Source organism: Actinoplanes couchii, assembly GCF_016862075.1.
Classification (GTDB): Bacteria; Actinomycetota; Actinomycetes; order Mycobacteriales; family Micromonosporaceae; genus Actinoplanes; species Actinoplanes couchii.
In genome coordinates, this window is the sequence record NZ_BOMG01000023.1 from 57,672 (window position 1) to 114,223 (window position 56,552).

At 70.6% G+C, this 56,552-nt stretch carries 55 protein-coding genes and 2 pseudogenes (2 of these 57 cut by a window edge); 21 read left to right on the top strand and 36 right to left on the bottom strand.

Going from position 1 to position 56,552, the window contains the following annotated elements; genetic code table 11:
- On the bottom strand, window positions 1–1,084 hold the 5' portion of the coding sequence (locus Aco03nite_RS05340) for an SPFH domain-containing protein (RefSeq protein WP_203793623.1). 5 nt of this gene lie to the left of the window's left edge; the window shows 1,084 of its 1,089 coding nt (coding positions 1–1,084); it begins with the start codon at window positions 1,082–1,084; its stop codon lies beyond the left edge, outside the window.
- Between the two features lie 11 nt (window positions 1,085–1,095).
- Complete coding sequence (locus Aco03nite_RS05345) at window positions 1,096–1,545, bottom strand: NfeD family protein (RefSeq protein WP_203793624.1); 450 nt, start codon at window positions 1,543–1,545, stop codon at window positions 1,096–1,098.
- A 110-nt stretch (window positions 1,546–1,655) separates the two neighbouring features.
- Between Aco03nite_RS05345 and Aco03nite_RS05350 the strand changes: the two genes are divergently transcribed.
- The gene (locus Aco03nite_RS05350; RefSeq protein ID WP_203793625.1) at window positions 1,656–2,951 is read left to right on the top strand and encodes a serine hydrolase domain-containing protein; all 1,296 of its coding nucleotides are present in this window, start codon (window positions 1,656–1,658) and stop codon (window positions 2,949–2,951) included.
- Window positions 2,952–3,073: 122 nt separating this feature from the next.
- Here Aco03nite_RS05350 and Aco03nite_RS05355 read toward each other — a convergent pair whose 3' ends face one another.
- Complete coding sequence (locus Aco03nite_RS05355; protein ID WP_203793626.1) at window positions 3,074–4,027, bottom strand: DMT family transporter; 954 nt, start codon at window positions 4,025–4,027, stop codon at window positions 3,074–3,076.
- A gap of 91 nt (window positions 4,028–4,118) precedes the next feature.
- Here Aco03nite_RS05355 and pdxR point away from each other — a divergent pair, with 91 nt between their 5' ends.
- Window positions 4,119–5,576 (top strand): MocR-like pyridoxine biosynthesis transcription factor PdxR, encoded by a 1,458-nt coding sequence (gene pdxR, locus Aco03nite_RS05360; RefSeq protein WP_239144931.1) that lies wholly within the window; start codon window positions 4,119–4,121, stop codon window positions 5,574–5,576.
- On the opposite strand, the gene Aco03nite_RS05365 is transcribed toward pdxR, so the two are convergent.
- The gene (locus Aco03nite_RS05365; protein ID WP_203793719.1) at window positions 5,527–6,333 is read right to left on the bottom strand and encodes a DUF3097 domain-containing protein; all 807 of its coding nucleotides are present in this window, start codon (window positions 6,331–6,333) and stop codon (window positions 5,527–5,529) included. The two genes, pdxR and Aco03nite_RS05365, sit on opposite strands and share 50 nt — an antisense overlap.
- Before the next feature lie 89 nt (window positions 6,334–6,422).
- Here Aco03nite_RS05365 and Aco03nite_RS05370 point away from each other — a divergent pair, with 89 nt between their 5' ends.
- A complete protein-coding gene (locus Aco03nite_RS05370; RefSeq protein WP_203793627.1) occupies window positions 6,423–7,205 on the top strand; it encodes an Rv1486c family protein in 783 nt (260 codons plus the stop codon).
- A complete protein-coding gene (locus Aco03nite_RS05375; RefSeq protein WP_203793628.1) occupies window positions 7,202–7,702 on the top strand; it encodes an NUDIX domain-containing protein in 501 nt (166 codons plus the stop codon). The genes Aco03nite_RS05370 and Aco03nite_RS05375 overlap by 4 nt, the downstream gene beginning before the upstream one ends.
- Here Aco03nite_RS05375 and Aco03nite_RS05380 read toward each other — a convergent pair.
- From Aco03nite_RS05380 to Aco03nite_RS05425, 10 genes and pseudogenes are all read right to left on the bottom strand, one after another.
- Window positions 7,630–7,872 (bottom strand): hypothetical protein, encoded by a 243-nt coding sequence (locus Aco03nite_RS05380; protein WP_203793629.1) that lies wholly within the window; start codon window positions 7,870–7,872, stop codon window positions 7,630–7,632. The genes Aco03nite_RS05375 and Aco03nite_RS05380 overlap by 73 nt on opposite strands.
- A 36-nt stretch (window positions 7,873–7,908) precedes the next feature.
- Window positions 7,909–8,316: an NUDIX hydrolase gene (locus Aco03nite_RS05385; RefSeq protein WP_203793630.1), complete on the bottom strand. Its 408-nt coding sequence runs from the start codon at window positions 8,314–8,316 to the stop codon at window positions 7,909–7,911.
- Window positions 8,313–8,804: an NUDIX domain-containing protein gene (locus Aco03nite_RS05390; protein WP_373872572.1), complete on the bottom strand. Its 492-nt coding sequence runs from the start codon at window positions 8,802–8,804 to the stop codon at window positions 8,313–8,315. The genes Aco03nite_RS05385 and Aco03nite_RS05390 overlap by 4 nt, the downstream gene beginning before the upstream one ends.
- Window positions 8,801–9,637, bottom strand: coding sequence for an HAD-IIA family hydrolase (locus tag Aco03nite_RS05395; protein ID WP_373872573.1), 837 nt, complete (start codon window positions 9,635–9,637; stop codon window positions 8,801–8,803). The genes Aco03nite_RS05390 and Aco03nite_RS05395 overlap by 4 nt, the downstream gene beginning before the upstream one ends.
- A complete protein-coding gene (locus Aco03nite_RS05400) occupies window positions 9,577–10,608 on the bottom strand; it encodes a ferrochelatase (RefSeq protein ID WP_203793632.1) in 1,032 nt (343 codons plus the stop codon). Before Aco03nite_RS05400 ends, Aco03nite_RS05395 begins: the two co-directional genes overlap by 61 nt.
- Window positions 10,609–10,628: 20 nt before the next feature.
- Entirely contained in the window at window positions 10,629–11,396 is a 768-nt protein-coding gene (gene fabI, locus Aco03nite_RS05405) for an enoyl-ACP reductase FabI (RefSeq protein WP_203793633.1), read from the bottom strand.
- Window positions 11,397–11,431: 35 nt separating this feature from the next.
- Window positions 11,432–12,136 carry a 3-oxoacyl-ACP reductase FabG gene (gene fabG, locus Aco03nite_RS05410; protein ID WP_203793634.1) on the bottom strand — a complete coding sequence of 235 codons (705 nt, stop codon included), beginning with the start codon at window positions 12,134–12,136 and terminating at the stop codon, window positions 11,432–11,434.
- A 469-nt stretch (window positions 12,137–12,605) separates the two neighbouring features.
- Window positions 12,606–13,556 (bottom strand): 26S proteasome regulatory subunit RPN10, encoded by a 951-nt coding sequence (locus Aco03nite_RS05415; protein ID WP_203793635.1) that lies wholly within the window; start codon window positions 13,554–13,556, stop codon window positions 12,606–12,608.
- Entirely contained in the window at window positions 13,553–14,542 is a 990-nt protein-coding gene (locus Aco03nite_RS05420) for a DUF58 domain-containing protein (RefSeq protein ID WP_203793722.1), read from the bottom strand. The genes Aco03nite_RS05415 and Aco03nite_RS05420 overlap by 4 nt, the downstream gene beginning before the upstream one ends.
- A 604-nt stretch (window positions 14,543–15,146) precedes the next feature.
- Window positions 15,147–16,244, bottom strand: a pseudogene (locus tag Aco03nite_RS05425) (AAA family ATPase); the annotation flags it as partial.
- A gap of 350 nt (window positions 16,245–16,594) precedes the next feature.
- Between Aco03nite_RS05425 and Aco03nite_RS05430 the strand changes: the two are divergent.
- From Aco03nite_RS05430 to Aco03nite_RS05445, 4 genes and pseudogenes are all read left to right on the top strand, one after another.
- Window positions 16,595–16,819: a hypothetical protein gene (locus Aco03nite_RS05430; protein WP_203793636.1), complete on the top strand. Its 225-nt coding sequence runs from the start codon at window positions 16,595–16,597 to the stop codon at window positions 16,817–16,819.
- A 255-nt stretch (window positions 16,820–17,074) separates the two neighbouring features.
- Window positions 17,075–17,587 carry a PH domain-containing protein gene (locus Aco03nite_RS05435; protein WP_203793637.1) on the top strand — a complete coding sequence of 171 codons (513 nt, stop codon included), beginning with the start codon at window positions 17,075–17,077 and terminating at the stop codon, window positions 17,585–17,587.
- A 281-nt stretch (window positions 17,588–17,868) separates the two neighbouring features.
- Window positions 17,869–19,197, top strand: a pseudogene (locus tag Aco03nite_RS05440) (PH domain-containing protein); the annotation flags it as partial.
- Window positions 19,198–19,539: 342 nt separating this feature from the next.
- Entirely contained in the window at window positions 19,540–19,932 is a 393-nt protein-coding gene (locus Aco03nite_RS05445; protein ID WP_203793638.1) for a thioesterase family protein, read from the top strand.
- A gap of 137 nt (window positions 19,933–20,069) precedes the next feature.
- On the opposite strand, the gene Aco03nite_RS05450 is transcribed toward Aco03nite_RS05445, so the two are convergent.
- Entirely contained in the window at window positions 20,070–21,005 is a 936-nt protein-coding gene (locus Aco03nite_RS05450) for a carbohydrate kinase family protein (RefSeq protein ID WP_203793639.1), read from the bottom strand.
- Between the two features lie 110 nt (window positions 21,006–21,115).
- Between Aco03nite_RS05450 and Aco03nite_RS05455 the strand changes: the two genes are divergently transcribed.
- Entirely contained in the window at window positions 21,116–21,682 is a 567-nt protein-coding gene (locus tag Aco03nite_RS05455; RefSeq protein ID WP_203793640.1) for a superoxide dismutase family protein, read from the top strand.
- A gap of 91 nt (window positions 21,683–21,773) precedes the next feature.
- The gene (locus tag Aco03nite_RS05460) at window positions 21,774–23,246 is read left to right on the top strand and encodes an aminopeptidase P family protein (protein ID WP_203793641.1); all 1,473 of its coding nucleotides are present in this window, start codon (window positions 21,774–21,776) and stop codon (window positions 23,244–23,246) included.
- Window positions 23,247–23,297: 51 nt separating this feature from the next.
- Here the strand turns inward: Aco03nite_RS05460 and Aco03nite_RS05465 are convergent, their stop codons facing one another.
- Window positions 23,298–23,780, bottom strand: a complete 483-nt coding sequence (locus tag Aco03nite_RS05465) for a hypothetical protein (RefSeq protein WP_239144933.1) — start codon at window positions 23,778–23,780, stop codon at window positions 23,298–23,300.
- 66 nt (window positions 23,781–23,846) lie between these two features.
- Window positions 23,847–26,945, bottom strand: coding sequence for a pullulanase-type alpha-1,6-glucosidase (gene pulA / locus Aco03nite_RS05470; RefSeq protein ID WP_203793643.1), 3,099 nt, complete (start codon window positions 26,943–26,945; stop codon window positions 23,847–23,849).
- A gap of 209 nt (window positions 26,946–27,154) precedes the next feature.
- On the opposite strand from pulA, the gene acnA reads away from it, so the two are divergent.
- Window positions 27,155–29,941: an aconitate hydratase AcnA gene (gene acnA / locus Aco03nite_RS05475; RefSeq protein ID WP_203793644.1), complete on the top strand. Its 2,787-nt coding sequence runs from the start codon at window positions 27,155–27,157 to the stop codon at window positions 29,939–29,941.
- An 85-nt stretch (window positions 29,942–30,026) separates the two neighbouring features.
- Here acnA and Aco03nite_RS05480 read toward each other — a convergent pair whose 3' ends face one another.
- Window positions 30,027–30,617 (bottom strand): sugar O-acetyltransferase, encoded by a 591-nt coding sequence (locus Aco03nite_RS05480; protein WP_203793645.1) that lies wholly within the window; start codon window positions 30,615–30,617, stop codon window positions 30,027–30,029.
- 35 nt (window positions 30,618–30,652) lie between these two features.
- Between Aco03nite_RS05480 and Aco03nite_RS05485 the strand changes: the two genes are divergently transcribed.
- Window positions 30,653–30,898 (top strand): DUF2630 family protein, encoded by a 246-nt coding sequence (locus Aco03nite_RS05485; protein ID WP_203793646.1) that lies wholly within the window; start codon window positions 30,653–30,655, stop codon window positions 30,896–30,898.
- A gap of 61 nt (window positions 30,899–30,959) precedes the next feature.
- Here the strand turns inward: Aco03nite_RS05485 and Aco03nite_RS05490 are convergent, their stop codons facing one another.
- Both Aco03nite_RS05490 and Aco03nite_RS05495 read right to left on the bottom strand, forming a co-directional pair.
- Window positions 30,960–31,859 (bottom strand): serine protein kinase RIO, encoded by a 900-nt coding sequence (locus Aco03nite_RS05490; protein ID WP_203793647.1) that lies wholly within the window; start codon window positions 31,857–31,859, stop codon window positions 30,960–30,962.
- Between the two features lie 150 nt (window positions 31,860–32,009).
- Entirely contained in the window at window positions 32,010–32,660 is a 651-nt protein-coding gene (locus Aco03nite_RS05495; protein WP_203793648.1) for an HAD family hydrolase, read from the bottom strand.
- Window positions 32,661–32,801: 141 nt separating this feature from the next.
- Here Aco03nite_RS05495 and Aco03nite_RS05500 point away from each other — a divergent pair, with 141 nt between their 5' ends.
- From Aco03nite_RS05500 to mug, 4 genes are all read left to right on the top strand, one after another.
- Window positions 32,802–33,377 (top strand): TetR/AcrR family transcriptional regulator, encoded by a 576-nt coding sequence (locus Aco03nite_RS05500; protein WP_203793649.1) that lies wholly within the window; start codon window positions 32,802–32,804, stop codon window positions 33,375–33,377.
- Window positions 33,374–34,156, top strand: coding sequence for an SDR family oxidoreductase (locus Aco03nite_RS05505; RefSeq protein WP_239144934.1), 783 nt, complete (start codon window positions 33,374–33,376; stop codon window positions 34,154–34,156). Before Aco03nite_RS05500 ends, Aco03nite_RS05505 begins: the two co-directional genes overlap by 4 nt.
- A gap of 490 nt (window positions 34,157–34,646) precedes the next feature.
- On the top strand, window positions 34,647–35,408 hold the full coding sequence (locus tag Aco03nite_RS05510; RefSeq protein WP_203793650.1) for an SDR family oxidoreductase: 762 nt from the start codon (window positions 34,647–34,649) through the stop codon (window positions 35,406–35,408).
- Window positions 35,409–35,706: 298 nt separating this feature from the next.
- The gene (gene mug, locus Aco03nite_RS05515) at window positions 35,707–36,360 is read left to right on the top strand and encodes a G/U mismatch-specific DNA glycosylase (protein WP_203793651.1); all 654 of its coding nucleotides are present in this window, start codon (window positions 35,707–35,709) and stop codon (window positions 36,358–36,360) included.
- Window positions 36,361–36,939: 579 nt separating this feature from the next.
- On the opposite strand, the gene Aco03nite_RS05520 is transcribed toward mug, so the two are convergent.
- The 5 genes from Aco03nite_RS05520 to Aco03nite_RS05540 all read right to left on the bottom strand — a co-directional run bounded on the left by Aco03nite_RS05520 (window position 36,940) and on the right by Aco03nite_RS05540 (window position 42,202).
- A complete protein-coding gene (locus Aco03nite_RS05520) occupies window positions 36,940–37,158 on the bottom strand; it encodes a hypothetical protein (protein ID WP_203793652.1) in 219 nt (72 codons plus the stop codon).
- Window positions 37,155–39,071: an ABC transporter ATP-binding protein gene (locus tag Aco03nite_RS05525; protein ID WP_203793653.1), complete on the bottom strand. Its 1,917-nt coding sequence runs from the start codon at window positions 39,069–39,071 to the stop codon at window positions 37,155–37,157. The genes Aco03nite_RS05520 and Aco03nite_RS05525 overlap by 4 nt, the downstream gene beginning before the upstream one ends.
- 73 nt (window positions 39,072–39,144) lie before the next feature.
- Entirely contained in the window at window positions 39,145–39,936 is a 792-nt protein-coding gene (locus tag Aco03nite_RS05530) for an enoyl-CoA hydratase/isomerase family protein (protein WP_203793654.1), read from the bottom strand.
- A complete protein-coding gene (locus tag Aco03nite_RS05535) occupies window positions 39,933–40,160 on the bottom strand; it encodes a helix-turn-helix domain-containing protein (RefSeq protein WP_014441759.1) in 228 nt (75 codons plus the stop codon). Before Aco03nite_RS05535 ends, Aco03nite_RS05530 begins: the two co-directional genes overlap by 4 nt.
- A gap of 437 nt (window positions 40,161–40,597) precedes the next feature.
- Window positions 40,598–42,202, bottom strand: coding sequence for an ABC-F family ATP-binding cassette domain-containing protein (locus tag Aco03nite_RS05540; protein WP_203793655.1), 1,605 nt, complete (start codon window positions 42,200–42,202; stop codon window positions 40,598–40,600).
- 206 nt (window positions 42,203–42,408) lie between these two features.
- Between Aco03nite_RS05540 and ypfJ the strand changes: the two genes are divergently transcribed.
- Complete coding sequence (gene ypfJ, locus Aco03nite_RS05545; protein ID WP_203793656.1) at window positions 42,409–43,314, top strand: KPN_02809 family neutral zinc metallopeptidase; 906 nt, start codon at window positions 42,409–42,411, stop codon at window positions 43,312–43,314.
- A 134-nt stretch (window positions 43,315–43,448) separates the two neighbouring features.
- Here the strand turns inward: ypfJ and Aco03nite_RS05550 are convergent, their stop codons facing one another.
- Window positions 43,449–44,120, bottom strand: a complete 672-nt coding sequence (locus Aco03nite_RS05550; protein ID WP_203793657.1) for an acVLRF1 family peptidyl-tRNA hydrolase — start codon at window positions 44,118–44,120, stop codon at window positions 43,449–43,451.
- 122 nt (window positions 44,121–44,242) lie between these two features.
- On the opposite strand from Aco03nite_RS05550, the gene Aco03nite_RS05555 reads away from it, so the two are divergent.
- Window positions 44,243–44,923 carry a DNA alkylation repair protein gene (locus Aco03nite_RS05555; protein WP_203793658.1) on the top strand — a complete coding sequence of 227 codons (681 nt, stop codon included), beginning with the start codon at window positions 44,243–44,245 and terminating at the stop codon, window positions 44,921–44,923.
- Between the two features lie 108 nt (window positions 44,924–45,031).
- On the opposite strand, the gene Aco03nite_RS05560 is transcribed toward Aco03nite_RS05555, so the two are convergent.
- Window positions 45,032–45,868 carry a LysE family transporter gene (locus tag Aco03nite_RS05560; RefSeq protein WP_203793659.1) on the bottom strand — a complete coding sequence of 279 codons (837 nt, stop codon included), beginning with the start codon at window positions 45,866–45,868 and terminating at the stop codon, window positions 45,032–45,034.
- 770 nt (window positions 45,869–46,638) lie between these two features.
- Between Aco03nite_RS05560 and Aco03nite_RS05565 the strand changes: the two genes are divergently transcribed.
- Together Aco03nite_RS05565 and Aco03nite_RS05570 are read left to right on the top strand one after the other, a co-directional pair.
- Entirely contained in the window at window positions 46,639–47,337 is a 699-nt protein-coding gene (locus Aco03nite_RS05565; RefSeq protein WP_203793660.1) for a histidine phosphatase family protein, read from the top strand.
- Window positions 47,338–47,445: 108 nt separating this feature from the next.
- Entirely contained in the window at window positions 47,446–48,693 is a 1,248-nt protein-coding gene (locus Aco03nite_RS05570; RefSeq protein WP_239144935.1) for an MFS transporter, read from the top strand.
- Between the two features lie 138 nt (window positions 48,694–48,831).
- Here Aco03nite_RS05570 and Aco03nite_RS05575 read toward each other — a convergent pair whose 3' ends face one another.
- The 9 genes from Aco03nite_RS05575 to Aco03nite_RS05615 form a co-directional block, all read right to left on the bottom strand.
- The gene (locus Aco03nite_RS05575) at window positions 48,832–49,587 is read right to left on the bottom strand and encodes a maleylpyruvate isomerase family mycothiol-dependent enzyme (RefSeq protein WP_203793661.1); all 756 of its coding nucleotides are present in this window, start codon (window positions 49,585–49,587) and stop codon (window positions 48,832–48,834) included.
- Between the two features lie 90 nt (window positions 49,588–49,677).
- Window positions 49,678–50,148 (bottom strand): metal-sulfur cluster assembly factor, encoded by a 471-nt coding sequence (locus Aco03nite_RS05580; RefSeq protein WP_373872574.1) that lies wholly within the window; start codon window positions 50,146–50,148, stop codon window positions 49,678–49,680.
- A gap of 145 nt (window positions 50,149–50,293) precedes the next feature.
- Window positions 50,294–50,749 carry a Fe-S cluster assembly sulfur transfer protein SufU gene (sufU, locus tag Aco03nite_RS05585; RefSeq protein WP_203793663.1) on the bottom strand — a complete coding sequence of 152 codons (456 nt, stop codon included), beginning with the start codon at window positions 50,747–50,749 and terminating at the stop codon, window positions 50,294–50,296.
- A complete protein-coding gene (locus Aco03nite_RS05590; RefSeq protein WP_203793664.1) occupies window positions 50,749–51,978 on the bottom strand; it encodes a cysteine desulfurase in 1,230 nt (409 codons plus the stop codon). The genes sufU and Aco03nite_RS05590 overlap by 1 nt, the downstream gene beginning before the upstream one ends.
- 11 nt (window positions 51,979–51,989) lie before the next feature.
- Window positions 51,990–52,748 carry a Fe-S cluster assembly ATPase SufC gene (gene sufC / locus Aco03nite_RS05595; RefSeq protein WP_203793665.1) on the bottom strand — a complete coding sequence of 253 codons (759 nt, stop codon included), beginning with the start codon at window positions 52,746–52,748 and terminating at the stop codon, window positions 51,990–51,992.
- Window positions 52,745–53,077 (bottom strand): Rieske (2Fe-2S) protein, encoded by a 333-nt coding sequence (locus tag Aco03nite_RS05600; RefSeq protein ID WP_203793666.1) that lies wholly within the window; start codon window positions 53,075–53,077, stop codon window positions 52,745–52,747. The genes sufC and Aco03nite_RS05600 overlap by 4 nt, the downstream gene beginning before the upstream one ends.
- Entirely contained in the window at window positions 53,077–54,204 is a 1,128-nt protein-coding gene (gene sufD / locus Aco03nite_RS05605; protein WP_203793667.1) for a Fe-S cluster assembly protein SufD, read from the bottom strand. Before sufD ends, Aco03nite_RS05600 begins: the two co-directional genes overlap by 1 nt.
- A gap of 42 nt (window positions 54,205–54,246) precedes the next feature.
- Window positions 54,247–55,668 carry a Fe-S cluster assembly protein SufB gene (gene sufB, locus Aco03nite_RS05610; protein ID WP_203793668.1) on the bottom strand — a complete coding sequence of 474 codons (1,422 nt, stop codon included), beginning with the start codon at window positions 55,666–55,668 and terminating at the stop codon, window positions 54,247–54,249.
- Window positions 55,665–56,393: a helix-turn-helix transcriptional regulator gene (locus Aco03nite_RS05615; protein ID WP_203793669.1), complete on the bottom strand. Its 729-nt coding sequence runs from the start codon at window positions 56,391–56,393 to the stop codon at window positions 55,665–55,667. Before Aco03nite_RS05615 ends, sufB begins: the two co-directional genes overlap by 4 nt.
- 114 nt (window positions 56,394–56,507) lie before the next feature.
- Between Aco03nite_RS05615 and Aco03nite_RS05620 the strand changes: the two genes are divergently transcribed.
- A protein-coding gene (locus Aco03nite_RS05620) for a COX15/CtaA family protein (RefSeq protein ID WP_239144936.1) crosses the window boundary here: on the top strand, window positions 56,508–56,552 show its 5' portion. 906 nt of this gene lie beyond the right edge of the window; 45 of the gene's 951 nt are visible here — the first part of the coding sequence; its start codon is at window positions 56,508–56,510; its stop codon lies off the right edge, out of view.

Consider the following 56,552-nt stretch of genomic DNA (forward strand, 5'->3'; position numbering starts at 1 on the left):
GCTTCTCGATGCGCTCCGCCCCGTCGTAGTCGGCGCCGCCGAGAGCGGCGGCCGGCGGGATCCGGTCGGGCGCGGGCAACTCGGGGGTGCTGTCCGCGGCCACCGCCTCGGCCTCACGCACCTCGGCGGCCGCCGCTTCCGCCGCCGCATCGGCCTCACGCTGGACCGCATCGGCGTCGACACCCTTGAGCGGCTCGTCGCCGACCATGTTGCCGAGACCGCCGAGCGCGCCGCCGATCCCCTCCAGTGCCTTGGTCAGCTCGGTCGGCAGGATCCACACCTTGTTCGCGGTGCCGTTGGCGATCTGCGGGAGCGACTGGAGATACTGGTAGGCGAGCACCTTCTGCGACGGGTTGGCCTGGTGGATGGCGTCGAAAACGGTGCGGATCGCCTTGGCCTGGCCCTCGGCCTGCAGGATGCGGGCCTGCCGGTCACCGTCGGCGCGCAGCACCTGGGACTGTTTCTCACCCTCGGCGGTGAGGATGGCGGCCTGCTTGTGACCCTCGGCGTTCAGGATCGTGGCGCGGCGCTCCCGCTCGGCGCGCATCTGCTTCTCCATCGAGTCGCGGATGCTGGGCGGCGGCTCGATCGCCTTGATCTCGACCCGGGTCACCTTGATGCCCCAGCGGCCGGTGGTCTCGTCGAGCACGCTGGACAGGTGCTTGTTGATCTCCTCGCGGCTGGTCAGGGCGCGCTCCAGGTCGAGCGAGCCGATCACGTTGCGCAGCGTGGTGACGGTGAGCTGTTCGATGGCCTGGAGGAAGTGCGAGATCTCGTACGTCGCGCGCACCGGGTCGACGACCTTGAAGTAGAGCACCGTGTCGATCGAGACGACCAGGTTGTCCGAGGTGATCACCGGCTGGGGCGGGAAGGAGACCACCTGCTCCCGCATGTCGACCTTGGTCCGTACCGCGTCCACGAACGGGACCAGCAGGTTCAGTCCCGGGGAGAGGGTCCGCTTGTATTTGCCGAGTCGCTCGATCACGTCCATCCGCTGCTGCGGGACGATCCGGACCGACTTGACGAGAGTCGTCACCGCGAAGATCGCGATGACGATGCCCAATATCAGGATGATGGCTTCCATGACGGCACCTCCTAGGCGTGTGGCAGATCGTCGTGCCAGACGAGCAACGTCGCGCCGCGCAACTTGACGACACGCACGTGTTCACCGGGTGCGAAGGAATCGCCGCTGTCGAACGACCGGGCCTGCCACAGCTCCCCGTCGATCTTGACCATGCCGTGGTCGCCGTCGACCGCCTCGATCACGGTGCCGCGCGAGCCCTCGATCGCCTCGATCCCGAACGGAGTCTCCCCCGTTTCCAGTGCCGGCCGGGCGTGCTTCAGGATGATCGGGCGCAACGCCGCGACCGAGAGGCCACTGACGACCGCGAAGACGATCACCTGGGCGAGCAGACCGAACCCGAGCGCCGCGGCACCCGCGGCGGCCAGTGCCCCGGCCGCGAAGAAGATGATGAGCACAGTCGCGGTGAAGGCCTCACCGATGGCCAGGGTGATGCCGAGGACGATCCAGAGAACGGCTTCCACGTCATCGATGGTTCCACGCCGGTGCACGCACGGCGAGCGCTCGGCTACGCGTAGCCGAAACGACTTGAAACAGTTGGACGGATGAGTCGAAATTGAGAAGAGGGAACCTCGTGTCGTTGCTTCCGGAGACTTCCCGCCGGATCGATGAGATCGCGGCCCGGGCGCAGTCGGACGGGCGGGTGCCGTCGATCGCCCTGGCCGTCGTCCGGGACCGGGCGGTGCTGCACTTCGCGGGCGCCGGCGAGCGGCCCCGGCCGGACCCGAAGACCCAGTACCGGCTCGGCTCGATCACCAAGACGATCACCGCGGCCCTGGTCATGCAGTTGCGGGACGAGGGGTTCCTGGCGCTCGACGACCGGCTCCAGCGGCACCTGCCCGGCACCCCGGTCGGTGACGTGACCCTGCGCCAGCTGCTCGGGCACGTCTCCGGGCTGCAGCGCGAACCGGACGGCCCGTGGTGGGAGCGGGTCGCCGGCGGCACCGTCGACGAGCTGCTGGCCGGGCTCACCCACGACAAGCTGCACGGCCCGGCGGCCCGGCGGTTCCGGTACTCGAACCTGGGCTACGGGCTGCTCGGCGCGGTGCTGGAGCGGATCACCGGGCTGGGCTGGGCGGAACTCGCCGGGAAACGGGTGCTCGACCCGCTCGGCATGAAGCGGACCACGTACGCGCCGGTGGAGCCGTACGCCCGCGGTTACGTGGTCGGTTCCGGGCTGCACGAGGAACCCCGCCCGGACACCGGTGCGATGGCGCCGGCCGGGCAGCTCTGGTCCACGGTCACCGACATGGCGAAGTGGGCGGCCGTGCTCACCGATCCGGCTCCGGCGGTGCTGTCCCGGGAGACCGTCGACGAGATGTGCTCGCCGGTGGCGATCAGCGATCTGGAGACCTGGACCGAGGGGCACGGGCTGGGCCCGCAGCTGTTCCGGGCCGGCGAGCGGGTCTACGCCGGCCACGGCGGTTCGATGCCCGGTTACGTCTCGCACCTCGCGGTCCATCGCCGCAGCCGGCTGGGGGTGATCGTCTTCGCCAACGCCTACGGGCTGGACGGCACCAGCATCAAGCGGGTCAGCCTGACCGCGCTGACCGCGGTCCTGGACGGCGAACCGGCGCCGGTCGAGCCGTGGCGCCCGCCCGCCGAACCCACCGGCGAGGCCGCCGAGATCCAGGGCCGCTGGTGGTGGATGGGCCGCGAGTACACCGTCACCCCCGACGACGGCGCCCTGCTGATGACCGGCCCGAACCACCGGACCCGCTTCGTCCCGAAGGGCCCGGACCGCTGGCGCGGCGTCTCCGGCTACAACGAGGGCGAGGTGCTCCGCATCGAACGGTCCGCCGACGGCACGGTCGCCCGCCTGGACATCGCCACCTTCCTCTTCAGCCGCGACTCCCGGCATCTGGCCTGATCAAACCCATTGCGGCGGTACGGACGTCGGCTCCACAGAAGCACTACCCGTCCCGCCGCGTCGCGCGAGGAGGGCCCGGGGCCACGGCCCCGGGCGCGACCCGCCGGGCCGAGGGCTTTTGGTCACCGCCCGGGGGTGCCGACCGAGCTTCCGGCCGAGCTTCGCCCCGACCTGCTGACGGGGCTTCGTTCCGGCCCGCTGCCGGGGCTTCGGTCCGGTCTGCCGGTCGGGGCGAAGCCCAGGGCGAGCCCCGCGGCGACGGTGGCGACGCCGAGCCATACGGCCGGTGCCGGGAATGGTCCGCCCAGGGCGACCCCGGCGGCGGCCGCGGCGATCGGGGCCACGCCGGTCAGCAGCCCGGCCCGGCCGGCGCCGAGGCGGGCCACACACGTGTACCAGAGCACGAACGCCACCGCCGTGACCAGCACCGCCAGGTAGGCCCCGGCCAGCAGATCCGCCGGCCGCAGCCGCAGCGAGGCGCCCGGCCCCTCGACGGCCAGCCCCAGGACCGCGAACATCGCCGCACCCAGCCAGGTGGTGTGCACCGACACCCCGAGCGGCCCGTGCCGCCCCAGCACCGGCACCGCCAGCAGGGTGAACGCGGCTTCGCAGGCGAACGTGACGGCGGCCCAGAACACCCCGGCGCCGTCGGTGCGCCCGAGCCCCTGCACCAGCCCGGCCCCGGCGGTCACCACGAGCGCCGCGGCGAGCACCCGAGCCCCGGGGCGGCGGCCTTCGAGCAGCGGCCCGGCGGCGGCCAGGACGATCGGGACGCAGGCCACGGCGACCCCGATGACCGCGGGTTCGGCGTGCCGGGAGCCCTGGACCAGCGCCACGTTGAAGATCACCAGCCCGGTGCCGGTGACGCCGGTCAGCCAGAGCCAGTCGGCGCCACGGGGCCGGCGGATCCGGGCCCCGGTGAACCGGGCCCAGGCGAGCAGCAGCAGGCAGGCCACGGCGTACCGCAGCGCCTGGACGGTGAACAGGGGCGCACCGGTCAGGTGCCCGGAGACGGCGACGCTGCCGCCGACGAAGACCATGCCGGCCGCACCCGCGAGGACGGGGAGAGCTTTCATGACTCCGATGCTCGACCCGGAGTATGGTCCGGTTCGAGGACCAATCACAGCACGATGAGGTGGACCAATTCCCGATTCCGACTCCCTGCGGTTGACGGGTTCCGACTTCCTGCAGTTGAAAGCCGCCGAGGCGCCGGCCAAGGGGCTGACCACCTGGCTGACCGAGGGACTACGGTCGGCGATCGCGGCCGGCCGGCTCACCCCCGGTGACCGGCTGCCCGCGACCCGGCTGCTCGCCGCCGAGCTGGGCGTCTCCCGGGGCGTGGTGGTGCAGGCCTACCAGCGGCTCGCCGACGAAGGGCTGGCCGGCGCCCGGACCGGCTCGGGCACCGTGGTCACCGGGCGTGGCCCGGAGCGGCCGGCCAGCCCGGCCGCGGACCGGCGGCGCACCCTGCACCGGCTGCGGCTGCCGCTCTCCACACCGGACGGCATCGAGATCGACCTGTCCCCCGGGGTGCCCGACCTGTCGGCGTTCCCCCGGGCCGCCTGGCTGCGGGCCGAACGCGCGGTGCTGGGCCGGGTGACCGCCGCCGACCTGCGGTACGGCGATCCGGGCGGCACCCCACGACTGCGGTCGGCTCTGGTGGGCTGGCTGGCGCGTACCCGCGGAGTGCGGTGTGAGGCGGACGACGTGGTGGTCACCGCGGGCGTCGCGCAAGGGCTCGCACTGCTCGCGCACGTCCTGCGCGCCCGCGGCACCGACACGGTGGCGGTGGAGGACCCGGGTTCCCGCGGCGCGCTGGACCAGATGGCGTTCTGGGGGCTGCGGCCGGTGGAGGTGCCGGTCGACGGCGAGGGCCTGCGGGCCGCCGAGCTGGCCGCGACCGGGCTGGACACGGTGCTGCTGACCCCGGCGCACCAGTTCCCGACCGGGGTGGTGCTGTCGCCGCGCCGCCGCCGGGCGCTGCTGGCCTGGGCGGCGGACGGCAACCTGATCGTCGAGGACGACTACGACGCCGAGCACCGGTACGACCGGGCGCCGGTGGCCGCGTTGCAGGGGTCGGCGCCGGACCGGGTGGCGTACCTGGGCAGTGTCTCGAAGTCCCTGGCGCCCGGGATGCGGACCGGCTGGCTGATCGCGCCCCGGGACATGCAGGCCGAGCTGCTGGCCGCCAAACACGCCAGCGACCTGGGCAACCCGGCACTGCCCCAGCTGGTGCTGGCCGAGCTGCTGGTCTCCGGCGACTACGAACGGCACCTGCGCGGGGTCCGTACCCGGCAACGGTCCCGCCGGGACGCGCTGCTGGCCGGGTTGCGCGCGCATCTGCCGGAGGCCCGCGTCGCCGGCGTGGCCGCCGGCCTGCACCTGCTGGTGACGCTGCCCGCCTCGTTCCCGGAGGACGACACCGTCCTCGCCGAACGGATCGCCGCCGAGGGTGTGCAGGTGCAGCCGCTGTCCTGGCACCGGCGCTGCCCCGGGCCGCCCGGCCTGGTGATCGGCTACGCCGCGCACCCGCCGGACCGGCTGGCCGAGGCCGCCGCCCGGATCGGGAGGGCGCTCAATCCTCCAGTACCGTCACGAAGTCGATCAGCCGCTCCATCGAGTTGATCAACGGTGTCTCGACGTCCTTGTAGGAGCTGACCGAGGCGAGGATCCGCCGCCACATGTCGGCCGGTTCGCGCACGCCCACCGCCTCGCAGACGCCCTCCTTCCACGGACGGCCGGGCGGGATGACCGGCCAGGCCCGCAGCCCGACCCGTTCCGGTTTGACGGCCTGCCACACGTCCACGTAGGGATGACCGGTGACCAGGACGTTCGGGTCCTTCACCGCGGCGACGATCCGGCTCTCCTTGGACCCGGGGACCAGATGGTCGACCAGAACGCCCAGTCTCCGGTCCTTCGAAGGGCCGAACTCCTTCGTTTTAAAATCAAGATCATCAATGCCGGACAGCGGCTCCACGACGATGCCCTCGATCCGCAGGTCGTCGCCCCAGATCCGCTCGACCAGGGCGGCGTCGTGCACACCCTCCACCCAGATCCGGCTGGCCTTCGCCACCTGCGCCTTCACCCCGGCGACCGCGATCGACCCGGAGGCCGTCATCCGCCGCTGCGCCGCGGGCTGCTGCCGGGCCGGGCGCCGCAGCGTCACGGTCTGCCCGTCCAGCAGGAACGCCGCCGGTTCCAGCGGGAAGTTGCGCCGTTTCCCGAATCGGTCCTCCAGCACGACCGCACCCAGCTCGAACCCGACCACGGCACCGCAGAACCCGGAGTCGGCGTCCTCGACGACCAGATCCGGTTCGGCGTCCACCTCCGGGATCACCTTGCGGCGGCGCCAGTCGCCCGCCATCACGTCCTCCCCATACATGTCGAGCACTGTATGCGCGATCACGAACACACCCACGGTGACGCTCCGGGACGGGACAACTCTCCTTACCGGCACGTACCCTTGCTCGCATGTCACCCGCAGCCGATGCGGCCACCCGTACCGCACGCCGTTCGACCCTGTTCGTGGCCTGGGTGCGCGCCTGGCGCGCCGGCCTCGTCCCGTTCGACGAGCTGGCCGACGAGATCGCCGCGGACGAGGAGCACCTCGTCGCCGACGTCCCCGGCACCTGGACCGACGTGCCCCTCGGTCAGGGCCTGCCGATCTTCGCGAAGCTGCATCCCGACGAGATCCGGCTCGTCCTGCCGGCGCCCGGCGACCCCCGCGGCCTGCCCGGCCCCGGTGAGCTGACCGGCGCGGCGCTGCTGGCCGGCGAGGCGGTGATGACCCCCGGTTTCGGGGTGGTGCCCGAGCTGCGGCGGCACACGTCCGGTTCCGGTGTGGAGTTCTCCACCGTGCTGTGGCGGGTGATGCCGGCTCCCGAGCACCGGCAGGTGTTCCAGACGGGCGCGGCCGACGCCGAGGCGGAGCTGACCGCGGCGCTCGGCGAGGCCACCGCCCGGCTCACCAAACTCGACGTGGCCCAGTGGAAACCCGAGCTGGCCGGGGCGCTGCAGGCGCTGCGCCGCCCGGAGTCCACCGAGACCCTGCCGCCCGGCTTCGACCCGCGCTCGCGTCGCCTGTTCGCCCGCGCCAGCGTCCTGGACCAGGTGCTCACCCTGGCCGGGACGAATTCGCCGGGCGGCGCCGTCAACGGTTACGAGGCCCAGCAGCGTGACGAGGCGCTGCGCCCGCTGACCACCGCCTGCCGCCACGCCCTGGTGGCGGCCTGCAACTCCCCGCTGCGCCCGTGACCGCCCCGGACCGGTACGCGCACTGCACGTTCTGCGGCGCGCGGTTCGTCGCCGGGCTGAAGTGGCCGCGCCGCTGCGGGGCGTGCGGCGAGACCAGTTACCTGAACCCGAGCCCGGTCTCGGTGGCGGTCCAGCCGGTCGGCACCGGCCTGCTCGCCGTCCGCCGCGGCATCGCCCCCGCCCGCGGCCGGCTGGCCCTCCCCGGCGGTTTCATCGACGTCGGCGAGACGTGGCAGGCGGCGGCGTCCCGGGAGCTGCGGGAGGAGACCGGGGTCGAGACCGACCCCACGACCATTTCGCTGTACGACACGGCGAGCGCCCCGGACGGCACCATCCTGGTGTTCGCCCTGTTCCCGGCGCTGGCGTCGACGGCGGCGCTGCCACCGGCCCCGGAGGAGGACGAGACGCTGAGCCGTGAGGTCCTCTACGGCCCCACCGAGCTGGGTTTCAGCATCCACACCGCGATAGCCACCCGCTGGTTCACCGCCCGCGGCTGACCCGCCCGCACCTGATCCGGGTCGTGGACCGCCGCCTCGGCCAGCCGGTTCAGCCGGTCGACGAGCCCGTTCCACCGGCGGACACCGGGATGGCCCTGCTGCTCCCAGAGCGACAGCGTCCGCCATCCCTCGACGAGTTCGGGCACGTGGTCGGCAACCATGGTGATCATCCTGCCGTCATCGCCCGGACCACGCCCGACGATCGGTCAGTCGATCAGGGCCGCTGTCGCCAGGTCGTCCAGGAGCAGGCGGATGGCGGGGGCGCACCGGGCACGGTCGGCCGTGGTGAACCAGGCGATCTCGACGATCTCCGCGGCCGGGGCCGGCTCGCCCTCGGACGGGCCGGTGAAACAGACCAGGCTGACCCGGGTGCCGGGCGGGCGGTTGTGGGCCGGGGCGTCGATGGTGACCAGGTGACTCAACGCCGCCGGGTCGACCCGGACGCCCACCTCCTCGGCCGCCTCGCGGGCGGCCGCCTCGGCGTCGGTCTCGCCCGGTTCGGGTTTGCCGCCGGGCAGGTAGAACGCGTCCGAGCCGCCGGCGCGCACGGTCAGCACCCGGCGGTCCCGGACACACACCCAGGCCGCCGCGACGACCACCGCGGGAGCCGTCATGCGAGCGTGAACGGGTCGCCGGCCTCGAAGCGGGCCAGCCGCTCCAGAATAGGGCGGACCGAACCGGACAGGTCCTCGGGGAACTCGTCCACGGCGAAGAACGCGGCGTCCAGCGTCTCGTCGGTGACCCGGACCAGGTCGCCGGACCACGAGTCGACCCGGACGGTGAGCGCCACGTGCTGGTAGGTGGCGCCGAAGACATTGGTGTGCAGCGCCTCCCCCGAGTCCAGGGCGAACGGGGTGACCGCGTGCGCGGTGAGGCCGGTCTCCTCGTACACCTCACGGATGGCGCAGTCGGTCAGAGTCTGGCCCAGCTCCATCGTCCCGGCCGGGAAGGCCCACCGGGCGTTGTCGTTGCGCTGGATCAGCAGCACCCGCCCGGCGTCGTCACGGAGCACGGCCCGGGCCCCGATCGTCATGAGCACCGGTTCGGCGCCGGTGATCGCCCGCAGCCGCCCGAGGTACGAGTCCTCCCAGGGCACGATCAGATCTCGTCGATCAGGTCGGCGACCGAGTTGATGATGCGGGACGGCCGGTACGGATAGGTCTCGCTCTCCAGCCGGCTGCTGATGCCGGTCAGCACCAGGATCGTCTCCAGGCCCGCCTCCAGGCCGCAGAGCACGTCGGTGTCCATCCGGTCGCCGATCATCGCGGTGGTCTCGCTGTGCGCGCCGATCGCGTTGAGCGCCGAGCGCATCATCATCGGGTTCGGCTTGCCGACGAAGTAGGGCTTCACCCCGGTCGCCTTGGAGATCATCGCCGCGACCGAGCCGGCCGCCGGGAGCAGGCCCTCGTTGGACGGGCCGGTGGCGTCCGGGTTGGTGCAGATGAACCGGGCGCCGCCGCTGATCAGCCGGATCGCCTTGGTTATCGCCTCGAAGCTGTACGTCCGGGTCTCGCCGAGCACCACGTAGTCCGGCTCGAACTCGGTCAGGATGTAGCCGGCCGCGTGCATGGCGGTGGTCAGACCGGCTTCGCCGATCACGTACGCGGTGCCGCCGGGGCGCTGGTCGGCCAGGAACTGGGCGGTCGCCAGGGCGGCCGTCCAGATCGACTGCTCGTCCACGTCGAAACCCATCCGCTGCAGGCGGGCCTGCAGGTCACGAGGGGTGTAGATGGAGTTGTTGGTGAGGATCAGGAACGGTTTCCCGGACTCCTTCATGCGATTCACGAACTCGGGGGCGCCGGGCACCGGCTCACCCTCGTGGACGAGCACGCCGTCCATGTCGGTGAGCCAGCTCTCGATCGCCTTGCGCTCCTTCATCGGGGGGCTCCTCGTCGCACAGGGGTGGGACAACAATCGATTTGGCACGTGTCCCAGGTCGCCAGCGTACCGAGCGCGGGCCGTTTCCGATCATCGGTGCGTTCCTGGACGAGTTCCCGGACCATCGATACGAAGTCCGGGTGAACTCCGGGGGTGGCGGCACGGGCGTAACCGAGCCCGAGACGGGCCGCGGTGTCCTTCGCCTCGTTGTCCAGATCCCAGATGACCTCGAGGTGGTCGGAGACGAAACCGATCGGGCTGACCACCACGTCGGTGACACCCTTCTCGGCCAGGGCCTCCAGGTGGTCGTTGATGTCCGGCTCCAGCCACGGGATGTGCGGCGGGCCGGACCGGCTCTGCCAGACCAGGTCGTAGGGAAGGTCTTCGGCGGCTTCCGCGTGCACCAGCCGGGCGGTCTCCTCCAGCTGGGCGTTGTAACGGCCACCGGTGGGGCCCGCGGACTGCGCCATGCTCACCGGGATGGAGTGCGCGGTGAAGACCAGACGGGTGCTGGCACGGCGCGCGGCATCCAAGGTGTCCAGCGCCGAACGGACGGCCTCCACGTTCGGCCGTACAAAACCGGGGTGGTCGTGGAACTGCCGCAGTTTGGCGATCTTCGGCGCCTTCGGCCCGACGTGGGCGCGAGCGGCCGCGATGTCCTCCCAGTACTGCTTGCAGGAGGAGTAACCACCGTAGGCACTGGTGGCGAACCCGAGTGCGTGCTCGATCCCGTCGTCGCGCATCTGCGCGACGGTGTCGGCGAGCATCGGGTGCCAGTTGCGGTTGCCCCAGTAGACGGGCAGCGTGATGTCGTGCGCCGCGAACTCGGTCTCGAGCGCGGCCAGCAGGTCACGGCACTGCTGATTGATCGGGGACACCCCGCCGAAGTGCATGTAGTGCTCGTACACCTCGGCGAGGCGCTCGTCCGGGACACCGCGCCCGCGCACCACGTTGCGCAGGAACGGCATCACGTCATCGGGCTTCTCGGGCCCACCGAAGGAGAGCAGGACGAACGCGTCGTAAACCACCCGTCCATCCTGCCACCGCCTCAGGCAGCGCGAGAGTGGTAGCCCCCGTCGACGTGCACCATCTCACCGGTGGTCGCCGGGAACCAGTCGGACAGCAGGGCGCAGACCGCGCGGGCGGTCGGCTCCGGGTCGTTCAGGTCCCAGCCGAGCGGCGCGTGCTGCGAGTACGCGTCCTCGAAGTTGCTGAAACCGGGGATCGACTTGGCCGCCATGGTGCGCAGCGGGCCGGCCGCGACCACGTTGCTGCGGATCCCGTGCTTGCCCAGGTACATGGCGAGGTAACGGGATGCGGACTCCAGCCCGGCCTTGGCGACACCCATCCAGTCGTACAGCGGGTAGGCCTTGGTCGCGTCGAAGGTCAGGCCGACGATCGAACCGCCCTGGTCCATCATCGGCAGGCAGGCCATCGCCAGGCTCTTGTACGAGAACGTCGACACGTGCACGGCCTGGGCGACGTCCTCCCACGGCGTCTCCAGGAACGTGCCGCCGAGGGCGCTCTGCGGGGCGAAGCCGATGGAGTGGACAACGCCGTCCAGTCCGTCGACGTGCTCGCGGACCCGGGAGGCGAGGCTGTCCAGGTGCTCCTGGTTGGTGACGTCCAGCTCGATGACGGGCGCCGGCTGGGGCAGCCGCTTGGCGATGCGCTCCACCAGCGAGAGCCGGCCGAAGCCGGTGAGCACCACGGTGGCGCCGGCCTCCTGGGCCAGCTTCGCCACCGAGAAGGCGATCGAGGCGTCGGTGATGACGCCGGTGACGAGCAGCCGTTTACCGGCCAGCAGTCCAGACACTCTTTTACTTCTCTCCTGAAAAAGTCTCGGAAACTTCAGTGCCCCATACCGAGGCCCCCGTCGACGGGGAGCACGGCGCCCGAGATGTACGCCGCACTGTCGCCGGCCAGGAAGGTCACCGCGGCGGCGACCTCGTCCACGCTGGCGAGGCGACCGGCCGGGACAGCCTTGATGATCTCGGCCTTACGCGCGTCCGGCAAGACGGCGGTCATCTCCGTCTCGATGAAACCGGGCGCCACGACGTTCGCGGTGATGTTGCGAGTGCCCAGCTCACGGGTGATGCTACGGGCCATGCCGACCAGGCCGGCCTTGCTCGCGGCGTAGTTCACCTGGCCGGGCCCGCCGTACAGGCCGACCACCGACGAGATGAAGATGATCCGGCCCCACTTGGCCCGCAGCATCTTCGAACTGGCCCGCTTCGCGACCCGGAACGCGCCGGTCAGGTTGGTGTCGACGACCCGCTCGAACTGCTCGTCGGACATCCGCAGGAGCAGGGTGTCGTCGGTGATGCCGGCGTTCGCCACCACCACCTCGACCGGGCCCAGCTCCTTCTCCACCTCGGTGAAGGCGGCGTCGACGGCGGCCGAGTCGGTGATGTCGCACTTGACCCCGAACAGGCCGTCCGGCACGGCCGAGCCCCGGTGGGTGACGGCCACCCGGTCCCCCTGCGCGGCGAAGGCCTGGGCGATGGCCAGCCCGATGCCGCGGTTTCCTCCGGTCACCAGAACGGTGCGAGCCACAACACACTCCTATCGACAGCGCTTCATCACACAGGGTCACGAGATCCCTCTGAAAAGGGAGACTATCGGCCGGGCGCGACACGGCGGAGGGACGGGGCCGTCGACTGACAACCCGTTCAGGGTCGCACCGATTTTCTCAAGTCGTGGTTAAGGAGTACAGTGCCACACGGTTCAGGCCCGACTAGTGACGGAGGTGATCGCTGTGCGAGATAGCGATCCTCCTAGTCGTGGCCGGGACGCTCGTCAGCGTTTCTGACCGCTGACCAGATTTCTTTCCCCGCAGCTCACCGGCCCTTTTCGGGCCGGCTTCGACGCATGCGGTGGTTCCGGCCGCGAAGTGACCCAAGCCCTTGCACAAGTCACCAGCGGAAAGTCGGTCTTTCATGATGAAGAACTTCGTCGCACCTCTCGGATTCACTCTGCTCTCGGCCTGGGTGGTCGTTTTGTTCGTGCTCGCGCACAACACGCCCTAAGGCAATCTCGACGTCCAGAGAAGGCTCATCGCGGCGCCGGCCAGACCCAGCAGAAGGCCCGCCGCGGCATACCACTGAGTAACCTCCCGCGGCTCGGTCCGGTGCCCGATCGAGCTGCCCATGTCCTCGTAGACCTGCTTCAGCTCGCTCACCGACGCGGCCTCGTAGAAGTAGCCCTTGGTCTGCTCGGCCAACTCCTGCAACGACAGCCGGTCCACCGGCACCCGCTGCACCGAACCGCGGATGTCGACCACACCGGTGTCGGTGCCGAACGCGATCGTCGACACCGGCACGTTCGCCTGACCGGCCGCCGCCGCCGCGTCCTCGATCGACCGGCCCGACGTGCGGTACCCGTCGGAGAGCAGCACGATCCGGGCCGGCGGCGCGCCGTCCGCCCCGTCCGACGGCACCATCCGGATGGCGTCCAGCGAGGTGAACACCGCCTCACCGGTCGCGGTCGCCTCGGCCAGCGTCAGCCCGTCGATCGCCGAGATCACCGAGGCGCGGTCCTTGGTCGGCGCCACCAGCACGTTCGCCGCCTTCGCGAACGACACCAGGCCCAGGTTGTACGTCGGGGGCAGCTCGTTGACGAACGACTTCGCCGCCTCCTGGGCCGCCTCGATCCGGCTCGGCTCGACGTCCTCGGCCTGCATCGACAGCGACACGTCGATGGCGAGCATCACGGTGGCGCGTTCCAGCGGCTCCTCGGTGTCGACCGACGGCCGGGCCGTCGCCGCCGACAGGGCGCCCAGCATCAGCAGGAACGCGCCCGCCGACACGTGCCGCCGCCAGCCCAGCCCCTTGGGCGCGAGGGTACGCAGCAGGTCGACGTTGGTGAACCGCATCGCGTACTGCCGCTTGCGGAACTGCCGCCAGACGTAGAACCCGGCCATGGCCAGGACCGGCAGCAACGTCAGCAGCCACCAGGGGTCCAGGAATCGGATCATCGTGTGGTCCCTCGGGTACGGGCGTGGCGCTGAGCGGCCACGAAGCGGACCATGTCGAGCAGCCAGTCGGTGTCGGTGCGCAGCCGCAGATGGGCCGCGCCGGCCGCCCGCAGCGCACGGGCGATCGCCGCCCGCTGCTGGCCGGCCGCCTCCGCGTACGCCTGGCGCAGTTGGGGGTCGGACGTCTGGACCTCGTGCAGCATCCCCGACTCGGGATCCGCCAGGGTCAGCACGCCGACGTCGGGCAACTCCAGCTCACGTGGGTCGACCACCTCGATGGCCAGCACGTCGTGCCGGACGCCCAGCTTCTTCACCGGACGGGCCCAGCCCTCCACCGGTGACAGGAAATCGGAGATCACCACGGCCACCCCACGACGGCGGGGCGGCCGGTTCAGCATGTCGATCAGAGCGCCCAGGTCGGTGCGGCCGGGGCGGATCGTGGTGCCGGCGATGGTCCGCAGCAGGGCCTGGGCCTCCTTGCGGCCGGGCCGGGCGGGCAGCCGGACCACCGGGGCGCTCGGCGGCGGCGGGGGCGGCCCGTCCGGCTTGCGGCGCCACCAACTGCGCGGTTCCTTCGGCGGTACGCCCGCGCCGGTGCCCACCACGGCTCCGATCCGGTTGCCGCCGCGGACGGTCAGGTGCGCCATCGCGGTGGCGGACGCGATGACCAGATCGCGTTTCAGCCACTGGGCGGTGCCGAAGTCGAGACTGGCCGACAGGTCCACCGCCAGCCACGTCTCCAGCTCCCGGTCGGCCACCGTGCGCCGCACGTGCGGGGTGGTGGTCCGGGCGGTGACCGGCCAGTCCATCCGCCGCACGTCGTCGCCGGGCCGGTACTCCCGGGACTCGCCGGCCTCACTGCCCGGACCGGGCAGCAGACCCACGTAGTCGCCCTGGAGCAGGCCGTCCAGCTTGCGGGTGACCAGCAGCTGCAACCGGCTGATGACAGCCTCGGTCCGGGCCGCCTGCGCCGGGGCGACCGGCATCTGCGTGCCCGGCCCGGTCACGGCCGGGCCCGCTCGGTCGTTTTCCCGGCAGGACGGCGCCCAGCGGAACAGCGCCCGGCGAGGCGTCGCCCAGCGGAACGACACTCGGCGAGGCGGCGCTCGGCAGGACGGCACTCGGCGAGGCGGTGACGGTCGGTGGGACGGCGCCCGGCGAGGCGGTGACGGTCGGTGACGGTGGTCATGCCTTACCCGGCCAATCGCCGCCCTGCGATGCGGCGCCGTCGTCGGAGGAGGCCGGGGCGCCGCTGGCCGGGCGGATCGCCGACACCGTCGGGCCCGCCACGTACTGCGCGGGTGACGGCTGGGGCCGGCCGTCGGCGACCGGGGTCAGCGGGCCGGGCGCGACCGGCGGCGTGGGCTGACCGGGCGCCGGCTGACCGAACGGGCCGGGCTGACCGGGGCCGGGCTGACCGGCACCGGGCTGGCCGGGGCCGAACGGACCGGGCTGACCAGGCGCGTGCTGACCAGGCGCGTGCTGACCAGGGGCGTGCTGGCCGGGACCGGGCTGGCCGTAGGCCGCCACCGGCTGGCCGAACTGGCCGGGGGCGAAACCGGGCTGGCCGGGGGCGTAGCCGGGCTGCCCCGGCGCGAAACCGGGCTGACCGGCCGGGATCCCGGAGACCGGCTGGGCGGACGCGCCGTTCGGCGTGTTCTGCCGGGACGACACCTGGGGCGGCGGCACGGTCTGCATGATGCGCGCCACGATGTGGTCGGCCGGGATGTCGTCGGCCAGCGCGTCGTAGCTGAGCACCAGCCGGTGCCGCAGGATGTCCGGCGCGATGTCCTGCACGTCCTGCGGGAGCGCGTAGTCCCGGCCGCGCAGCAGCGCCAGGGCGCGGGTGGCCCGGACGATGCCGAGCGAGGCGCGGGGACTCGCGCCGTACTGAATGAGCTGGGCCACGTCGGGCATGCCGTGCTGGGCCGGGGCGCGGGTCGCCAGCACCAGCCGGACCGTGTAGTCGACCAGGGCGTTGTGCACGAACACCTGGTCGGCGCGGCGCTGCAGGGCGAGCAGGTCGTCCGGGGTGAAGACCTGCTTCGGCTCCGGCGCGCTCACCCCCATCCGGTAGACGATCTCCCGCTCCTCGGTGTCGGTCGGGTAGCCCACCACGATCTTCATCAGGAACCGGTCGCGCTGCGCCTCGGGCAGCGGGTAGACCCCCTCCTGCTCGATCGGGTTCTGGGTGGCCATCACCAGGAACGGGTCGGGCACCTCGTGGGTCTTGCCGCCGATCGACACCTGGTGCTCGGCCATCACCTCCAGCAGCGCCGACTGGACCTTGGCCGGAGCCCGGTTGATCTCGTCGGCGAGCAGGAAGTTGACGAACACCGGGCCCAGCTCGACGTCGAACTTCTCGTTCGACTGCCGGTAGATCCGGGTGCCGACGATGTCGGCGGGCACCAGGTCGGGGGTGAACTGGACGCGGGAGAACGAGCCGCCGACCACCTTGGCCAGGGTCTCCACCGCGAGGGTCTTGGCGACACCGGGAACACCCTCGAGCAGACAGTGCCCGCGGGCCAGCAGGGCCACGAACATCCGCTCGACCATCCGGTCCTGGCCCACGATGACCCGTTTCACCTCGAACATGGCGCGCTCGAGCTGCGACGCGTCCTGCGCGGGTGGCACCGGGGCACCGGCGTCGGCGCTGGTATCGGTCTCGGGCGTGCTCGGCTGCGACACCGGTCCTCCACAACGGGTCTGGATGCCGGCTCTTCGCGAGCCGACGCTCAAGACTTACACGACAGACAACAACACACGGCTGAGAGGTTCCTAAGAAACGAAACCGCTCTGCTGGAGGGCAGCATAGGAACAGTTGTCGTCATCCGGCCGTCATCACCGCCGGGTTCGGACGTCTGCGCAGCCCGGGCCACCATCGGCCGAGTGTGTTGATCTTTCTACGCGATCCGCTGGAACGGGCGGGTCACCGGGTGCATACGCAGGTGTGTGAAGCGTGTAGCATTTGCATCGTCGCCGGGCGGCTTCCCCCGTGGCCGCCCGGCGCTAAAGCTCCCATTCCGTAAGGTTGCGGCGTGGTCGAGGAAACAGATCTTGCTCCCCAGTGTTCCGCCAAAGGTTGTCGTGCCGCGGCGTCCTGGCGATTGCACTGGAACAACCCGAAGATCCACACGCCGGACCGGCGGAAGACCTGGCTCGCGTGCGACGAGCACCGCACCACCCTCGGTTCCTTTCTCGACGCCCGGCGCTTCCTGCGCGAGGTCGTCCCGTTCACCCCGTCCGACGGCACCACGCATTAGCCCGTCCGATGGAACCGCGCGTTGACCTCATCCAACGGCGCCGCGCATTAGCCGTCCGCCGGTGCCGTGCATTTGGGCCCCATCCAACGACGCCGCGCGTCAGCCCGTCCGACGGTGCCGTGCGTCAGCCCCGTCCGACGGCGGCGTGCGGTGGCCCCGTCCGGCGGCGACGTGTGGCAGGCAGCGGGCCGATGGTGAGATTCCGCCGGTTACCAGGCCGGGCCGAATTCCCGCTCAGGGCCTAGGCTTCGGAATGTGAGTGAACCGTCCGCGCCGATCGTCGATGCCCTCGAACCCTGGCCGGGAACGGTCGACTGGCGGCCGGTCTCCGGCCGGCTGATCGCCGTCCACCTCATCGGGATCGCCACCTGGACCGTGCTGCTGCTGGCCGGCGCCGTCGCCGGATCGATCATGTTCGAGCAGGTGATCTGGTACTGGGCGATGGGCGGCGTGCTGCTCCTCGCGGTGTGGCGGGCGGTCGTCGCGGTCCGCGCGGTGCGTGCCTGGGGCTATGCCGAGAGAGACAACGATCTGCTGGTACGGCACGGGCTGCTCGTCCGGCACCTGTCCATCGTGCCGTACGCGCGGATGCAGTACGTCGACGTCACCGCGGGCCCGCTGGAGCGCGCGTTCGGGCTGGCCACCGTACAGCTGCACACCGCCGCGGCGGCCAGCAACGCCCGGGTGCCCGGGCTCGCGCCGGAGGAGGCGTCCCGGCTGCGCGACCGGCTGACCGCCCTCGGCGAGGACCGGGCCGAGGGCCTGTGAGCGACACCGGACTCCCCCAGCCGGCACCCGCCTCGCCGGCGCCCGGGCCGTTTTCCGAGCCCGCCGCCGCGCCGCTGCCCGCCACCCCTGCCCCCGCCAGCCCTGCCCCCGCCACCCCTGCCCCCGCCGCCGAGCCGGGGCCCGTCGCCTCCGCCACCACGCCGCCGCCCGGCACCCCCGGCCCCGCCGCCACACCGCCGCCCGGCACCCCCGGCACCCCGGGCACCTCCGGCCCCGCCGCCGCGCCCCTGTCCGGCGCCCCTGTCCCCGCCGCCGCGCCGCTGCCCGGCGCCGTCGGCCCCGCTGCCGAGCCGGTGCCGGAGGAGGAGCCCCGGCAGCGGCTGCATCCGCTCAGTCCGCTGCTCAAGGGTGCCAAGAGCATCGCGGTGATCATCGCGGCGCTCTCCTGGCAGACCCTCAGCTCGGTGGGGCTCACCGAGTTCGCCCTGATCGTTCTCGGTCTCGCGGTCGCCGTCGTGGTGTTCTCCGCGGTCGGCTGGTGGAACACCGGGTACCACGTGGTCGGCCGGGAGCTACGGATCGCCGAGGGGCTCGTCTGGCGGCGCAACCGGGCCATCCCGCTCGACCGGCTGCAGGCCGTGGAGTTGCGGCGGCCGCTGCTCGCCCAGCTCACCGGCCTGGCCGAACTCCGGCTCGAAGTGGTCGGCGGCGGCAAGACCGAGGCGCCGCTGGCCTACCTGACGGTGCAGAACACGTCGGTGCTGCGGGAGCGTCTGCTCGCGTTGTCCGGGCGTACCGCAGCAATCGTGTCCGCACCCGGAACCGCGCAGACGCCGGGCGGACCGCCTGGCGAGCCACCGCCGCTCTTCCGGGTCCGCAACCAGGACCTGCTGATCAGCCAGCTGCTCACCCCGCAGGCGTTCCTGCTGCCGCTCGGCGTCGCCTGGGTGATCACCCAGTTCGCGATAGAGGGGTCGTGGACGTTCATCGGCATCGGCGGCACCGTCACCGCGATGGCCGGTGTGCTGCTGCAGCCGATCCGCAAGGTGCTCCGGGACTGGGATTTCCGGCTGATCCACGGCGAGCGGCTGATCCTGCACTACGGGCTCACCGAGACCCGCAGCCAGGTGGTGCCGCCGCACCGGGTGCAGGCGGTCCGGATCACCTGGCCGTTCCTGTGGCGGGCCAAGGGCTGGCTGCACCTGAACATCGACGTGGCCGGCCTGTCCACGCCGGAACCCGGTGACGACAACAGCTCCGACCGCCTGATGCCGGTCGGCGACCAGGCCACCGCCCGTGCCCTGGTCGCGGCCGCGCTGCCCGGCGTCGACCTGGCCGCCATGGCCACCTCGCCACCGCCGCCCCGGGCCTGGTGGCTGCACCCGTTCGGGCTGCGCTTCTACGGCGCCGGGCTGGCCGCTGACGTCTTCGTCAGCCGGGGCGGGCGGGTGACCCGGGAGATGACCCTGGTGCCGTACGCCCGGCTGCAGAGCGTCCGGGTGGTCCAGGGCCCGCTGCAGCGCCGTCTCGGCCTGGCCACCGTCTACGCCGACACCGCGGGCGGCCGGGCCGGCGAGGCCCGCGACCGGGATCTGGCCGAGGCCTACGCCATCGCCGACCAGCTGGCCCTGCGCTCCCGCGAAGCCCGGGCCACCCTCGCCCGCCACTCGGTGGCGGACGGTCCGCGAAGCGGGCATGTGGGCGCCGGGCAGCACGGCCGGATTCCGGACGGCCACGCCCCGGCCACCGCTTGGCACGCACCCGGCCCGCACCCGGCCGGAACCGGTTCACCCAGCCCATACCCGGCCGGGACCGGTTCGCCCGGCTCACACCCGGTCGGAACCGGTTCGCCCGGCCCACACCCGGTCGGAACCGGTTCGCCCAGCCCACACGCGGTTGGGACCGGTTCGCCCGGTTTCACCCCCGTGACCCCGGACGAACCGGTGGACGACACGTACTGGCGGCGGCCCGGACAGACATAGGATCCGATGATGGAGCTTCCGGAGTTCGCGCCGGGCCTGGGCGCCCGGGTCGATTTGACGGTCACCGACGCCGACACCGCTCAATCGCTGGGCTCCGGTGACGTGCCGGTGCTGGCCACGCCCCGGGTCCTGGCCCTGGCCGAGGCGGCGACGGTCGCCGCGACCGCCCGTCAGATCCCGGGCGGCATCACCACGGTCGGCACCCGGGCGGAGATCGAGCACCGCTTCCCCACCCCGGTCGGCCACCGGGTCACCGCCCAGGCAACCCTGACCAAGGCCGAGGGCCGCACACTTCTCTTCGACGTGACCGTCCACGACGGCGACACGCTTGTCGCCGAGGTCCGCGTCGAGCGCGTGATCCTGGACCGCCAACGTTTCATCGCGAAGGCCCTCGGCGACTGACCCGGCCGACGGCGGCGGCAGCGCCCACGGTCGGCCGCGGGCCCGGCTGGGACACGCGGGCCGACCGGCCGCCGGCGCGGCGCTGAGACACGCGGGCGATCGGCCGCGGGCCCGGCAGCGGTGGGCGTGCCGCCTTGTCAGCGCGCGGGCCAGCGGGTGGCCAGCTCGGCGGGGGTGGGCATGGCGGTGGCTCCGCCCTGGCGTTCGCAGACCAGGCCGGCCACCGACAGGGCGAACCGCACGTCGTCCGCCCAGGCCGGCAGATCGGCGGGGCGGCCGCCGGTCAGCAGGCGGCTGATCAGGGCGGCCATCACCGAGTCCCCGGCGCCGGTGGCGTCGATGGCGTTCACCACCGGGGCCGGCACGGTGGTGCTCCCGGACGGGACGGCGACGTGGGCGCCGCGGGCGCCGAGGGTGACCACCACGGCGCGGGCGCCCAGGTCGAGGATGCGGGCGGCGGCCACCGCCGGGTCCTCCGAGCCGTAGAGCACGACGGCGTCGGCGGAGCTGAGTTTGACCAGGTCGGCGGTGGCGAAGAAGGATTCCGACAGGGTGCGCAGGGCGTCCACGGCGGCGCCGTCGGGCAGCAGGGTGGGGCGCACGTTGGGGTCGAAGACGCGCAGCGGGCCGTCGACGGCCCAGGCGGCCCGGGCGGCGGACACGAACGGTTCCCGGAGCAGGCAGATCGACCCGGTGTAGAGCACCGCGGCCCCGGCGATCGCCCCGAGGTCCAGGTCGGCGGGGGTGAGCAGGGCGTAGGACGGCGGCTCGCCGTAGAAGGTGAACGTCGGCTCGGCGCCCTCGAACGTGGTGATGGCGAGCGTGGTCGGCACCTGCACCCGGCGTACGCCCTGGTCGTCGACACCGGCGTCGCGCAGGAAGGCCGCCATCCGTTCGCCGAGGACGTCCTTACTGAGGGTGCCCGTCCAGCGGGCGTCACCGCCGAGGCGCGCGACGCCGACGGCGACGTTGAGGGGCGCCCCGCCGATCGCCTGCCGGTAGACCTGACCGCCGTCGACGTCCGCTTCGAGCAGGTCGATCAGCGCTTCACCCATCACCATCGCGTAGCCCACGGCAACACCCTCTCACCCGGCCGGGGACGGCCCCAAGCGTTCCCCGGCACGTGCGGGTCACCGTGCCCCGATCCACCTGACCAAATCGTGGCAATGGCGACAATTGGCAGATGAGATTACTGGCTTTCGCGGCACCGATGCTCCTGACCGTTCCCGCGCCGGTCGCCGAGGGCACCTTCCAGCCCTGGCGCGACGGGTCCGCCGCGGTCACCTACGACCAGGCGGTGGTCCCGGCCGGCGCACGGGCCCGGCTCGCCGTCGAGCAGACCCCGGCTGCGGTACGGGTGACCCTGCTCGCCACCGGACTGCGGCCGGGGCATCCGTACGGCGCCCACCTGCACACCGGCCGGTGCGGGGCGGATCCCGCCGACGCCGGTCCGCACTACCAGCACCGTCCGGACCCGGCGGCCGGGCCGGGCAAGCCGTCGGTGGATCCGGCGTACGCGAATCCGCGCAACGAGATCTGGCTCGACTTCATCACCGACCGGAACGGGGTCGGCCGGGCGACGACCGCCCAGTCCTGGGCCTTCGACGAGTCCCGCCCGCCGCTGTCGCTGGTGCTGCACGCCGAGCACACGCACACCGCCCCGGGTGAGGCGGGTACCGCGGGCGCCCGGCTGGCCTGCCTGACCAGGGACGCCGCGCCGGGGTACCGGCACGACGGCGGACGGGGGTGATGTTGATCAAGGTGGCGCCGGACGCCCGGCCTTGCGATGGGCAACTGGTCAAGCGGTAACGTCGGGGTACCGAGAACGGAGGCACCCCACGATGGCCGAGAACAGCGGCAACAACCAGCCCGCCCCGAAGACGGAGTCCCATGACCCCGACTTCCCGGAGGCGTTCCTGAGCTTCATGCGCCAGGGCTGGCGGGAGGATCCGCTGGCCGTCACGCCGCTGCCGGAGGTGCCCAACTACGCGAAGCGCCGGGCCGCGCTCTCCGAGGCCTTCCCCGGCGAGACGCTGATCATCCCGAGCGGCAACGAGAAGGTGCGGGCCAACGACACCGACTACACGTTCCGTCCCGGCAGCGACTTCTTCTACCTGACCGGCGACCGCGACCCGGACAGCGTGCTGATCCTGCACCCGAGCGGTTCCGGCCACGACGCGGTGCTCTACACCCGGCAGCGCAACTCGAAGGACACCGACCGGTTCTTCCGGGACCGCAACGGCGAGCTGTGGGTCGGGCGCACCCACACCCTGGCGGAGAAGTCCGAGGAGCTGGGCCTGAGCACCGCCTCGCTGGGCCAGCTGGGCGGGGCGCTGGCCGGCACGGCGCCGGGCCGGGCCCGGGTGCTGCGCGGTTTCGACGCCGCGGTGGACCGGGCGATCCTGGCCTTCGAGCCGGACCGGACAAAACTGCGCGACCGCGAGCTGGCCCGGGTGATCTCCGAGCTGAAACTGGTCAAGGACGAGTGGGAGATCGCCCAGCTGCAGGACGCGATCGACGCCACGGTCCGCGGTTTCGAGGACGTGGCCCGGGTCCTGCCGGCCGACCGCGGCGTCAAGGAGCGCCTGCTGGAGGGCGTCTTCGGGCTGCGGGCCCGGCACGACGGCAACGACGTCGGCTACACCTCGATCGTCGGCGCCGGCGCGCACGCGACGATCCTGCACTGGGTGCGCAACACCGGCGTGACCACGCCCGGTGACCTGCTGCTGATGGACATGGGCGTGGAGGGCGACAACCTCTACACCGCCGACGTGACCCGCACGATCCCGGTGAACGGCACGTTCTCGCCGTTGCAGCGCCAGGTCTACGACATCGTGCACGCCTCGCAGCAGGCCGGGATGGACGCGATCAGGCCCGGTGTGGTGTTCAAGGACATCCACAAGATCTGCATGCGGGTGCTCGCCGAGGGCCTGCACGACCTGGACCTGCTGCCGGTTAGCGTGGACCAGGCGATGGCCGACGACAGCACCGTCTACCGGCGGTGGACGCTGCACGGGTTCGGGCACATGCTCGGCATCGACGTGCACGACTGCAACGCGGCGCGGACCGAGCGCTACAAGGAGGGCCGGTTCGAGGAGGGCATGGTCCTCACCGTGGAGCCGGGCCTCTACTTCCAGCCCGAGGACGAGCTGGTTCCCGCGGAGCTGCGCGGCGTCGGCGTCCGGATCGAGGACGACGTGCTGGTCACCGCGGACGGCATCCGCAACCTGTCGGACGGTCTGCCCCGCACCTCGGCCGAGGTCGAGACGTGGCTGGCAGCGCAGCGCGAGGCCGGCCCGCGCCTGCCCGGCTGAGAGTCGATCCACGGTGCGGGGCGGCGGATTCCCCGCCGCCCCGCACCGTGATCACGGCTGGTAGTCGGTGACGGTCCAGCACTCCAGACCGTCGACCTCCTCCATCACGTTGATGGTGACCTTCACCGGGTGGCCGTCGGTCAGGTCGTACTCGGTGGCCACCTCGGCGCCGTCGTCCTTGGCGGTCTCCGCCATCTCGAGGAGCTGGCCGAGGGCCGGCACGTCGATCTCCTCGCCCTCCTCGCCGGTGACCGGACCCAGGTCCGCCTCGGAGGAGGGCGCCGGGGACGCCGCGCCACCGGCCCGGGTCGCGGTGGTGACCACCCCGTCCTTGACGGTCGCCTGGTAACGGCCCTCCGGCGCGGTGTCGTCACAGCCCCGGACCAGGGTGAACGTGTAGGCGGCGGGCTCGGTCCAGGCCGGCGCGCTCGGCGGCGGGCCGGATGTCGCGGGCGCGGGCTCAGCGGGGTCCGAGGTGCATCCTCCGACCAGACCGACCAGGACCAACGCGCACAGAGCACGCTCGAACCGCACCACGACCTCCGCCTCCGGCGGGCACCGCCGACCGGAGCCCCGCGGCGCAATCTAGCGCAGTCGCGCTCACCGCGCCGCGCTGACGAAGACCACCACCGATCGGGCCGGGATCTCGGCCGGGGTGACGCCGGACAGCACCGGGTCGGCCGACCGGGTCAGCTCCGGATGCAGGCGCAGGTCACCGGCGTCCGGGATCTCCGGGTGGGCCGGCCACTCGGTCGCGTTGAACACCACCACGGTCCGTCCCCAGCGGGCGTCCAGACCGGTCCCGTCCAGGTCCATCACGATCACTCCGGGCTGTTCGCCCGGCCCGCTGAGCGGGAACGACAGCCGCCGCTGCACCTCCTCGGCGGTGGGTAGCCCGAACACCGGCGACGACCGGCGGATCCGCAGCAGCTCCCGGTAGCGTTCGGCGGCCAGGTCGATCACGTCCGGCGCCGGGACCAGGTCCGGGTCGCCGAGCAGCGGGCGGGCCCAGTCCCACTGGTCCCGGTTGTCCTCCTCCGGCGGCAGGCCCAGCCCGAAACCGTTGCCGGCGGCCGGATCCCAGCGGATGCCGTTGAACCAGTCACCGGAGTTGTACGAGTTCCGGTCCAGCGACTTGGACCGCAGCCGTTCGCTGCCGAGCGCGACGAACCCGGCGCCCTGGCTGAGCACCACCAGGGCCAGGGCGAGGACCTGCATCCGGGCCCGGTCGACCTGCCCGGTCCCGTGCGGCAGCTTGAACGCCATCGCGTCGTACAGGATCTCGTTGTCGTGCGCGTCCACGTAGTTGACCGCTTCACCGGGGTCGTGCGCGTAACCGGCCCCGATCTCGGCGCCGGTGTGCTCGTGCCCGTCGTGGCCGGTGAACCGGTAGGTGGCCAGCGCCCCGGCGAGCCCGACCTTGATCTGGTCGTGCATCCAGAGCGGCACGCCGGAACCGAGCCCGGTGGCGAAACCGCGCACACCCGGGTCGCCGTGGGCGCTGCCGCCGCGGATCGCGTCGCGGAGCCGGTCGTTGAAGGTGCCGACGCCGGTGCCGGCCATGTTGACCTGGGTGGCCTGGACGAAACGGGCGTCGTACGCCACCTCGCCGAAGTTCCACCCCTCCCCGTAGAGCACGATACCGCTGTCGATGCGGGCCAGCTCATCGCGTACCGCAAGAATGTTGGTCTTGGGGTGGTGTCCCATCAAGTCGAAGCGGAAACCGTCGATCCGGTACGCCCGGGCCCAGGTGACCAGGGAGTCCACGACCAGCCGGCCCATCATCACGTGCTCGGTGGCGGTGTTGGGGCAGCAGGTGGACTCGGCGGTGCTGCCGTCGTCGATCAGCCGGTGGTAGTAACCGGGCACGATCCGGTCCAGGACGCTGAACCGGTCCAGGCCGTCGCCCATGGTGTGGTTGTAGACCACGTCGAGCACCACCCGCAGACCGGCCTTGTTGAGGGCGGCCACCGCGGCCCGCAGCTGCCGGATCCGGTCCGGGCCGTCCGGGTCGGTGGAGTAACCGCCGTCCGGCGTGGTCCAGTGCCACGGGTCGTAACCCCAGTTGAAGCCGTCCCGATCGGCGACCTCCATCACCGCCCGCTGCTGCTCCGCCGAGTCGGGCGGGAACGACGCCAACTCGCACCGCGGTTCGGCCTGGTCCGAACGCCGGTCGGGCACGGTGGCGAAGTCGTTGACCGGCAGCAGGTGCACGTGGGTGAGCCCGGCGTCGGCGAGCGACCGCAGATGGCGCATCCCGTCCGATTCGTCCCGGGTGAAGGCCAGGAAGGTGCCGCGCTCGGGCGCCGGAACCGTGGTGTCGTAGACCGAGAAGTCACGCACCGACAGTTCGCTGATCTGCATCCGGGCCGGGGCGACCACGGGTGGTTTGACCAGCTCGTCCCACCCGTACGGGAAGAGCGAAGGGTCGTCGAGGTCGATCAGCTGACTGTGGGTGGAGTCGCCGGCCAGCGACACCGAGTACGGGTCGGTCACGCTCGTCGTCACCTCCCGCTGGACGGCCGGCTGCCAGACCCGGACCCGGAACCGGTACCACCGGCCCAGCCACTTCGGCTTGCCGGTGATGCTCCAGACGCCGGTGACGTCGTCCCTGGTCATCGGATGGATCCGGGGCTCGCCGGCCGGGTCGCGGAACAGTTCCAGCTCGACCACCCGGGCGGTGGGCGCCCAGACCGACAGGCGGGGGCGGCCTCCGTCGCCGATCACCGGGCCCAACTCGGCGGTGGCGGCCTCCGGGTAGAGGTCGTCCAGCACACCCGCGGTCTGCACCGCGGTGACCGCGTTCGCGCCCTCGACGAGCAGACGGCCCCGCAGCAGCTCACGCAACTCTTCGTCGGGCAGTTCGGGGACCGCGTACGCGCGATAAGCCCTCAAATGGGGGAAACGGCGGCTCTGGTCCTGGAAGAGGCCGCCGGGCCGCGGGGTCAGCTTCAGATCACCCAGAGTGAACGACGTGGCTCGGGCCGCGAACCACTCGGGCAGGGCCACCGTGGTCCGGTCGATGAAGACGGCGTGGGCCCGGGCCGGGTCCAGCTCGGGACCCAGGGTGTCGCCCAGGGCCGGCAGCACCGGGGCGGTCTCGCCCGCGGTCAGCCAGACCTCGCGGGTTTCGATCAGGTCCAGGCGCTGGTCGTCGGGCAGGTCCTTCTCGTCGCCGCGATAGAGGACATACCGCAGGCCCACCGCGTCGTCGCGGACCCGGACCTGGAAGACGGCTCCGAAGGCGTCGAAGCGGACCGGGATCCGGGGCCTTCCCCAGCGGGGTTTCTCCTTGACCGGGACGCCCTCCCAGGCGTGCAGTCCCCACCCTGCGTAATCGCCGTCGGGGCGACGGTAATGAATCAGGACGTCCGATTTGTCTCTATTTTTCGGAACATTGGCGACCATTTTGCTCTCGCCAGCCACCACCCAGATCTCGCCCGTTTCGTGCGGCGAAACCCAGCGATCCGCCTCGACATCCTTGACACCATGCCGATCGACGATGAGGAATCCGACCTTCCGCGCATCATCGGCTAATTTCACCCAGGCGAAACGGCCCCACTCGTCCTCTCCGGCGAACGGGGCGCCGGCCGGAAAGACCGGTTCAGTGCCGGGCGCGAGGTCCCCCCAGGCGTGCAGGACCCAGCCGGAATAGTCGTCGTCGGGCCGCTGGTAGTGCACGACCAGCCATCTCGTCACCGCAACATCATCTCAGCCGCGCCCTCCGGCTGGGAGGATCGGCGCAAGGAACCCGCCTTGCCACTGGTCTAGGTTTGCCAGCCATAGCGTTTGCCAGCCATAGCAAGACGGACGTACGGTTTAGCGAAGACGCGCAACCGAGAGTTAGGCATACCTAACCTACAGGTCCCCCTTTCGGTGCGAAAGACTTTGAATTCCAGTCGCTGGGTGTGAAGGAGAAGACGGTGGCCAGCCTCGACACCTTTGGTGCGAAGAGCGAGCTGCGCGTCGGAGACGCGAGCTACGAGATTTTCACGATCGACAAGGTGAAGGGGCACGAGCGTCTGCCCTACTCCTTGAAGATCCTCCTGGAGAACCTGCTGCGGACCGAGGACGGCGCGAACATCACCGCCGACCACATCAACGCGCTGGGTCAATGGGACAAGGACGCTCAGCCGAACGTCGAGATTCAGTTCACCCCGGCACGGGTGCTGATGCAGGACTTCACCGGCGTCCCCTGCGTGGTCGACCTGGCCACCATGCGTGAGGCCGTCAAGGAGCTGGGCGGTGACCCCACCAAGGTCAACCCGCTCTCCCCCGCCGAGATGGTCATCGACCACTCCGTCATCGCCGACCTGTTCGGCCGTGAGGACGCCTTCCAGCGCAACGTGGAGCTGGAGTACCAGCGCAACCGCGAGCGCTACCAGTTCCTGCGCTGGGGTCAGACCGCGTTCAACGAGTTCAAGGTCGTCCCGCCCGGCACCGGCATCGTGCACCAGGTCAACATCGAGTACCTGGCCCGTACCATCATGGAGCGCAACGGCCAGGCGTACCCGGACACCGTCGTCGGCACCGACTCGCACACCACCATGGTCAACGGCCTGGGCGTGCTGGGCTGGGGTGTCGGCGGCATCGAGGCCGAGGCCGCCATGCTGGGCCAGCCGGTCTCCATGCTGATCCCGCGGGTCGTCGGCTTCAAGCTGTCCGGCGAGGCCCCGGCCGGCACCACCGCCACCGACCTGGTGCTGACCATCACCGAGATGCTGCGCAAGCACGGTGTGGTCAGCAAGTTCGTCGAGTTCTACGGCCCCGGCGTCAGCGCCGTGCCGCTGGCCAACCGGGCCACCATCGGCAACATGTCGCCGGAGTACGGCTCGACCGCCGCGATGTTCCCGATCGACGAGCAGACCATCGAGTACCTCAAGCTCACCGGCCGCTCCGAGCAGCAGGTCGCCCTGGTCGAGGCGTACGCGAAGCGGCAGGGCCTCTGGCTCGACCCGAACGCCGAGCCGGACTTCAGCGAGAAGCTGGAGCTCGACCTGTCGACGATCGTCCCGTCGCTGGCCGGCCCGAAGCGCCCGCAGGACCGCGTGCCGCTGAACGCCGCGAAGTCGATGTGGCGCGACGCGCTGCCGACCTACGCCGCCCCGCACGGTCACGCCGACGAGGCCAGCGAGGAGTCGTTCCCGGCCAGTGACGCGCCGGCCAACGGTGTCGAGGACGAGGCCGACAAGCCGCACGTCTTCAGTGCCGCCCTGGGCGCCACCGGCCGCACGTCCAAGCCCACCCGGGTCAAGGGCGACGACGGTGTCGAGTACGAGCTGGACCACGGCGCGGTCGTGATCGCCGCCATCACGTCCTGCACCAACACCTCGAACCCGCAGGTCATGATCGGTGCCGCCCTGCTCGCGAAGAAGGCCGTCGAGCGTGGCCTGACCCGCAAGCCGTGGGTCAAGACCACCCTGGCCCCGGGCTCCAAGGTCGTCTCCGACTACTACGACCGGTCGGGCCTCACCCCGTACCTGGACAAGATCGGTTTCAACCTGGTCGGCTACGGCTGCACCACCTGCATCGGCAACTCGGGCCCGCTGCCCGAGGAGGTCTCGGCCGCCATCAACGAGAACGACCTGACCGCGGTCAGCGTCCTCTCCGGCAACCGGAACTTCGAGGGCCGGATCAACCCGGACGTCAAGATGAACTACCTGGCGTCCCCGCCGCTGGTCGTGGCGTACGCGCTGGCCGGCTCGATGGACATCGACATCACCACCGAGCCGCTCGGCACCGGGTCGGACGGCAAGCCGGTCTTCCTCAACGAGATCTGGCCAACGCCGCAGGAGGTCGAGGAGACCATCGCGCAGGCGATCGGCGCCGAGGGCTTCTCCGCCGCGTACCAGGACGTCTTCGCCGGTGACGAGCAGTGGCAGTCGCTGCCCACCCCGACCGGTGACACGTTCGCCTGGGACGGCGAGTCCACCTACGTCCGCAAGCCCCCGTACTTCGAGGGCATGCAGGCCGACCCGAGCCCGGTGACCGACATCGCCGGCGCCCGCGTGCTGGCCAAGCTGGGCGACTCGGTCACCACCGACCACATCTCCCCGGCCAGCTCGATCAAGCCGGACTCGCCCGCCGGTAAGTACCTGGCCGAGCACGGCGTGCCGCGCCACGAGTTCAACAGCTACGGCTCGCGCCGCGGCAACCACGAGGTCATGATCCGCGGCACCTTCGCGAACATCCGACTGCGCAACCAGCTGCTGACCGACGTCGAGGGTGGCTTCACGCTGAACCACCTGACCGGCGAGCAGTCGACCATCTTCGACGCGTCGGTGCAGTACCAGGAGGCCGGCATCCCGCTGGTGATCCTGGCCGGCAAGGAGTACGGCTCCGGTTCGTCGCGGGACTGGGCGGCCAAGGGCACCATGCTCCTCGGGGTCCGCGCCGTCATCGCCGAGAGCTACGAGCGCATCCACCGCTCCAACCTGATCGGCATGGGCGTGCTCCCGCTGCAGTTCCCGCAGGGGCAGAACGCCGAGTCGCTGGGCCTGACCGGCACCGAGACGTTCTCGTTCGCCGGTGTCACCGAGCTCAACGACGGCAAGACGCCGAGCACGGTCAAGGTCACCACGGACACCGGCATCGAGTTCGACGCCGTGGTCCGCATCGACACCCCGGGCGAGGCCGACTACTACCGCAACGGCGGCATCCTGCAGTACGTCCTGCGCAAGATGCTCCGCAGCTGATCCACCGCTTGTTGAGAGGCCCGCTTCCGTCCTGGAGGCGGGCCTCTTTCCATTCAAGATCAAATTCCGGCCTCGGTACGCCTTTTCATGGCACAAATCCGGACTTGTCGCCCTCGGTGATCTCGCGCAACACCCGGGCCGGATTCCCCACCGCGATCACTCCCGCCGGAACCGCCCTGGTCACCACGCTCCCCGACCCGATGATCGAGTCGCTGCCGATGGTCACGCCCGGGTTGATGGTCACGCCGCCACCCACCCACACCCGGTCCCCGATCGTCACCGGCTTGGCGTAACACCCACCGGCCACCCGCTCGGCCGCGTCGATGGCATGGTTCGACGTGTAGATCCCGACCCGAGGCCCGAACAGCACGTTGTCCCCGATGCTGATCCCACCGCCGTCGAGCAGCACGCAGTCGAAGTTGGCGTAGAACGCGTCCCCCACACTGATGTTGAACCCGAACTCACACCGGAACGTCGGCTCGAAATGACAGTCCCGCCCGACTTTCTGCAGCAGCCGCCGCAGGATCTCCTCCCGCACCTCCTGGGGCTGCCCGAAACTCCGGTTGTACTCGTCGGTCAGCAGCACGGTCCGCTGCCTCGCCTCGACGAGTTCGCCGGTCAGGTCGTTGTACATCCGGCCGGAAAGAATGTGCTCCCGCTGAGCCTCAAGCGTCACCGGCCGACATTAACCCTCTTCGTTAGGCTTCGGTCATGGATGACAAGACAGTGCTGGGCCGGATCAGCGAACTGGTCGACGAGGAGCACACGCTCCGCCGCCAGTTGAGCGCCGGCGAGATCTCCTCCGACGACGAGCACACCCGCCTGAAGGAACTCGAGGAGTCCCTCGACCAGTGCTGGGATCTGCTGCGCCGGCGCCGCGCGGCCCGCGACGTCGGGAACGATCCCGACGCCGAGCAGGCCCGCAGCGTCGACGAGGTGGAGCACTACCTCAACTGAGGTCTCGGCCGCGGCCGCCTCGGTCGAGGCGGTCGCGGTCCGGGTCGCGGGCGTCGCACTCTCACTGGAGGCCGGCCTCGTACCACAGCCGGTTGATCAGTTCGTCCTCATCGACCGGCAAGCCGCGCTGCCGGAACCAGCCGGCGACATTGCGAACGTCCCGGGCGATGAACTCGCCGCCGCGCGGATTGGCGATCACATCGATGATCTGCGGCAGGTCGATCATCACCAGACGGCCGTCGTGGACCATCGTGTTGTACGGCGACAGGTCACCGTGCGCCACCTGCGCCCGGGCCAGCACCGACAGCGCCTCGGTCATCTGCCGCCACAGGTCGGCGAGCTGATCGGGATCGGCCCGCACCTGGGCGAGACGGGGCGCGGCCTCGCCGGTCTCCCAGTCGCCGATGAACTCCATCATCACCTCGGTGCCGATGAGCTGCACCGGGTAGGGCACGCAGACCTGCCCGCCCTCCTGCCCGATCTGCCACAGTCGGCCGAGGGCGTCGAACTCGGCGGCCGACCACTGCCCGGCGATCATCTGCTTGCCGAACGTGGTGCGGTTGGTCATCGCCCGCATCTCCCGGGACCGGCGCACCCGGCGGCCCTCGAGATAGCCGGCGTCCCGGTGGAAGAGGCGGTGATCGCCGTCCCGGTACCGTTTGGCGGCCAGCATGCTGACCTGACCGGTGCCGGGAAGGTAACGCCGGACCAGGAAGACGTCGGCTTCCTTACCGGTTTTGAGCATGCCCAGCTCGGTGTCGACCGCGCCGTGCTCGGTGCGGACCCAGTCGGGCCGGGGCTCGGGACCGTGCAGCGCACCGTCCCAGGTGGACCAGCGATCGCCCTCCTCGGGCAGGTCCGGGTCCTCCTGCAGAGCCGGCTCCAGCCGGCTGATCTTCAGGAAGTCGGTCTCGTCGTCGTCGAACTTACGGCGCCCACGGCGCACGGAGTGCTCTCGCACTGGAGGATCTCCTCGGAGAAAGAAGCTTTCGGGGAAGCGGGGACAGCAGGCATCACAAAGACGGCCATGAGGTCCACCCCCTTCTCTCTCGTCGGGTCGTTTCGACAACGCGGACACTCTCGCTGATCGCCGCGAGGCCACGCAACCGATTTATCCGCGGGTCGCCATGATCGCCGAGATGGCCTGGATCACATTGCCGGCCACGTGCGTCGGGGCGAACCGGTTGTCCACCCAGCGCCGCCCCCGGTGCAGCCACACGCTGGGCAGTCCGAGGGCCGCCGCGCCGCCGATGTCCGCCTCCGGGCTGTCGCCGACCACCCACGAGCCGGCCAGCCGCATCCGGACCCGCTGGGCGGCCATCGCGAAGATCCGCGGGTTCGGTTTGCTGACCCCGCACTCCTCGGAGATCGCCCAGTCCGCGACGTACCGTTCCAGCCCGGTCCGCCGGATCCGGGACTCCTGCAGCTCGGTCGGCCCGTTCGTCACCACCAGCGGCACCAGCCCGGCGTCGGCGGCGATCTCCAGGGCGCAACTCACCATCGGGTCGAGGCGTTCGAAACTCTGTGGGCCGTTGCGCAACTCGTCGACGAGATCGATCGTCGGCACGCGCAGCCGGTAGCGGTCGCGGATCAGGTCGGCCAGGTCCCAGCGGGAGGTCAGACCGTCGGCGTCGACCGAGACCAGCCACTCCAGGTCGTGCTGCGGGGCGGCGATCTCGTCGAGGAACCCCTTGGCCCACAACCGGAACGCACCGCTGCGATCGAGCAGGGTGTCGTCCAGGGAGAGGAAGACTAGAGGCACGCGCGCACTTTACGTGAGCGTTCACTTCGGCAACCAGTCCAGGAGCGCCCGGAAATAGTCGGGATTCGCGTCATCCGATCGTGGTTGGAAGCCGTACGTACGGCTTGCAAGGCGCTCCGCGGCCGTGAAACGATCAGCGGCGTGCCCAGGGTGAGTCAGGACCAGTTGGAAGCGCGCCGCCACGAGATCCTCAGCGCGGCCCGCAACTGTTTCGCCCGCTTCGGTTACGGCGGCGCCACGGTCCGCCGGCTCGAAGAGGCCACCGGCATGTCCCGTGGCGCGATTTTCCACCATTTCCGCGACAAGGAGCACCTGTTCCTGGCCGTGGCCGAGGACGACGCCGCCAGCATGGCCGAGACGGTCGCCCGCAACGGTCTCGTCCAGGTGATGCGTGACCTGCTCGCACGCGCCGGGAACAGCGAGGGTGACACCGCCGGATGGCTCGGCACCCAGCTGGAGGTGGCGCACCGGAGGCGTACCGACGCGGCCTTCGCCACCCGGTGGGCGCAGCGCTCCGCCGCCATCGCCGACGCCACCCGCGACCGTCTCCAGCGCCAGCGTGAGGCCGGGGTGCTCCGCGACGACGTCCCGGTCGAGGTGCTGACCCAGTTCCTGGAGCTGGCGTACGACGGTCTGGTCCTGCATCTGGCCACCGGCCGCCCGGCCGGCGAGCTGTCCGCCGTCCTGGACGTGGTCGAGGATGCCGTCCGCCGTTGATCACCGAGGTGCAGGAGCAGGGGCGGCGCGCCGCTGACCTGCCCGGGTCCGCGCTGGTCACCGGCGCGTCCCGGGGCCTGGGCGCGGCCATCGCCCGCCGTCTCGCCGCCGATGGCCGCCCGGTCGCGGTCAACTACCTGCCCGATCCCGACGGTGCCGACCGTGTCGTCGCGGAGATCCGCGCGGCAGGCGGGACGGCCGCCGCGTTCCGCGCCGACGCCACCGACGAGACCCAGATCAACACCATGATTGCGGCCGTACGGTCGGAGCTGGGCCCCGTCGGCGTGCTCGTCCCCAACGCGACAGGTCCTCAGCCCGTACGGCAGGCGCTGGATCTGTCCTGGCAGGACCACCTGGATCAGCTGCTGTTCTTCGTCAAGAGCCCCACTCTGCTGATGCAGGCCGTGGTGCCCGACATGCGCGGGCTGGGCGGTGGCCGGATCATCCACATCGGCTCCGACCTGCCCGAACGGTCCGCACCCGGGATGTCCGCCTACTCCGCCGCGAAGGCCGCCCAGTTGTCGCTGACCCGCACGTGGGCGCGCGAGCTGGGCCCGCTGGGCATCACGGTGAACCTGGTGGCCCCCGGCTGGATCCCGGTCGAACGCCACGCCGGCACCGACCCGGCAGCCGTGGAGGCGTACCGCCGGGACGTCCCCCTGTCCCGGATGGGCACCCCACCGGAGGTGGCCGACGTGGTCGCTTTCCTGGCGTCCCCACAGTCCAGTTTCATCACAGGCGAACGAATAGCGGTAAACGGCGGCCACGTCCTCGCCTAGCCCCACCCTCTTCCACCCGCTCCGCATTCCCGCTCCACCTTCCCGGCCCGCCTTCCTGCTCCGCCTTCCCACGCCCTTGCCCTTCTCGGCCGCCCCGCCCCGACCCTTCCGCCTTTCTGGCGTCCCACCTGCCTGCCGCCCGCCCTGACCCCCTTCACCCGCTCCCACCTTCCCGGCCCGTGCCCCACGCCCTCGCCCTGTTCGGCCGTCCCGCCGACCCTTCCGCCTTCCTGGCATGCCACCTACCTGCCGCCCGCCCTGCCCTTTTCCCTTTCACCCGCCGGCCGCCCGCCGCACCTCTTTCCTCCCTCCTCCCCGCCGCCCGGCCTATTTCTTCCCTTCCACCTCCCCGCCGCCCGGCTCACCTCGCCCCTTCCAACTCCCCGCCGCCCGGCCTACTTCTTCCCTTCCACCTTCCCGCCGCCCGGCTCACCTCGCCCCTTCCACCTCCCAGCCGCCCCGGCGGATGCGGCTGGGTTAGTTTTTGAGCATGGATCTCGGACTCACTGATCGTGTCTTCATCCTCACCGGAGCGTCCCGCGGGCTCGGGTTCGCCACCGCGCAGGCCCTCGTCGGCGACGGCGCCCGGGTGGTGATCTCGTCGCGGGACGCCGGCCGGGTGGCCGAGGCGGTGGAGGCGCTGGGCGGCCCCGACCGGGCGGCCGGGGTCACCGCCGACCTGTCCGATCCGAGTACACCCCGTCAGCTGGTGCACACCGCCCAGGAGAGTTTCGGCCGCCTGGACGGCGCGCTCATCTCGGTGGGCGGCCCGCCGCCCGGCACCGCCGCGAGCATGACCGACGACCAGTGGACGAACGCGTTCGAGACGGTGTTCCTGGGTTCGGTCCGGGCCGCCCGCACGTTCGCCGGCGCCCTGCCGAACGGCGGAGCGATCGCCCTGGTCCTGTCGACGTCGGTGCGCGCCCCGCTGGCCGGCCTGGGCCTGTCCAACGGCCTCCGCCCCGGTCTGGCGATGGTGGCGAAGGACATGGCGGACGAGTTCGGCACCCGCGACATCCGCGTCCTGAGCATCCTCCCCGGCCGTTTCATGACCGACCGAAGCCGCGAACTGTTCGAGGCCACCCCCGACCCCACCGCGGCAGAGGAGGCGGTAGCCGCCGCCATCCCCCTACGCCGCATCGGTGACCCCGCGGAGTTCGGCCGCACAGCCGCGTTCCTGCTCTCCCCCGCGGCCGGCTACGTGACAGGAACAGCCATCCCGGTAGACGGCGGTTCCATGCGAGCCCTCTGACCCGATGCCATCCCCCAACACCCCACCCCAGCCAGACGCACCCACAGCCACCACCCCTCCCCGGCCCGAACCGCCAACCACCACCCCTCCCCAGCCCGAACCGCCAACCACCACTCCTCTCCAGCCCGAACCGCCAACCATCACTCCTTCCCGGCCCGAACCGCCGGCCGCCGCCCACCTCCCCCAGCCCGGACCACCGACCGGCTCCGATCTTCCCCAGCCTGGGCCGCCGAACGGGTCGCCCTCTCCCTCGCTCGTGGTCGATCCGGCCGCGGTGGGACGGCCAGGTGCCAAGACGATGGTGAGTGTGAAGCGGCCCAGCACCCGGGCGGCGGCGACGGTGGGGCGGCCCGGCGCCCGGACGCCGACGGTGGGGCGGCCCGGCGCCCGGGCGTTGGCGGTGGGGCGGCCCACCGCCGAGACGATGGCGGCGGCGGCCGGGCAGACCATTGCCGATGTCGCCGGGCCGGATCTGCTGGTGTTGTTCTCCGGGATCAATCCGAGCCTCTACTCGGCGGCGACCGGGCATCATTTCGCCCGGCCGGGCAACCGGTTCTGGCCGGCGCTGCACGGGGCCGGGTTCACCGACCGGCTGCTGCACCCGTCCGAGCAGCATCTACTGCCCGCTCTCGGTCTCGGCATCACGAACGTGGTGTCGCGGGCCACCGCCCGGGCCGACGAACTCTCCCCCGACGAGTTCGTCACGGGCGGCGCCCGACTGACCGACCGGGTCGCCCGGCTCCGCCCTCGCTTCCTGGCGGTGCTCGGTGTGACCGCCTACCGCGCGGCCTTCCACCGCCCGAAGGCCAAAATGGGCCGCCAGCAGGAGACCATCGCCGGAGTTCCGGTCTGGGTCCTGCCGAACCCCAGCGGCCTGAACGCCCACTTCCAGCTACCAGCCCTGATCACCGAATTCACCGCCCTGCGCGAAGCAGCAACCACCCCCGATTGACACCGAGTCCCTCACCCCGCGGGAAACAACAACCACCCCCGATTGACACCGAGTCCGCCGCCCCGTGGGAAACAACAACCACCCGCGGCCGACACCGAGTCCGCCACCCCGCGCCAAGCAGCAACCACCCCGGCTGACACCGAGTTCCCCGCCCTCCGCCAAGCAGCAACCGCCCCCGACTGACAGAGATGACTGTGGTGAGCACCTCCCGCCGGGGTCTGACCCGATCGCTCACCCCAGCCGCCCCGCAACGAGGCGACACCGTGTCACGGAACCTTCGAGGTGGGCCGTCTCCGGCGGGGTGAGGGTGTGGACGGCGAGCGGACCGCGTCGCCGACGGCGACGGGCGAGGGCGGAGGCGCAGCGGGAGCTGTCCTCGATGTCGAAGTGGGCGGCCCCTGAGGTGTGTGGTCAGCGTCGGTCGACTATGGATTGTCGTGGGCGGTTGCGGTCGACTGTGGATCGTCATGGGCGGCAACGGTTACCAAGGGCAGAAGCAGTCACCATGGTCGATAACGGTTTTCATGGGATGTAACGGTTGTCATAGGCTGTAACGGTCGCCATGGGCGGTGGCGGTTGTCATGGGCGGTAACGGTCGTCGCCGGGGCGGGGTGGGAGCACCCGCTGTTCGTGGATGGTGGTCTCTCTGCGGAAACGGTCGGCGGACGGGTGCCAGGCCTCGTCGATCGGGCCCATGATGCCGCCGCCGATGCCTTTGTGTTTCGCCCACCGGGCGAACCGGGCGAACGCCCACAGCATCACGCCGAAGACGACCCCGAAGACCAGGAAACCCGTCATGGGTCGAGGGTAACCGCGGGCACCGGCACGTCGGAGGACCGTGGTGGGTACGGAATCGCGGCGGCGAACTGTGTCCGGTACAGATCGGCGTAGAGGCCGCCGGCCGCCACCAGCTCCTCGTGCCGGCCGCGCTCGACGATGCGCCCCTGGTCGAGCACCAGGATCTCGTCGGCGTCCCGGATCGTGGAGAGCCGGTGCGCGATGACCAGCGCGGTGCGGCCCCGCAGCGCCTCGGTGAGGGCCCGCTGCACGGCCGCCTCGGACTCGCTGTCCAGGTGGGCGGTGGCCTCGTCGAGGATCACGATCGACGGCTGTTTCAGCAGCACCCGGGCGATCGCGAGCCGCTGTTTCTCCCCGCCGGAGAACCGGTGCCCGCGCTCCCCCACCATCGTGTCGAGCCCGTCCGGCAGTGCGCGCACCAGGGCTGCGATCCGGGCGCCGGTCAGGGCCGACCACATCTGTTCCTCGGTCGCTCCCGGCCGCGCGTACCGCAAATTGTCCTTGATCGTCTCGTGGAAGAGGTGGGAGTCCTGGGTGACGACGCCGATGGTGTCGCGCAGCGAGTCGACGGTGGCGTCCCGGACGTCGACGCCGCCGATCAGGACCGCGCCGCCGGTGACGTCGTAGACCCGGGAGAGCAGCATCGACAGTGTCGACTTGCCCGCGCCGGACGGCCCGACCAGGGCGACCATCCGCCCCGGCTCGACGGTGAAGTCGATGCCGGACAGGACCTCCGGGTTCTCCGTGCGGTCGAGGGTGGTGACGTCCTCCAGGGTGGCGAGCGAGACCTGATCGGCGCTGGGGTAGCGGAACCGCACGTCACGGAACTCGACCCGGCCCGTACCGGCGGGAATGGGTGTCGCTCCGGGTTTTTCGGTGATGCCCGGCCGCAGATCGAGGACTTCGAAGACCCGGTCGAAGGAGACCAGCGCGCTCATCACGTCGACCCGGACGTTGCTGAGGGCGGTCAGCGGGCCGTAGAGACGGGTGAGCAGCAGGGCCAGGGTCACGACGGTGCCGGCCGAGACGTCGCCGGTGACGGCCAGCCAGCCGCCCAGCCCGTAGGTCAGGGCCTGCGCCAGGGACGCCACCAGCAGCATCGCGACGAAGAAGGTGCGCGAATACATCGCCTGCTGGACGCCGATGTCGCGGACCCGGGACGCCCGGTCGCCGAAGCGGGCCGCCTCACTGTCCGGCCGGCCGAAGAGTTTGACCAGCAGCGCGCCGGAGACGTTGAACCGCTCGGTCATCGTCGCGTTCATCCGGGCGTCCAGGTCGTACGACTCGCGGGTGATCTCGGCGAGCCGTTTGCCCACCCGGCGGGCGGGCACGATGAACGCCGGCAGCAGGAGCAGCGACAACGCGGTGATCGGCCAGGACAGGGTGAACATCACCGCGGCGGTGAGCACCAGCTGGATGACGTTGCTGAGCACGCCGGAGAGGGTCGACGTGAAGGCCCGCTGGGCGCCGACGACGTCGTTGTTGAGCCGGCTGACCAGGGCGCCGGTCTGGGTGCGGGCGAAGAACTGCAACGGCATGCGCTGCACGTGGTCGAAGACCCTGGTCCGCAGGTTGAGGATGATGCCCTCGCCGATGCGCGCCGAATACCACCTCTGGGCCAGGGACAGCAGCGCGTCGGCGACCGCCAGCCCGGCGATCACCAGCGCCAACCGCACGACGGTGGTGGCCGCGCCGGGGCCGGAACCGGTGATCGTGTTGATCACCTGGCCGGCGAGCAGCGGCGTGGCCACCCCGATGCCGGCCGCGAGGACCACGGTCAGCAGGAAGACGGCGATGTCGCGGCGGTACGGCACGGCGAAGCGGATGATCCGGCCCATGGTGCCCTGGCGCACCTGGTGCCGGTTGACACGATCCGCGTTCTGGATCGAGCGCAGCACCGTCCAGCTGGACATGTCACCTCCCGGGCGTCATTCGACTGGCAGAACCGAAGCCTGCCACGTGGGTATGACAATCCCGGGAGGTGATCTACTCCCCGGAGCCCAGCAGGTCGCTGAGACGCCGTGTCTGGGCCTCGCGCTCGGCCCGGTCCTGCTCCGCGTACGACCGCAGGGGCGCACCCTGGAGCAGGGCCTTGATCTCGGCGACCGCGCCACGTTCCGCGGCCAGCACCGCGGCGGCCAGATCGGCCACCGCCGGGTCGAGTTCGGCCCGGGGTACCACGGCCGTCGCCAGGCCGATCCGGTCCGCCTCCTCGGCGGTTATCCGCCGCCCGGTGACGCAGATCTCCAGTGCACGGGACGGGCCGACCAGTTCGGTGAGCCGTTTCGTGCCGCCCAGGTCGGGCACCAGTCCGAGAGTGACCTCGGCCATGGAGAACTTCGCGTCGTCGGCGAGGACCCGCATGTCACAGTTCAGCGCGAGCTGGAACCCGGCACCGATCGCGTGTCCTTGCACTGCGGCAATCGTCACAAAGGACGGACTGCGCAGCCACGTGAACGCGGTCTGGAACCCGGCTATCCGATCGGCACACTCGGCCGCGGACAACTGTGCCAACCGGGCCAGCGAAGAATCGCCGTCGCCCTTCGCCACCGACAGATCCAGGCCGGCGGAAAACGCGCGCCCCTCGGCCCGGACAATGACGACCCGTACGTCTCCCGGCAATTTCCGGGAAATGTTGCCCAGCTCAGTCCACATCGGAGGTGTCTGGGCATTGAGAACGTCGGGCCGGCACAACGTCACCGTCGCTACCGGCCCGTCCTGTTCATAGCGAACGCCTACCTCGTCGGTCCTGCCCGGCCCGGCGTTGCCGGCCGTCACGCCTTCTTGCGGCGGCGGGCACCACCACGCTGGCGCAACTGCACGCCCGACTCGGTGAGCACACGGTGCACGAATCCGTAGGAACGCCCGGTGGAGGCGGCGAGAGCGCGGATGCTCTCGCCGGAGGTGTAACGCTTCACCAGGTCCTTGGCGAGCGACTGTCGCTCGCTACCGACGATTCGACGACCCTTCTCAGTACTGGTAGCTGTGCCAGTGGCTGCCATCTTGAATCCTCACGTCGCAGACAGTGCGGTCAGATACGGTCCCACCTATTACACCGTCTCGAACGATCATGCGCCAGGTATCTAGCCCCCGCGAACGTGCCCATTTATTACTGTCAGGAACTTGACGGTTACCACGGGCATCAATGTCAGACAGTTTGCCGGCAGCCACTCCGCGCGCATTTCCGGTCCGGTGGGCCACCGCCCAAGACCATCGATCACCTGCGAAAACACTCGATCGAGGGGAGGCCCTCGATCGCTCCGGAGAGTGCTGTGATCGCTCCGTGGCGTGACACTCGACCTTGCGGCTCACCGAAGGCCGAGTGCCCGACCTGTTCCCAAACGCCCGAACATCGCACTGTCTGTGTGGGCACCAGTTGACAACTGGGGATCGACGATGATCGGGCGTTTTCAGCGGCGCGCTCGCGCCACGCCGGAGCCTAGGCCAGCTCGACGAGCTCCAGCATGTCGTCGCTCCAGGCGTCCTCGTCGCCGTCCGGCAGCAGGATCGCGCGGTCCGGCTTCAGCGCCTGCACACACCCCGCGTCGTGGCTGACCAGCACGATCGCGCCCGGGTAGTTGGCGATGGCGTCGAGCACCTGCTCGCGGCTGACCGGGTCGAGGTTGTTCGTCGGCTCGTCCAGCAGCAGCACGTTCGCGCCCGAACAGACCAGAGTGGCCAGGGCCAGCCGGGTCTTCTCACCGCCGGAGAGCACCCCGGCCGGCTTGTCCACGTCGTCGCCGGAGAAGAGGAACGCGCCCAGGATCTTCCGCAGCTCGGTGTCGGTCTGCTCGGAGCCGGCGCTGCGCATGTGCTCCAGGATCGTCCGGTCCACGTCCAGCGTCTCGTGCTCCTGGGCGTAGTAGCCCAGCCGCAGCCCGTGCCCGGCCCGCACCTCACCGGTGTCCGATTCGAGCAGGCCGCCCAGCATCCGCAGCAGCGTCGTCTTGCCGGCGCCGTTCAGCCCCAGGATCGCCACGCGGGAACCACGGTCCACCGCGACGCTCACATCGGTGAAGATCTCCAGCGAGCCGTACGACTTGGAAAGGCCCGTCGCGGTCAGCGGGGTCTTGCCGCACGGAGCGGGACTCGGGAACCGGACCTTCGCCACCTTGTCCGAGGTGCGCACCTCGTCCAGGCCGTCGAGCAGCTTCTCGGCGCGGCGTGCCATGTTCTGCGCGGCGACCGTCTTGGTGGCCTTGGCCCGCATCTTGTCGGCCTGCGCCATCAGAGCACCGGCCTTCTTCTCCGCGTTGGCCCGCTCGCGACGGCGGCGGCGCTCGTCGGTCTCCCGCGCCTCCAGGTACGTCTTCCAGCCCATGTTGTACATGTCGACAACCGACCGGTTGGCGTCCAGGTACCACACCTTGTTGACCGCGGCGTCCAGCAGCTCGACATCGTGACTGATCACGATGAGGCCGCCCTTGTGCTGCGCCATGTAACCGCGCAGCCAGGCGATCGAGTCATGGTCGAGGTGGTTGGTGGGCTCGTCCAGCAGCAGGATGCCCTTGCCGTTCTGCCCCGAGTTGGCGAACAGGATCCGGGCCAGCTCGATCCGGCGGCGCTGACCACCGGAGAGGGTGCCGATCGTCTGGGCCAGGGCGCGCTCGGGCAGACCCAGGTTCGCGCAGATCCGGGCGGCCTCGGCCTCGGCGCCGTACCCACCGAGGGCGGAGAACTGGTCCTCCAGATTGCCGTAGCGCCGGATCAGTTTCTCGTCGGCGCTCTCCTCGAGCTGCACCTCGAGCTTCTGCATCTCGGCCAGGATCGAGTCCAGGCCGCGAGCCGACAGCACCCGGTCCCGGCCGGTCACGTTCAGATCGCCGGTCCGCGGGTCCTGCGGCAGGTAACCGATCTCACTCGTCCGCTCGACCTGACCCGCATACGGGGTGCCCTCGCCGGCCAGCACCTTCAGCGTGGTGGTCTTGCCCGCGCCGTTGCGGCCGACCAGGCCGATCCGGTCGCCCGGCTGCACCCGCAGGGTGGTCGGGGAGATCAGGATGCGCGCGCCGGCGCGGAGTTCCAGTCCGGTGGCGGTGATCATGTGAATTCTCGCTCTCGTGGATTCGGGCTGACTCAGGGCGCAGAAAAGCGCCGGCCATCGGATTTGACGGTCGGCGCCGGGGCAGGTCAGCCTTCGCAGAGCAGCACGCCGCCATAGTACCGGGCCCTCCCTCGGACCTCCCACTCGATTAACCGGCAAGATCATCGGGTACACGCCCGGCAACCCGTGGTGAAGGTGGGACGAGAATGGAACTCAACGAACGCGCCGACATCGACACCAGTCAGATCGAGGACGGCCGTGGATCCGGCGGAGGCGGCGGCATAGGCGGCCTGCCGATCGGTGGTGGTGGCATCGCCGGCGTCGTGGTGACCCTGATCATCGCCGTGGTCGGCGGTTACTTCGGGATCAACACGCTGGGCGGCGGTGGTGGCGAGTCGACCGGGCAGCCACTCACCCAATGCAGTGACGACGCGCAGAAACTCCAGGTGCTGGAGTGCCGTAACGGGCTCTACGTGACGTCGATCCAGAACTACTGGCAGAAGCAGTTCCCGGAATCGTTCGGCGAACAGTACAAGCCCGCCAAGACGCACCTCTTCTCCGGCAACGTCAACACCGCCTGCGGGGCCGCCGACTCCGGGGTCGGCCCGTTCTACTGCCCCGCCGACGACAAGGTTTACATCGACCTCACCTTCTATCAGGTGCTCTCGAAGCAGCTCGGCGCTCCGGGCGAGTTCGCCCAGCCGTACGTGCTGGCCCACGAGTACGGCCATCACGTCCAGGACGTGCTCGGCACCGAGGAGGAGATGCGCCGCCGTCAGGAGCGCGACCCCGACTCGGCCAACCAGGAGTCGGTGAAGCTGGAGCTGCAGGCCGACTGTTACGCCGGCGCCTGGGCCCACTCCGCGGCGAGCACCACCGACAAGGACGGCGACAAGATCTTCACCAGCCTCACCGACGCCGACATCCAGGAGGGCATCCAGACCGCCGGCCAGATCGGCGACGACGCGCTCCAGGGCCGCGGTGGCGGCGAGGTGAACCCGGAACAGTTCACCCACGGCACTTCCGAACAGCGCCAGAAGTGGTTCCGCGTCGGCTGGGAATCCGGCGACCCCACCCAGTGCGACACCTTCAAGGCCGGAGCCGTCAGCTGACCCCGCACCCCGCGCGGTCAGCTGATCCCGCTCCCCTGCGCGGTCGGTTGACCCTGCTTTCCAACGCGGTCGGCCTCTGCGCGGTCAGCTGACCCCGCACCCTGCGCGGTCAGCTGACCCCGCACCCTGCGCGGTCAGCTGACCCCGCTTCCCGGTCGGTGCCCCTCGGCGCCGGCCGGCTCGTGGATCAGGATCGGCACGGCCCGGGCCGCTGACACCGCCGACACCAGCACCGCGTGACGGGGCTCGGGCACTTCCAACATTCTTTCGGTACGCAACGCGGCGACCGCCTTCAACTGCGGCGCCGACAGGATCGCGTCCACAGCGGACCGGTCGCCACCGGTCACCAGCGCGGTCAACGACCGGACCTCCGGAAGCAGGATCCGCCCCGCGATCCCGGCCCCGTCCGACGCCGCGGCCTTGGCCTGGTTGTCCCGCCGCCTCGCGAACCGCTGCTGCGACCAGCCGCCCGCTGCCGTCCGGCCCTGGACATAATGCGTGTCCACCTTGGACGCCACCAGCTTCTCCCCGTCGGCGATCCCGACCGCGACCGCACCCTTGCGGGCCAGCAGCAACCCCAGCCTGCGGGACGCCCGTGCCTGCTCGATCAGCTCGCTCACGGTGCCGGCCGACTCCACCCCCGCCGGCAGGCGCAGCTCAGCCGTCGCACCATCCGGGGCGATCAGGATCAAACCCTCTTCGCGGTACGGTCCATGCCGCCTCCCGAAATTCTCCAGCCATCGGGGCAACCGCTCCGGCGCGACGTCCACCCATTTGCCACCCCCCGCTGCTGCTCGCTCGTTCACAAGGCCCACCCTACGGCTCGCCGGACCCGGTCCAGCCCGTTGTCCACAGCCCGCTCCGGCCGTCGTCACGGTTATCCACAGGGGGTCCGTTCCGGTCGTACCGCGGTGGCAGGATTCTGGGCATGAGCGACCTCGCCGTGGTCCTGATGGACCGTCTCACCAGTGCGTTCGAGGCCGCCCGCGATCCTCGGCGGGCGGCCGGGGCCGCTGCCTACATGCGTGATCAGTTCCCGTTCCTCGGGCTGACCAGCGCGGTCCGCCGGGCTCAGGCCCGAGTGGCGCTGGCGGGCCTGCCCAAGCCCACCGAGGCGGATCTCCGGGCGGTGGCGCTGGCGTGCTGGGGCCGTGACGAGCGGGAGTTCCAGCAGTTCGCCTGCGACTATCTGACCGCCCACATCAAGGTCCCCGGCCCTGGCCTCCTGGACACGGCGGCTGAGCTGATCACCACGAAGTCCTGGTGGGACACAGTGGATCCGCTGGCCACCCATGTCGTGGCGGGTCTGGTCCGGCGCCATCCGCCGCTGGCCACCCGGATGGACGAGTGGTCGGCGGCGGAGGACATGTGGCTGGTCCGGGCGGCGATCCTGCATCAGCTGCTCTACGGCGCGGAGACCGACACCACTCGCCTGTTCCGCTACTGCTCGATCCAGGCCGGCCATCCGGACTTCTTCGTCCGCAAGGCGATCGGATGGGCGTTGCGCCACTACGCGCGGACCGATCCTGAGGCGATCCGGGCCTTCCTGACCACCCATGCCGACACGTTGTCACCGCTCTCCCGGCGGGAGGCGGCCAAGCACCTATGAGCTGGACGGAGATGCCCATGAGCGCTGCGGCAGTGCCGAGTCGTCGACCACCAGCACGGATGTAGACGCCGACCGGCTCAGCCGATACCGATGAAGACACCGGCCGGCTCAGCCGGTGAGGAGCAACTGCAGGGCGAAGCCCGCTATCACCAGACTGGAGACCAAGGCGGTGATCAGGCGGCCGCGGGGGCTGGTCAGCAGGCGGCCGATCAGGGAGCCGCCGCCGGCTATGAACAGTTGCCAGCTCGCGGAGGCCAGAAAGGCGCCGGCCACGAACCAGGCGCCGGATGTGCCGCCACCGGCACCTCCACCCGAACCCCCGTCCGAGCCGCCACCGCTGTCGCTGCCGATGCCCCCACCGACTACGCCATCGCTGCCCATGCCCCCACCGTTGATGCCGCCGCTACCTACACCCCCACCGCCTATGTCGCCGCTACCTACACCACCGCCGCCTATGTCGCCGACGCCTACACCCCCGCCGCTTATGTCGCCGACGCCTATGCCTCCGCCGCCTATGTCGCCGCTCGTGCCTCCGTTGCCCAGGATGAGGGCCGCGAAGTAGATCACGGTGGCCGGGTTCAGCAGGGTCAGGCCGAGCACGCCCAGGTAGGCGCGGGTGGGTGTGGTCGGGCGTTCGGTTCGTTCGGTGATCTCGGAGCCGCGGATCGCGCCCCAGGCCGTCCAGATCGCGAGGGCCAGCAGGATCGTTGCTCCGATCCACTTGAGAGGGTCAGCGATCGGGGCGATCGTGCTCGCCACGGCCGCGCCGCCGACCACCGCCACCAGAGCGTAGATGCCGTCCGCGGTGGCCGCCCCGAGGCCGGCTGCCGCACCCACCCGCAGCGAGATGCGTGCGCTGAGACCGACGATGAGCACCCCGATGCCCCCGACGGGCACAGCGATCCCGTAGCCGGCGATCACCCCGGCCAGGAACGCCCCGCTCATGACCGCTGCCGGACACCCGCCGCTTCGTCGACGGCCGCCTGCTGTCGCACGCCCCGCCCAGCGACGGCGACAGGGACGGCACGGAAAGACTTCTTCTCGGTCATTTCGCCATCATCGACGCCCCGGCCAGGCCCCTGCCACCCGTTTTCCCGCAGCCCCACACCCCCGATCGCAGGTGGGTGCAGGCGCCCGCGCGAACCCCGACCCGGTGACCGAGCCCGGGCACCGCATCGCCCGGATCACTGAGCACGGCAGTACGCCAGCGACCTACAGCGCCGTTCACCCGACCGCACCGTTCGCCAGCCGCACCGTTCACCCGACCGCACCGCTCGCCCGACCGCGCCGTTCACCCGACCGCGCCGTTCACCCGACCGCGCCGTTCACCCGACCGCGCCGTTCACCAGTCGCCGCGCGGTTCATCTGACCGCGCCGTTCACCCGGCCGCGCGGTTCGCCAGTCGCCGCGCCGTTCATCTGACCGTGCCGTTCGGCCAGCCGCGGCTCGGCTCGGCGATGGAGAGTTAAACGAGGACCTGGGCGTGGAACGGACTAATCAGAATAAAAAGTTACTCGAACGACGAATCGGTATCAAAGTTGCCAGATGGGGCGGTTGGAGGGGCTTTGGGGTGGGCGTGGGGAGACCTTTTGCACGACCGTAAGGGGCCCGCGGATGCAATGACGGGTCGTTTCGTGCGGTTGGTGAAGTTACTTGATGCTTCTTGGTGAATTCGGACCGTGACCGGGGGGTGGTCCGGTGGGTAGGGTCCGATCATGGTCGCTGAGCTGATTCTGGTCCGGCACGGGCAGAGCCTGGCCAACGTCGCGTTTCCCGCCGCGGATGCGGAAGGGCTGATGGAGGCGGCGGTGAGCGGGCGGGACGCCGAGGTTCCGCTCACCGGGCTGGGGCAGGAACAGGCCGCCGCGGTGGGTGGCTGGCTGGGCGCTCTGCCCGAGGATCGCAGACCGGAAGTGGTGATCACCTCGCCGTACCTGCGGGCCCGGGAGACCTGGCGGATAGCCGCCGAGGCGTCGGGCGTCGCGCTGCCCGAGCCACGGACCGACGACCGGCTGGTGGATCGACTGATGGGTGATCTGGAGTTACTGACCCGGGCCGCGGTGCAGGCCCGGTTCCCGGGTGAGGCCGACCGGCGGGCGGCGGCGGGCGAGTTCGAGTACATGCCGCCGAACGGGGAATCGTTCGCGGACATCGCCGTGCGACTCAAGTCCTTTCTGGACGATCTGTACACCGATCATCCGGGCCGTCGGGTGATCGTGGTCGCCCACGACGCGGTGGTGCTGATGATGCGGGCGGTCGTGGAGCAGCTGAGCTGGGACGACGTGCTCGCGGTGGAACGGGAGTCGGGCAACGTACGCAATGCGTCGATCTCTCGTTTTGTGGCGGAAGAGGACGGGGCCAGACAGCTCACATTGGACAGGTACAACGTGATCGACCATCTGCCGCCGGCGTGAAGGCGGTAATGCATCGATGACTGTCTTGCTGTTTCCGGTGATGAAAATTATGTTCGAACGGTGCCCGATGCCCCCTCAGCCCACGGGCCGGCTCGCCCGCACCGAGCGGTGAACCGCCAACTCGGTGCGCTGCTCACCGCCGAAGCGATCTCCATGCTCGGTAGCCGGATCACCTTCGTGGCCATCCCCTGGCTGGTTCTGACCACTCAGGACTCCGCCCTGCTCGCCGGCCTGGCGGGTCTCGCCGAGATGCTCCCCTACGTGCTGGCGGGGCTGCTCGGCGGCCCGATCGTCGACCGGGTCGGACCACGGCCGACGGCGGTCGCCGCGGACACCGCGAGTGTTCTGGCGGTCGCCGGCATCCCGCTGCTCGGCTACCTGGAAGGCGTGTCGCTGGGCGCGCTGCTGGCGCTGATCGCGCTGGCGGGGGCGTTGCGCGGGTTCGGGGACGCGGCCAAGCGCGCGCTGCTGCCGCGGACGATCGCCGCGGCCGGCCTGTCGACCGAGCGGGGCACCGCCCTGTACGACGGGGTCTGCCGCGCCTCCACCCTGCTCGGGCTGCCCCTGGCAGGAGTCCTGATCGCGGCGTTCGGGGCGGAGGCGGTGCTGCTCGTCGACGCGTTCTCGTTCGCCGCCAGCGCGCTGATCATCATGATGATGGTCCGGGTCGGCTGGGCGGACGCCGCCGCGGCTGCCGAGTGCGAGGCGCAGGGTTACGCCGCGGCATTGACGGACGGTTTCCGGTACGTACGCGGCGACCGCCTCATCCTCGGCGTGATGTCGATGCTGTTCGTGACGAACATGTTCGATCAGGCGTTCGCCACCGTCTTCGTGCCGGTCTGGGTGCGGGACGGTCCACACGGGCCGGCCGCTCTCGGGGTGATCGGTACGGCGTTCGGGCTGGGTGCGGTGGCCGGGAACATCCTGTACACGGTGCTGGCGCCGAAACTGCCCCGGCGGCGCACCATGGCGATCTGCTTCTTCCTCGGCGGGCCCGCCCAACTGCTGGCCCTGGCCCTGACCGATCGAATGTGGATCATGCTGACCGTCGCGGCGCTGGCCGGCGCCCTGATGTCCACGGTCAATCCGATCCTGATGACGGCCGTCTACCGCCGGATCCCCACCCGCCTGCACGGCCGGGTGATCAGCGTGCTGATCGCGGTCTCCTGGGCGGGGATCCCGTTCGGCGGTGTCCTGGGCGGCTGGGCCACCGATCTGATGGGCCTGCACAACACCGCACTGCTCGCCGCGATCGGCTATCTGGCGGTCACGGTGGCGCCGTTCCTCTTCCCGGCCTGGCGGGAGCTGGACGAACGCCCCCGCCAGGAGGCCCCACGAGCGATAGCGGCCGCCTGACGGAGCAAAACCCATCAAAAGCCGACAAGGAGTTTTCGGTACGCCATGAGCGGCCCGGTCACGACGGCCAAGCGACCGGTGAGCCGGCCGCCGTGAGCGGCCCGGTCACGACGGCCGGGCGACCGGTGAGCCGACCGGTCAGTCCGAATTGCTCCAGGTGATCAGCTGGTCGGCGACGTCGCGGTCGCCGTCGATGCGGACCGCGGGTGCCGGGATCCGGTTGTAGAGGAACAGGACCAGGTCGCTGGCGGTGGCCTGGATCCGGGTCACCGGGTCACCGCTGGCCGCGGGGCTCTCCTTCGCACCGGCCGGCGACAGGTCCGGCGTCCAGGACGGGCCCTCGATCGCCTGGAACGCCACCCTCGCCGGGCGGTGCGGCCACGGGCCCAGGGACGCCAGGCCCACCGAGAGGAACTCGCCCACCCCGTCGACGGCCACCGCGGCGGGCAGCGGCTCCGGCCGGCCGATGGTCTCCTGCGCGTCGAAGGCGTGCACCGCCGCCTCCTGCACCTGGTGCCGGGCCACCGCGGCAGCGGTCAGCGGCGCGCCCGACCCGGCCCACCACGCCCAGCTCGGCGCCCCGGGATCGGCGTCACGCAGCGCCGCCAGCAGCAGCGCCGTCGAGGCCGCCGACCACTCCAGCAGATCACCGTGCGGCGAGCGGTCACCGAGCTGCTCCGCCGACGGCGGCCGGGTGTCGTCGGCCGCGGCGACGGTGGCGGCCCAGAACCGGTGGACGGCGCCGACGTGGGCGACCAGGTCGGTGACCGACCAGTCGGGACAGCCGGGAACGGTGACGTCACGGTCGGGCGCGGCGGCGACCGCGTCACGCAGCGCCGTGGACCGGCTCTCGATCAGCGACAGCAGCTCGGGGTACGGCGGAGTCGTAGTCATGCCCCGGTTTCTACCACCGGGATACGACACAGGGCGGCACGCCGACCGGCGCACCGCCCTGTGGACGTACCAAAAAGGCGTTCTTGAAGATCAGACGTTGAAGCCGAGAGCCCGGAGCTGATCCCGGCCGTCGTCAGTGATCTTGTCGGGGCCCCACGGCGGCAGCCACACCCAGTTGATCCGGAAGTCCTGCACCAGGCCACCACCGGGACCGGTGGTCAGCGCCTGCCGGGTCTGGTCCTCGATGACGTCGGTCAGCGGGCAGGCCGCCGAGGTCAGCGTCATGTCGATGGTGACCACGTTCTGGTCGTCGATGTGGGTGCCGTAGACGAGACCCAGGTCGACGACGTTGATCCCCAGCTCGGGGTCGACGACGTCCTTCATCGCCTCCTCGACCTCGGAGGTCGTGGCCTTCTTGCCGGTGAACGGCTCGGCCGCCGGCTCGTCCGGGATCTTCGACGGAACCGGAGTCCCGTCGCCCTCGGCGGTCGGTGAGACGCTCGTCGCCGGCGTGGCGACCGGATCCCCGGCCTCCTCGGCGGCGGCCCGCTCCTCGGCCAGCCAGTCCGGCACCTCTTCACCCGCACCGGGGGCGGCGCCGGAAGCCGGAGCCGAGGCCACCGTGCGGGCGGTATCGGTCAGTTCACTCATGCTCTGCCTCCCTGAACACGCTTCTCGCCGGGATGTGCCGCCCGGCGATCGCGGATCACGCCTTAACTTCTGGGCTGACGCCCACGTCCACACCGGCGCGGGCCGCGGCGTCCTTGAACGCCATCCACGGCAGCAGCGCGCATTTCACCCGGGCCGGGAACTTGGCGACACCGGCGAACGCGATGCCGTCGCCGAGCACCTCCTCGTCCGGTTCGACCTGGCCACGGCTCTGCATCAGCTCCACGAACGCGTGGTGGATCTCCGATGCCCGGCCCAGCTCCTGGCCCTGGACCAGCTCGTGCAGCACCGACGCGGAGGCCTGGCTGATCGAGCAACCCAGTCCGTCGTACGAGATCTCGGAAAGGTCCTCCGAGACCCGCACGGTGATCTCGTCACCGCACGTCGGGTTGACGTGGTGCGCCTCCCCGTCGAACGGATCCCGCAGGCCACGGCCGTGCGGGTTCTTGTAGTGGTCGAGGATGATCTCCTGGTAGAGACCGTCGAGCATCATCAGCCGAACACCTTCTTCACCTGGTCGAGGCCACGCGCCAGGGCGTCGATCTCGTCCGTGGTCGTGTAGAGGTAGAACGAGGCCCTGGTCATCGCCGGGACACTGAACCGGGAGCACACCGGCCGCGCGCAGTGGTGCCCCACCCGCACTTCGACGCCGAGCGCGTCCAGGATCTGTCCCACATCGTGCGGGTGTACCCCGTCGACGCCGAACGACACCGTGCCACCGCGGCCTTCCACCGTGGCGGGACCGAAGATCCGCACTCCGGGTACGGACTGGAGAGCGTCCAGCGCGTACCGGGTGATGTCCTGCTCGTGCTGGTGGATCGCCTCCATGCCCAGCCCGGTCAGGTAGTCGACCGCCGCGCCGAGACCGATCGCCTCGGTGATCGGCGGGGTGCCGGCTTCGAACCGGGCGGGCGGCGCGGCGAACGTGGTGCCGGCCATCGTGACCGTCTCGATCATCGAACCGCCGGCCAGGAACGGCGGCATCTGCGACAGCAGGTCGAGACGCCCCCAGAGCACCCCGATGCCGGTCGGGCCGAGCATCTTGTGCCCGGTGAACGCGATCAGGTCGGCGCCCAGCGACTGCACGTCGATGGGCAGGTGCGGAACGGACTGCGAACAGTCCAGCATCAGCAGCGCCCCGACCTCCCGTGTGCGCGCAGCGATCCGCGACAGGTCGTTGACGGTTCCGAGCACGTTGGACATGTGCACCAGCGAAACGATCTTGGTCCGTTCCGACACAAGATCATTGAGCGAGGACTCGTCCAGCCGGCCGTCATCGGTGATGCCGAACCAGCGCAGCGTCGCCCCGGTCCGCTCGCACAGCAGCTGCCACGGGACCAGGTTGGAGTGATGCTCCATCTCGGAGATCACCACCTCGTCGCCGGGACCCAGACGAAGCAACTGCCCCAGCGAGTACGCGGCCAGGTTGATGCCCTCGGTGGAGTTCTTGGTGAAGACCACCTCGTCCGCGCTCGCCGCACCGATGAACGTGGCGATCCGGGCGCGCGCGCCCTCGTAGGCCTCGGTCGACTCGGTGCCCAGCGTGTGCACGGAGCGGGACACGTTCCCGTTGTACCGCTCCTGGTGCGCGCGCATGACGTCGAGCACCTGCACCGGCTTCTGCGAGGTGTTGGCGCTGTCCAGATAGACCAGCGGGTGGCCGTTCACCTCCCGCTCGAAGATCGGGAAGTCCTTGCGCACCCGCGCGACGTCGAAGGTCATGATTTAACCTCTCAGGCCTTGGCGAGGAACTTCTCGTAGCCCTCGGCCTCGAGCCGCTCGGCCAGCTCCGGGCCACCCTCTTCGACGATCTTGCCGCCGACGAAGACGTGCACGAAGTCCGGCTTGATGTAGCGCAGGATCCGGGTGTAGTGGGTGATCAGCAGGAAGCCGGTCTCACCGGTCTCGCGGACCCGGTTGACACCCTCGGAGACGATCCGGAGCGCGTCGATGTCCAGGCCGGAGTCGGTCTCGTCGAGGATCGCGACCTTCGGCTTGAGCAGCTCGAGCTGCATGATCTCGTGCCGCTTCTTCTCACCGCCGGAGAAGCCCTCGTTGACGTTGCGCTGCGCGAACGCCGGGTCCATCTGCAGCTTCTCCATGGCGCCGCGCAGCTCGCCGGCCCAGGTGCGCAGCTTCGGCGCCTCGCCGTCGATCGCGGTCTTGGCGGTACGCAGGAAGTTCGCCACCGAGACGCCGGGGACCTCGACCGGGTACTGCATGGCCAGGAAGAGGCCGGCCCGGGCGCGCTCGTCGACGCTCAGCTCGAGCACGTCGGCGCCGTCCAAGGTCACCGAGCCGCCGGTGATCTGGTATTTCGGGTGACCGGCGATCGAGTAGGCCAGGGTCGACTTGCCGGAGCCGTTCGGACCCATGATGGCGTGGGTCTCGCCGGCCTTCACGGTCAGGTCGACACCGTTCAGGATCGGCTTCAGCTCGCCCTCGGGCAGCTTCACCGACACCTGCAGGTCGCGGATCTCCAGGGTGCTCACGGCTCTACTCCATTGCTAGGAATCGTCGAAACGTAGATGTCGCCGTCGCGGATCTCGACGGGGTAGACCGCCACCGGGTCGATGGCCGGCGGTCCGGAGGGCTCACCGGTACGCAGGTCGAACCGGGAGCCGTGCAGCCAGCACTCCAGCGCACACCCGTCCACCTCGCCCTCGGAGAGAGCCACCGAGGAGTGGCTGCACTCGTCGCGAACGGCGTAGAACTGATCGTCGTCGGCGTGCACGACCGCGACCTCGACCCCGTCGACCTCCACCTGGAGGGCGGTGCCCTTGGCCACGTCCGTCGCCGGACCGACGTTCTCGAAGGTCATTACTGACCGGCCTCGATCAGCCGTGCCTCGATCACGTCGCCGAGCCGCTCGCGCAGCGCCTCGTCCGGGATCTTGTTGATCAGCTCGGCGAAGAAGCCGCGGACCACCAGCTTGCGCGCCTCACCCTCGGGGATGCCGCGGGCCATCAGGTAGAACAGCTGCTCGTCGTCGAACCGGCCGGTCGCGCTCGCGTGCCCGGCGCCGGCGATCTCGCCGGTCTCGATCTCCAGGTTCGGCACCGAGTCGGCGCGTGCCCCGTCGGTGAGGATCAGGTTCCGGTTGATCTCGTACGTGTCGGTGCCGGTCGCCGCGGCCCGGATCAGCACGTCGCCGACCCAGACGGTGTGCGCCGACGAACCCTGCAGCGCGCCCCGGTAGCCCACGTAGCTCCGGCAGTCCGGCGCCACGTGGTCGACCAGCTGGCGGTGCTCGTGGTGCTGGCCGGAGTCGGCGAAGTAGAGACCCCACAGCTCGGCGTCGCCACCACGGCCCGCATATTCCACGCTGGTGAACTGGCGCACCAGGTCGCCGCCCAGGGTGACCTGCAGGTGCACGGCCCGGGCGTCCCGGCCGACCTTGAGCTTGACGTGCTGGGCCTGAACCGCGTCCCGGTCCCACTCGGCCAGCGTCACGAAGGTGAGCTGAGCGCTGTCGCCGACCACGACCTCGATGTTGTCGGCGAGCGTGACCGTGCCGGTCTGCTCCAGGATGATCGTCGCCTTGGCGAACGAGCCCACCTTGACGAAGGTGCGCGCGGCCGCGGCGTCGCCGCCTTTGCCGACCAGGCGGATGACCACCGGCTCGGCGACCTCGGCCTCGGCCGCGACCTCGATCACGGTGACCCCGGCGGCCGAGCCGTAGGCCAGGGCGCTGACCCGGTCGAACGGGGTCAGCACCGGGTCGACGTCGTCGGCCGTCGACACCGTCACGCCGGCCGGGAGGTCACCGAACTCCACGGACGGGGCGGCGCCGGTCAGCTCGGTGGCCTTGACCAGGGCACCGAGCCGCTTCAGCGGGGTGAAACGCCACTCCTCCTCCAGGCCGTTGAGGGCCGGGAAGTCGGCGACGTCGAAGGAGCGCAGCACCTGCGACTTGGTGCTCGGCGGGGCGATGGCCTCGGTAGTCATTTCTTCCTTATGTCCGCTTCTTCCGAATGTCCGGGGCTGAGGTCAGCCCACGGCCCCTTCCATCTGGAGCTCGATGAGGCGGTTCAGCTCCAGGGCGTACTCCATCGGAAGCTCCTTGGCGATCGGCTCGATGAAGCCGCGAACGATCATCGCCATCGCCTCGTCCTCGGTCATGCCCCGGCTCATCAGGTAGAAGAGCTGGTCCTCGCTGACCTTGGAGACGGTCGCCTCGTGACCCATGTTGACGTCGTCCTCGCGGATGTCGACGTACGGGTACGTGTCGGACCGGGAGATCGTGTCGACCAGCAGCGCGTCACACTTGACCGTGCTCTTCGAGCTGGACGAGCCCTCCAGGACCTGGACCAGGCCGCGGTACGACGTACGCCCACCGCCACGGGCGATCGACTTCGACACGATCGTCGACGAGGTGTGCGGCGCGGCGTGCACCATCTTGGCGCCGGAGTCCTGGTGCTGGCCCTCGCCGGCCATGGCGATCGACAGCACCTCGCCCTTGGCGTGCGGGCCGGTCATGTAGACGGCCGGGTACTTCATCGTCACCTTGGAGCCGATGTTGCCGTCGACCCACTCCATGGTCGCGCCCTCTTCGCAGGTGGCGCGCTTGGTGACCAGGTTGTAGACGTTGTTCGACCAGTTCTGGATGGTCGTGTACCGCACCCGGGCGTTCTTCTTCACGACGATCTCGACGACCGCGGAGTGCAGCGAGTCGGACGAGTAGATCGGCGCGGTGCAGCCCTCGACGTAGTGCACGTACGAGCCCTCGTCGGCGATGATCAGGGTCCGCTCGAACTGGCCCATGTTCTCCGTGTTGATCCGGAAGTAGGCCTGCAGCGGGATGTCCACGTGCACGCCCTTCGGCACGTAGATGAACGAGCCACCGGACCACACGCTGGTGTTCAGCGCGGCGAACTTGTTGTCGCCGACCGGGATGACGGTGCCGAAGTACTCCTTGAAGAGCTCCTCGTGCTCCTTCAGCGCGGTGTCGGTGTCCAGGAACAGGACGCCCTGCTCCTCCAGGTCCTCACGGATCGCGTGGTAGACGACCTCCGACTCGTACTGCGCGGCGACACCGGCGACGAGACGCTGCTTCTCCGCCTCCGGGATGCCGAGCTTGTCGTACGTCGCCTTGATGTCCTCCGGCAGGTCCTCCCACGAGGCGGCCTGCTTCTCGGTGGAGCGCACGAAGTACTTGATGTTCTGGAAGTCGATGCCGGTCAGGTCGGCGCCCCAGTGCGGCATCGGCTTGCGGTCGAACAGGCGCAGGCCCTTGAGCCGCAGGTCGAGCATCCACTGCGGCTCGCTCTTCAACCCGGAGATGTTGCGCACCACGGCCTCGGACAGACCACGCTGTGCGGTCGCGCCCGCGACGTCGGCGTCGGCCCAGCCGTATTCGTACCGACCAAGAGCGGCGAGGTGCTCTTCCTGAGAGACGATCTGGTCAGTCATGTATCTGTCCTAACCGTGATTTCGGTGGTGTGCGGCACGGCGCGGGATGGGATGTGCGTGGTGCACACCCCGTCGCCGTGCGCGATGGTGGCGAGACGCTGCACGTGGGTGCCGATGAGCCGCGAGATGACTTCGGTCTCGGCGTCGCACAGCTGAGGAAACTCGGCAGCCACGTGAGCCACCGGGCAGTGCTGCTGACAGAGTTGCCCGCCGGAGGCGATCGCCGAGGCGTTGGCAGCGTAGCCCTCGGCGGTCAGCACCTCGGCGAGAGCCTCGGCGCGCGCGATCGGGTCGGCCCCGGCCTCCTGCAGCGCCGCCTCGCAGCGCTCCTCGAGGGCCTTGACCTGGGCGGCGGCGAAGGCGGAGACGGCCTCGGGACCGTGGTGCTGCGCGATCCAGCGCAGCGCGGCGGTGGCGATGCCGTCGTAGTGGTGCGGATTGAGGTCCTCACGGGCGGCGGCGGTCAGCACGAACGCCTTGGCCGGGCGGCCGCGGCCGCGAGGCTTGTTCTGCCGGAGCGCGCGGGTCTCGACGAGACGCTCGGCGAGCATCGCGTCCAGGTGCTTGCGGATCGCGGCGGGGCTCAGGCCGAGAGCGGCCCCGAGCTCGGCGGCGGTGGTGGCGCCATGTTTCAGCAACAGCTGCACGACCCGGTCGCGGGTGCGCCCGTCGGTCGCGCCGGCCGGAGCCGGTGCGCCGATCTGGATCAGCACCTCGTTTTTCACTACGCCAACGTTACGTATTTACTCTGAGCCCTGCAAACCGGGGTCCGGTGATCCGTCCCACCGGCGGGGAGAGCTGCGAAAACCACGATCCGGGGCGGGCGTACGATCCGCGGGGTGAAGTCCTCCGCTTTACTGGCCTCCCGTCCTGTTCGGTGGTGC

What these genes read in the sequence shown, in the direction of transcription:
- Aco03nite_RS05510 (WP_203793650.1), top strand. Translation starts at nt 34,647, where the DNA reads ATGGATCTCGGACTCACTGATCGTGTCTTCATCCTCACCGGAGCGTCC.
- Aco03nite_RS05415 (WP_203793635.1), bottom strand. Translation starts at nt 13,556, where the DNA reads ATGATCCGATTCCTGGACCCCTGGTGGCTGCTGACGTTGCTGCCGGTC.
- Aco03nite_RS05380 (WP_203793629.1), bottom strand. Translation starts at nt 7,872, where the DNA reads ATGATCACCATGGTTGCCGACCACGTGCCCGAACTCGTCGAGGGATGG.
- Aco03nite_RS05575 (WP_203793661.1), bottom strand. Translation starts at nt 49,587, where the DNA reads ATGACTACGACTCCGCCGTACCCCGAGCTGCTGTCGCTGATCGAGAGC.
- sufD (WP_203793667.1), bottom strand. Translation starts at nt 54,204, where the DNA reads ATGACTACCGAGGCCATCGCCCCGCCGAGCACCAAGTCGCAGGTGCTG.
- Aco03nite_RS05355 (WP_203793626.1), bottom strand. Translation starts at nt 4,027, where the DNA reads ATGAAAGCTCTCCCCGTCCTCGCGGGTGCGGCCGGCATGGTCTTCGTC.
- Aco03nite_RS05540 (WP_203793655.1), bottom strand. Translation starts at nt 42,202, where the DNA reads ATGATCACCGCCACCGGACTGGAACTCCGCGCCGGCGCGCGCATCCTG.
- Aco03nite_RS05520 (WP_203793652.1), bottom strand. Translation starts at nt 37,158, where the DNA reads ATGACGGGTTTCCTGGTCTTCGGGGTCGTCTTCGGCGTGATGCTGTGG.
- mug (WP_203793651.1), top strand. Translation starts at nt 35,707, where the DNA reads ATGGTGAGTGTGAAGCGGCCCAGCACCCGGGCGGCGGCGACGGTGGGG.
- Aco03nite_RS05590 (WP_203793664.1), bottom strand. Translation starts at nt 51,978, where the DNA reads ATGACCTTCGACGTCGCGCGGGTGCGCAAGGACTTCCCGATCTTCGAG.
- Aco03nite_RS05525 (WP_203793653.1), bottom strand. Translation starts at nt 39,071, where the DNA reads ATGTCCAGCTGGACGGTGCTGCGCTCGATCCAGAACGCGGATCGTGTC.
- Aco03nite_RS05565 (WP_203793660.1), top strand. Translation starts at nt 46,639, where the DNA reads ATGGTCGCTGAGCTGATTCTGGTCCGGCACGGGCAGAGCCTGGCCAAC.
- Aco03nite_RS05485 (WP_203793646.1), top strand. Translation starts at nt 30,653, where the DNA reads ATGGATGACAAGACAGTGCTGGGCCGGATCAGCGAACTGGTCGACGAG.
- Aco03nite_RS05385 (WP_203793630.1), bottom strand. Translation starts at nt 8,316, where the DNA reads ATGACGGCTCCCGCGGTGGTCGTCGCGGCGGCCTGGGTGTGTGTCCGG.
- sufU (WP_203793663.1), bottom strand. Translation starts at nt 50,749, where the DNA reads ATGATGCTCGACGGTCTCTACCAGGAGATCATCCTCGACCACTACAAG.
- Aco03nite_RS05535 (WP_014441759.1), bottom strand. Translation starts at nt 40,160, where the DNA reads ATGGCAGCCACTGGCACAGCTACCAGTACTGAGAAGGGTCGTCGAATC.
- Aco03nite_RS05460 (WP_203793641.1), top strand. Translation starts at nt 21,774, where the DNA reads ATGGCCGAGAACAGCGGCAACAACCAGCCCGCCCCGAAGACGGAGTCC.
- Aco03nite_RS05445 (WP_203793638.1), top strand. Translation starts at nt 19,540, where the DNA reads ATGGAGCTTCCGGAGTTCGCGCCGGGCCTGGGCGCCCGGGTCGATTTG.
- Aco03nite_RS05455 (WP_203793640.1), top strand. Translation starts at nt 21,116, where the DNA reads ATGAGATTACTGGCTTTCGCGGCACCGATGCTCCTGACCGTTCCCGCG.
- sufB (WP_203793668.1), bottom strand. Translation starts at nt 55,668, where the DNA reads ATGACTGACCAGATCGTCTCTCAGGAAGAGCACCTCGCCGCTCTTGGT.
- Aco03nite_RS05365 (WP_203793719.1), bottom strand. Translation starts at nt 6,333, where the DNA reads ATGTATGGGGAGGACGTGATGGCGGGCGACTGGCGCCGCCGCAAGGTG.
- Aco03nite_RS05420 (WP_203793722.1), bottom strand. Translation starts at nt 14,542, where the DNA reads ATGCCGGTCGCCCCGGCGCAGGCGGCCCGGACCGAGGCTGTCATCAGC.
- Aco03nite_RS05560 (WP_203793659.1), bottom strand. Translation starts at nt 45,868, where the DNA reads ATGAGCGGGGCGTTCCTGGCCGGGGTGATCGCCGGCTACGGGATCGCT.
- Aco03nite_RS05370 (WP_203793627.1), top strand. Translation starts at nt 6,423, where the DNA reads ATGTCACCCGCAGCCGATGCGGCCACCCGTACCGCACGCCGTTCGACC.
- Aco03nite_RS05600 (WP_203793666.1), bottom strand. Translation starts at nt 53,077, where the DNA reads ATGACCTTCGAGAACGTCGGTCCGGCGACGGACGTGGCCAAGGGCACC.
- ypfJ (WP_203793656.1), top strand. Translation starts at nt 42,409, where the DNA reads ATGGAACTCAACGAACGCGCCGACATCGACACCAGTCAGATCGAGGAC.
- Aco03nite_RS05555 (WP_203793658.1), top strand. Translation starts at nt 44,243, where the DNA reads ATGAGCGACCTCGCCGTGGTCCTGATGGACCGTCTCACCAGTGCGTTC.